Raw genomic sequence first — 57,422 nt, 5'->3', positions numbered from 1 at the left:
GACCTCGACCTCGACGGGTCTGTCCTCGGCTAACAGCTCGATCGATTCGCTGTCGACATCGACCTCGACCGGCCTGTCGTCGGCTAACAGCTCGATCACCTCGCTCTCGACTTCGACCTCGACGGGCCTGTCCTCGGCTAATAGCTCGATCACTTCGCTGTCGACCTCGACTTCGACGGGCCTGTCGTCGGCTAACAGTTCGATCACTTCGCTCTCGACCTCGACTTCGACGGGCTTGTCGTCGGCCAACAGTTCGATCACTTCGCTCTCGACCTCGACTTCGACGGGCTTGTCGTCGGCCAACAGTTCGATCACGTCGCTGTCGACCTCGACCTCGACGGGCCTGTCGTCGGCCACGAGCTCCATCGGTTCGCTGTCCACCGGCCTGAGTTCGACCAACAGCTCGGTTACCTCGCTGTCCACGTCGGCTTCGACGGGTCTGTCGTCCGCGAACAGCTCGATCAGCTCCCTGTCGACCTCGACCTCGACGGGCTTGTCGTCGGCCACCAGCTCGATCACCTCGCTGTCGACTTCGACTTCGACCGGCATCAGCTCGCTGTCCACCGGCTTGAGCAGCACGGACAGCACGATCCTGTCGCTGTCCACCTCGACCTCGACCGGCATCGGCTCGCTGTCTACCGGCCTGAGCAGCACGAACAGCTCGGTGTCGTCGCTGTCGACCTCGACCTCGACCGCGATCAACGCCGCGAAGACGCACTACTACAGCGTCAACGACAACGGCGTGCAGCAAGCCAACTACGCCAACGACGGCGCCACGGGCACCAACGCCCTCGCCGCCGGCGTGAACGCCAGCGCGGCGGGCGCGAGCAGCGTGGCAGTCGGCGACGGCTCGAACGCGCAGACGGCAGGCGCGGTCGCGATCGGCCAGAACGCCTCGGCAACGGGCGGCAAGGCGGTATCGATCGGCTCCGGCAACACGGCGTCGGGCGACGGCGCGGTCGCGATCGGTGACCCGAACGTGGCGACGGGCACCGGCGCCGTGGCGATGGGTGCGAACAACACGGCGACCGGCGACGGCGCGGTGTCCCTCGGCAACCAGAACACGGCAACCGGCGCCAGCGCGCTGGCCCTCGGCAGCTCGAACCAGGCCACCGCGGACAACACGATCGCGCTGGGCAGCCAGGCCACGGCCGGCGCCACCGGCGCACAGGCCTACGGCTCGGCCGCCAAGGCCACGGCCGCCGACGCGCTCGCCTTCGGCACGAACGCGCAAGCGAACGTCGCGAACTCGATCGCACTCGGCGCGAACTCGGTCACGGCCGCGGCGGTCGGCACCTCGAGCGCCACGATCGGCGGCGTCACGTACCCGTTCGCGGGCGGCTCGCCGGTCGGCGTGGTGAGCGTCGGCGCACCGGGCCAGGAACGCCAGATCACGAACGTCGCCGCCGGCCGGATCTCGGCCACGAGCACGGACGCGATCAACGGCAGCCAGCTGAACGCGACGAACAACGCGATCAACACGCTGTCGACGTCCACCGCGTCGAACGTCGCATCCCTGTCGACCGGCATCAACTCGCTGTCGACCGGCCTGAGCACGACGAACAGCAACGTGGCCTCGCTGTCCACGTCAACCTCGACCGCGATCAACTCGCTGTCGACGGGCCTCAGCACGACGAACAACAACGTCAACTCGCTGTCGACGTCGACTTCGACCGGCATCGGTTCGCTGTCCACCGGCCTGAGCACGACGAACAGCAACGTGGCGTCGCTGTCGACCGGCGTGACGAACATCAACAACCAGTTGAACCAGCTGTCGACGACGCTCAACAACAACACGACGCGTGCGGCGAACAACAACGGCGTCGCCGCCGACCTGAACGGCAAGGGCAACGACCTTCCGGTGGTCACGGCCGGCTCGAACTCGGTGGCGATCGGCGCGGGTTCGAACGACGGCGGCCGCTCGAACGTGGTGTCGGTCGGCAGCGACACGCAGCAGCGCCAGATCACGAACGTCGCGCCGGGTACGCAAGGCACCGACGCGGTGAACGTGAACCAGCTGACGCAGGTGCAGACGACGCTGTCGACGGCACTGTCGGGCCAGCAGGCGCAGATCAACTCGCTGGGTTCGCAACTGCAGCAGACCGACCAGATGGCGAAGCAGGGTATCGCGGCCGTCGGCGCGATGGCGTCGATTCCGCAGCTCGATCGCGACGCCAACTTCGGGATGGGCGTGGGCACGTCGACCTTCCTCGGCCAGAAGGCGATGGCGGTCAACATGCAGGCGCGCATCACGGAGAACCTGAAGGCGTCGATCAACGGCGGTTTCAGCGGCGGTCAGAAGGTGATCGGCGCCGGCATGCTGTATCAGTGGAAGTAACGCGTCGCGCCGCCCGGCCGCCCGGCTAGCCAGCCGGACGGCCCGCGGCCCGACGGCAGGACGAGCCCGCTGCGCACCGCGCGGCGGGCCTCGGTCAACCCAAGCTTTAAGGACGTCACCGTGAACAAACTCGCTCTTGCGCTCGCGCTTTCCGCAACGGCCCTCGCCGCGTGCTCGACCGCATCCGGCCCGACCTTCAGCGCCTCCGAACTGCAGCCGCGCGACGGCGTGCGCACCTTCCAGGTGGACTGCCACGGCCTGCTGTCCGGCCCGCAGACCTGCATGAAGGCCGCCCGCAAGATCTGCGGCGACGAGCCCGTGCGCGCCGTCGACTCGGCCCGCGCGCTGCGCGACAAATCCGATCCGGCCACGCTGGTCTTCCAGTGCGGCGCCGCACCGGCCGAAGCGGCTTCGGCCGCCACACCCGCACCCGCCGCCGTGATCGAACGCGTGAACCTGTCCGGCGACGCACTGTTCGCCACCGACCACGCGACGCTCGCACCGACCGCGCGCGAATCGCTGGACCGGCTGCTGAGCGAGCGCGCCGACCGCACGTATTCGCAAGTGACGGTCACCGGCTTCACCGACTCGGTGGGCAGCGACGACTACAACCTCGCGCTGTCGAAGCGCCGCGCCGAATCGGTCGCCGCCTATCTGAAGGCGCACGGGCTGAAGACCGACTCGATCACCGTGTCGGGCCGCGGCAAGGCCGATCCGGTCGCGTCCAACGCGACGCCGGAAGGCCGCGCCAGCAACCGCCGCGTCGAAATCCGGCTGCAGCACTGAGCCGTCCGCGGCCGCCCATGCGGCCGCGCGATCCGGCAGGCCAGCCGCGCCACGCCGGCACGCCACGGGACGCCGCGGGACGACCGGGCGCCGCAACGCCTGCGCCCGCTTCCGTTGGCCGGCGGCTATGTCAAAGTTCGTCACGTCCTGCCAAAACCGGCGGTTTCCATGCCACAATCGCCGCAGACAGTCGCCGGGGCAGCCCGCCCGACGCGCGCCGTCCCAGGCGTGCCCGGCGACACGCCGGAATCCGGCTGCCGCCTTCGCGAATCCCGTCGCCCGGTTCGCGCGCCGCGGTGCCACCGGCGCGAATCCAACCATGACGATCCACGGCGCGCCGCTGCCGGCCAGACGCTCGACGCGATGCCCGGACGCACGACGCCGCAGAGGAAACCAACCGGTGACGGACATCAATGAAGCCGCCGCGGGCGGCACTCGCAAGCAACGGCCGGCGGTCGGCATCTCGCTGTTTGCGCGCGACGGCCAGGCGATCTGGGAAAACGGCATTCACCAGAACATCGCGTTCCTCGCGATGATGCTCAAGCGCTCGGATCGCGTCGGTCCCGTCTATTTCCTGAACGGCGGCGACGCCAACGCGCTGCCCGCCGGCCTCGAACTCGACGGCCTCGACATCCCGCTCGTGAAACCCGCCGACGTCACGCACGAACTCGACGTCGTGATCGAAATGGGCGCGCAGTTGCCGGTCGAATGGCTCAGGCACATGAAAGCGCTCGGCAAGAAGATCGCCGCGTTCTTCTGCGGGCACGTGTATGCGGGCCTGTGCGAAACGCCGATCTTCGGGAAGCCGTCGGGGCACGTGTTCAACGGCGCACCGTTCGACGAAGTGTGGCTGCTGCCGCAATACGACAAGACCGCCGCGCCGATGCTGCGGACGATCCTGCGCGCGCCCGTCCACCTGATGCCGCACATCTGGTCGCCGTACTTCCTCGAGCGCCGCGTGGCCACGCTGGCCGACGAAGGCGCGACGTTCGGCTATCAGCCCGGCCAGCGGCCGTGGAAGCTCGCGATGCTCGAGCCGAACATCTCGGTCGCGAAGTCCTGCCACTACCCGATGCTCGCGTGCGACGCGTTCTACCGCGCGCGGCCTGATGCGGTGCAACACATGTTCGTCGTCAACTCGATGCACATGAAGGAACATCCGACCTTCGTGCACTTCGCGAACAGCCTCGATCTCGTGCGCCAGCACAAGGCGACGTTCGAGCCGCGACTCGACCTGCCGGGCTTCATGGCGCGTCACGCGGATGCGGTCGTGTCGCACCACTGGGAAAACGGGCAGAACTATCTGTATTACGACGTGCTGTACGGCGGCTATCCGCTGATCCACAACTCGACGCTGATCGGCGACGCCGGCTATTACTACCCGGACTTCGACTCGGCTGCCGGCGGCCGCGCGCTGCTCGAAGCGTGGTTGCATCACGACGAACGCCTCGACGACTACCGCGCGAAAGCGGGCCGGCTGCTGCAGTCGGTCTCGATCGACAACCCCGCGAACCTCGACGCGTTCGTCTCGCGTCTGGTCGCCTGAACCGGAGCATACGCATGTCGGACTCCAATGCCCGTCAAGCGCCCGGCGAGGGCAAGCGTCTCGTCGTCGGCGTGTCGCTGTTCGTGCGCGGCGCCGGCCAGTCGCTGTGGGAAAACGGCATTTTCCAGAACTGCCTGCTGCTGATCCTGCTGCTGCGCCAGTCACCGCTCGTCGCGGATGCCGTGATGGTGAACGGCGGCGAACAGGTCGCCGATCCGCAGATGATGCTCGGCGAGTGGAACGTGCCGCTGCTGTCGATGGATGAAGCGCTCGAGCGCTGCGACGTGCTGATCGAAATGAGCGCGCAGTTCGGCGCGGACTACCTGCGCGCGTTTCGCGAACGCGGCGGCAAGGTGGTCACGATGCGGGTCGGCAACGACTACGTGATCGACATCGAGCGCGCGATGTTCGACAAGCCGTCGGGCTTCCTGTTCTCGGGCGCGCCGTACGACGCGGTGTGGACGATCCCCGAGTTCGAGCGCTCGTGCCTGCACTACTACCAGACGGGCCTGCGCGCGCCGGTCACGATCGTCCCGCACATCTGGCATCCGATGCTGTTCGACAAGGCGCGCGCGACGCTCGGCGCCGGTTTGTCGTTCGGCTATCAACCGGCCAAGCCGCGCTGGCGCGTGACGATGTTCGAGCCGAACATCTGCATGGTGAAGACGAGCATCATTCCGATGCTCGTGACCGAGGAAGCGTATCGCGCGAAGCCCGAGTTCCTCGAGTTCGTGCGCGTGTGCAACACGATTCACCTGAAGGAACATCCGACGTTCGTGCACTTCGCGAAGAGCCTCGACATCGTGAACCACGGCATCACGACGTTCGAAAGCCGCTATGCGGTGTACGAGTTCATGGCCGCGTACGGCGATGCGGTGGTGTCGCACACGTGGGAGAACGCGCAGAACTACCTGTACTACGAGCTGCTGTACGGCGACTATCCGCTGATCCACAACTCGCCGTTCCTCGGCAAGGCCGGGTATTTCTATCCGGACTTCGACTGCCAGGCGGGCGGCCGCGCGCTGCTGCAGGCGTTCGCCGAGCACGACGCGAACCTCGACGCGTATCGCGAGCAGTCGAAGCACGTGCTCGACTCGGTCAGCATCTACAACCCCGAGAACGTCGCGGCCTATACGGACGCGATCGCCACCCTCTATCGCGACGCGTGACGCGCCGCCCTTTCCGGACCCTGACCATGAACGCACGCTCGACCCTCACCCGCGCAAAATGGCTGATCGGCTGCGCCGCCGCATCGATCGCGATCGGCGCGCACGCGCAAGCCGCCGGCGAATCGGCCGACACGCTGCTGCGCGACTCCGATGCGGTGTTCAAGCAGCTCGACGCCGGCCAGTACGGGGCGGTATGGAGCGACGCCGCGCCGTTCGTCAAGGCGCGCTTCAAGCAGGATCAGTTCGCCGCGCAGATGCAGCAGGCACGCCAGTCGGTCGGCGCGGTCGGCCATCGCGGCTGGGCGCAGGTCACGCGCATCCGCTACGAGCGGACGACCGGAATGCCCGACGGGCTCTATGCGAACGTCGATTACGCGACGACGCTCACGAGCGGCGCCACGATGTTCGAGAAGCTGAGCTTCCGCCTCGAAACCGACGGCCGCTGGCATCTGACGGGCTACGTGCCGCGTCAGACGCAAAGCGCCGCGCAGTAAGCCACGCACTGCCCGCCCCACGGAGCCGATCCGATGAAACTCAATGTCGCGATAACGATGAACGTGCAGCGCGACGCGACGCAGTCGATCTGGTACAACGGCGCGAACCAGCATTGCGTGTACCTGTACATGCTGCTGAAGCAGTCGCCTTTGATCGGCGAGGTCTGGCTCGCGCACGACGACGGCATCACCGAGTATCCGCAGGCGCTGATGATGGACGCGTTCGGCGACGCGCTGCGGCCGCTGTCGGCCGTCGTTCACCAGACCGACCTGCTGATCGAGATGAACGCGTTCATCGACCCGTCGCACACGGACGTCATGCGCCAGCGCGGCGGCAAGTGCGTGTCGTATCGCTTCGGCAACGACTACGTGATCGCGGTCGAGACGATCAACTTCGAGAAGAACGACTGGCGGCCGAACCCGCACCGCGTGCAGTTCGACGAGATCTGGACCAATCCGCAGCACATGCACACGTGCGCCGCGTATTTCCAGGCCGTGTACCGTGCCCCGGTGATCGAGCTGCCACATATCTGGTCGCCGTATTTCATCGAGCGCAGCCTCGACGCCGATCCTGAACTGAAGGCCCGCTTCGGCTATCGCAACCACGGCCCGGCCAAGCGCATCGCGTTCTTCGAGCCGAACCTGAACGTCGTGAAGAGCGCGATCGTGCCGATGCTCGCCGCGAACGCGTGCTACGTCGAGCATCCGGAGCTCGTCGAGCACGTGTACATGACCAACACGTTCGACAAGAAGGAAAACGTCGCCTTCAAGCATCTCGCGCTCGGGCTCGAGATGGTGCGCGACGGCAAGGCCACCGCCGACGTGCGCGCGCCGTTCGTCGCATGGGCCGCGCATCACACCGACATCGTGGTGTCGCACCACTGGGAAAACGGCCTGAACTACCTGCTGTACGACGCGCTGTACGGCAACTATCCGCTCGTGCACAACTCGCCGTTCCTGCGCGACGTCGGCTACTACTATCCGGACTTCGAGATCTTCGATGCGGCGCGCGCGATCGCGACCGCTGCGCAGACGCACGACGCGCGGCTCGACGACTACGCGGCCGCCGCCCGCCGCTGCCTGCATCAGGTCGACACGCTCGCCGAGCACAACGTGCGCGCGTATTCCTCGCAGATTCAGCATCTGTTCGCCGACCGCCCGCTCAGCTGATTGCCTTCGCACGCGCCCCAGCCCATGAATCAGACCGTCCGCAATTTCGTCGTGATCGATTCGATCCACGGCCCGTTCGTCATCAACCGGCATTGCGCGTTGCAGGCCGAGGCGCTGATCAAGACCGGCCGGCCGCATATCCAGGGCGAACTCGACACGATCCTGCAGGTGATCGACCAGTTGCCCGACGGCGCGATCGCGGTGGACGGCGGCGCGAACGCGGGGCTGGTGTGCGTGCCGATCGCGCACCGGCTACGCGAGCGCGGCGGCCGCGTCTATGCGTTCGAGCCGCAACGCACGCTGTTTCACGCGCTCGGCGGCACCGTCGCGCTCAACCAGCTCGACAATCTCCATCTGCTGAACATGGGGCTGGCCGCCGCCAACGGCACGATGAAAGTGCCCGACGTCGACTACGGACAGGATGCCGACTTCGGGCAGGTCTCGCTCGTCGATGCGCAAGCCTCCGGCGGCACGCCGACGCCGGTCGTCCGGCTCGATTCGCTTGGCCTGCCGCGGCTGGATTTCCTGAAACTCGACATCGAAGGAATGGAGATCGACGCGCTGCGCGGCGCGCGGCGGCTGATCGAGACGCATCTGCCGTGGTGCTGGATCGAATACTGGAAAGTCGGCGAGGCGCGGATCATCGACACGTTCGCCGGTCTCGACTACACGTTCTACCGGATCGACGGGCTGAACATGCTGTGCGTGCCGAACCCGCGCTGGGACCGGCAGCGCCTGTTCATCACCGGCGAACCGCTCGCCGTCGGCTCGACGGCCGAACGCGGCACGGATTCCGCGACGGCCGCGCCCACCGACGCCGACGCCCCCGAAACGAACTGGAACCGCGCGCTCGACCACGAATCGCGCGGCGAGTGGGGGCATGCGATCGACCGCTGGCAACACGCACGCGGCCGCGGGCTCGACGACGATGCGATCGCGCTACAGCTCGCGTCGTGCTACGGCTTTGCCGGCACACCCGAGGCCGGCCTCGCGGCGCTCGACCATTTCGGCGATCCGGCCGCGCTGCCCGACGCGGCGCGCGGGCGCATCCAGCTGGCGCGCTCGGCACTGCTGCTGCGCGCCGGCCGGCGCGACGAGGCCGCACGCGCGACCATCGACAGCGAAAACGTGCTGACGGCCGCGCAATTCGGGCTGCCGACGGAACGGCTCTACCAGGGTCAGCCGCTGCACGGCAAGCGGCTGCTGATCCTCAGCTACGGCGGGGTCGGCGATCAGCTTCAGTACGCGCGCTATCTGCATGCGCTCGACGCGCTCGGCTGCGCCGGCGTGACCGTGATCGTACCCGACGCGCTGACGGGCCTGCTGCGCGAGACGTTCCCGCGCATCGAATTCGTCGGCGCGCACGGCGCGTGGGTCGACACGTCGCAGCTCGCCCACGACTACTGGTGCTCGTTCCTGATGCTCGCCGCGCTGTTCGGTTACGCGCCGACGCCGGAAGGCATGCCGGCCCCGTACCTGACGTGCCCGCCCGCGCATGCGGCCGCGTGGCGCGAGCGCGTATCGCACGACGGCCATGCACCCGGCACGCGTCGCATCGGGCTGAACTGGCGCGGACGCGACGAAAGCGATGCGCGCTTCCATCGTGCGGCCAGCCTGCGCGATTTCGCGCCGCTCGCGCGGATGCACGGCTACGCCGCGTACTGTCTCAATCGCGATCTGTCCGCGCAATCCGAGCAATCGGACCTGCCGGTCACCTTCCCGCATCACGCGATCGGCGATTTCGGCGATCTTGCCGCGCTGATGCTCGCGATGGACGCCGTCGTGACCACCTGCACCGCCCACATCCATCTCGCCGGCGCACTCGGCGTGCCGGCCGTGCTGCTGCTCAGCCCGAAAGCGGACGCGCGCTGGGAAACCGGCTCGCGCACCGCGCTCTACCCCGGCATCCGGATCGTGCGCGCCGCGCACGTCGGTCGATGGGACGATGCGATCGACCGCGCGATGGCGCTGGTGCTCGGCGGTTTCGGGAAGGATTGAGATTCGACGGCCGCGCGAGCGGGCCGCGGTACCGGGCCCGCACCCGCGCCGGTTGCGTTACACCAGCACCCGATCGCCGCTTTGCGCGGCGAACGCGCGGCCATGCCGCCGCCCCATGCGCGCCAGCAGCACGAAGCAACGGGCCGCTGGCCGGCCTGCGCCGCCCGATTGCCTGACGAGGCTGTCGGATACGCCGCGCGCGATCGCCGACTCGTCGCCGCACGCACCGGCGATGACGCCCGCGTAATAGTGCCGGGCCGCCAGCTCGCGGCCGCCCGCGTCGAGCGGGCTCATCCGCTGAATGCGGCGCGCGACGGTCGTCAGACCATCGAGATAGGGCGCGACATCGATCGGCGCATCGGTCGACTCGGCGCCCAGTTGCCACAGCATGTCGGCCAGCTCGGCGAGCGCGACCAGGTCGCGCACATCGGTCGCCTGCGTGCCCGTTCCGCCTCCGGCTTTCGTCCCCGCCATGCCCACGTCCCCTTTGCGATTCGTCCCAACCGCGACACGCACCCGGCGCGCCGCCCTGCCCGCTTCAGCACTCACGCCGCCGCCGGCGACCGCCATGAAAAGCGGATGCCCTGCGCCCACGCGACGCCGGCATCCACGATGATCTGCCGGTCGGTCTCGCTTTCCACGCCTTCGACGACGACGTGCCGCGCCCCTTCATGCGCAAATGCGATCAGCCGGCGAAACTGGTAACGCCCGATCGCGTTGCGCTTGATCAGCGACAGGACCGACCGGTCGAGCTTCACGATGTCGGGGTTGCCGACCACCAGATTGTTCAACGCGCTGAAACCGACGCCGAAATCGTCGATCGCGATCCGGCATCCGGCTTGCCGGAAGCGGTTCACGAACGACCGGCCCGCGACGGGGTTCAGCGGCCCCGTCTCCGTGATCTCGATCACCAGCCGCGCCGCCACCGACGGCTCGCGCTCGAGCCGCCTGAAAATCGCCAGCCACGCGTCGTCGACCACCGCGCTTGCCGCCGCGACGTTGCAACCGTACACGGCAGCCGGATCGGCGCGCAGCGCATCGATCGTGCGGCCGACCACCAGCCGGTCGAACCAGCGCATCAGTCCAAGCGCTTCCAGCCGCGGCAGGAAGGCGAGCGGCGGCAGTGCATCGCGCTCGCCCCACCGCAGCCGCGCGAGGCATTCCTGGTACAGCACGCCACCCGACAGGTCGGCGCGGCACACGGGCTCGTGCGCGAATCCGAGCCGGCTTTCGACGAAACTGCGTACCGACGCAAGATCGCGATGATCGTCCGGCGCGCCGAACACGAGATCGATTTCGTCGCGATTCGTTTTCCGATTCGCCTCCTGGCGAGCTTCGACCGCATTCATCCGGCGCTCCGGCAAATGGCGAGCCGCCGATCACGGCTCGACCTCAATACATATGCGGAACGAGCCCACCTCGACGCGCTCCGCCGCCTACCCGGCCCATCCTGTCATGTCGATTTTTTCCGGGGGCGTACTGTTCGCTTCGGCGCGCCGTCAAATTCGATATTTTTACGATATTCGGTTACTTGAAATACACCATGCGTGCGCGATGCCGACAGTGCGACAGGTTACACAACGCAAATTACGAAAACCATCAATCCGAATCGTTTATCTTTTTCATCTAAACAGTTTTATCTGAATCACCCCCTCCCGGATTTGCTGGTCGCGCGAAGCGGGATATCGCCAATTGATCAGATAAATACCACACCGCAAAGTGCCGTACGCATTCGACATGCCGGGTTGAAACACCGGCCCTCCACACATGCCGTCACCTGCGGAAAACCTGCTGCCGCGCGTGATTCGATCACCGCAGCATTCAATTTTCTCGTTTCAAACGATATTATGAAATTCCGAAACGGAATCAAGCCTCATTTAATCAATAATACCAACTTCAATTATATGAAGATTATAAATTGAACCATATTTAACAATCTTTCCGACTTGTTAACCTATAAACTTGTTTTTGACGGACTTCCCTCGGAGCCGTCAATTTCGTGCCTTCCAAAACCGTCGAGCTCATCGGGTTCGGCGGTTTCTTTTTTAACGGCATGATTTCGTCAGACATGAGGGCGGGACAAACCCGACGGCGGCCGGCGGCGCACCGAACGTGCGCCGCGGAACATCGACCTCATCAGGCGACCGTCGCGCCGATCAGGTTCGCGAGCAGCGCGTCGTACTCGGCGACGAGCGCCGGATTCGCCGACGTGTAACGGCCGAGAATTTCGCGCTGGCGCCGCGCATACCCTTGCCAGTCGTCGTCGTGCGTGTGCAGCGCGCGCAGCAGCGCATCGGCGCCCTGCTGCACGTCGTTGTCCGGATAGTAGTAGCCGAGATCGGGCGCGAGGCTCGCGTTGTGCACGAGCGGATAGCCCTGCCAGCACACGTCGAAATAGAAATAGTTCAGCGGGTTCGACCATTGGTGCGACACGACGATATCGGTCAGGTCAGCCAGGAACAGCGGCGTATCGAAGCGCCCGACGAAGCTGGCCTTGCCCGCGCGCACGATGTCCAGGTAGTTCATCAGCATCACGAACTCGGGGCTGTCGTGCGCGAGGCGATCGGCGTTCGTCACGTGCGTGAAGCAGATCGCGTCGGGGTCGCGGCGATACGCTTCGTCGATGATCAGCATCGGATACACGCAGAACTTCACGACGTCGTGGTTCGGCTCCATCACCGTGAGCCGCTTGCCGGGCTCGCTGCGCGGCCGGTATTCGCCGTGCTCGGGCAGCGACCGCGCGCGTTCGGTGAGGAACATCGGGTCCCACACGAACGGCACGACACGCCCCGGGCAGCGGCGCAGCGACTGCAGGAACGGCAGCGACGACGGCGCGATCTGCGGAATCGCCCACACCTCGTCGTAGCCGCGGTTGATGAACAGCGAATCCCACAGCCGGCGGCCGAACAGCATCGACTCCATCGCGTTGATGTACTCGACGCCGCAGCAATAGCTGACCAGCTTCACGCCGCGCGCTTTCAGGTAGGCCGTCTGCTCGCCGTCGATCTGCCCGCCGAGTTCGATCACCACGTCGAGCGCGTCCTTCATGTCGGCGAACGCGCGCGTGTCGAACACGTTGCGATCCCACGGCAGGGCGTCGGTCAGCGGCACGTCGGTCGTGTTGACCAGCGTCACGCGGTAGCCGTGCGGCGACGCCATCAGCAGCTTCGCGAGGAACAGCGCGTTCTGCTTGATGCCGTTGATCCACAGGCTTTCGTCGGGGGCACGCAATCCGATCGTGATACCGATGCGCAGGCCGGTCAGGACAGGAGACGTCATCGTCGGCAGGATGGAAGGTTGAACGGGAATGGCATGGCGCAGTGTAGCGCTTGACGCGCCGCCCGCGTCAAGCGGCGGCGATCCGGCATTCTAGCGGAGCGCCGGCCGCACACTGTCAGGGATGGTCAGCGGCCGCCCCGGCCGGGCCAATCCGCCCGATCGTTATGCGATACTCGTGCCGCCCGGCGGCCGGCTTTCTCGGCGCGTTCGGGCGCGCAGCACACGACCTCGCCGCACCACGATCAAGACCAAGGCACACAAAGCATGGAACATGATGCCGCGCAAGGCTTCCAGACCCTCCACGACGAACCGGGGCGGCGCTCGCGGGTCAGCGTATCCGGATGGCGGGCCGAGCTGAAGCGCATCCCGCGGATCGTGTGCGCGCTTCCCGGCGTTCGGAGCGCGCGATGATCGTCCTCAGTCATTTCAGCCAGCACGCGCCAGCCAGCCTCGAGAACCACCGCTGGTACGCGCAGGGGCACGGCTATCGTCACGAGATCGTCGATGCATCCGGCATGCCGCAGGCGCTGCCGCTGCGCCCGCTGCATCGCTACGAATCTCTGCTGCACGTGCTGCGCGGCGCGCAACCCGACGAACTGGTGCTGCTGCTCAGCGAAGATGCGGCGATCATCGAGCCCGTCGCGCTCGACCGCCTGATGACTGGGCGCGACATGCTGCTGGTCGACGCGTTCGCGTCGCCGCTGCCGCAAGTCGACGTGCAGATCTGGCGCAACACGCCGGACGTGCGTGCGATCGTGATGCGGCTCGCGCAGCGCTGCAAGCTCGGCAGCGAGCCGAGGCTGACGTCGGAAGCCGCGCTGTTCGCGGAGCTCGATACGCATCGCTACATGACGCCGATCGACGGGCTGTATGCGGTCATGCCGTCCGGCCCCGACCTCGATCCGATGTGGAGCCGCGAGCCGACGTTCGCGATCAGCCTCGACGACACGCCGCACGATCCCGAACGCAAAGGCGCGACGCCGCGCTTTCGCGACACGCTCGTCGCGTACGTCAACCGATGCCGCGCCGCCGGCCGGCCGCTGTTCACGTTCGATCACGCGGCCGCAGCACCGGACGAAGCCGCCGAGCGCAGCACGTACAACCCCGGCCGGCCGATCGCATTGATGATGCTGTACACGCCGAACATCGGCAGCTATGCACGCGTCGCCGAACGGAATTTCCGGCGCTACTGCGACGCGCACGGCTACACGCTGTACGTGCATCGCGACATCCCCGCCGAGATCGGGCTGAACGCGACGGGCAACTGGTTCAAGCCGTGGCTGCTGCACGCCTACCTGCAGCACCATGAATGGGTCGTGTGGCTCGACGCCGACGTGCTGATCGCGAACCAGCAGCAACCGCTGGCGCCGCTGCTCGAAGGACGCGACTGGCTGCTCGCACAGGATATCGGCCAATGGGCGTTCAATTCCGGCGTGATGGCGTTTCGCCGCACCGAACGCAACGACGCGATGCTGCGCGACCTGATGACGACGATTGCCGCGCTGCACGACCGGTCGAGCGTCTATGCGAGCGACGGCGACCAGTTGCATTTCATTCGCGCGATGGAGCGCGACGGCCAGTTGCAACGCGAAGGCGTGACCGACCTCGTCAGCCTCAACACGCCGTGGCTGTTTCGCCGCGCGGACAGCTACATCGTGCATTACTACGGCATGTGGTCCGCGATGCGTGCGCTGATGATGGCGCATGACGACGGGCTGCTGCCCTGACACCAGCGCCGCCATACCCTCGACGCACAAACACGACGCGCCGGCCGGATTCAACCGGACGGCGCGTCGTCGCATCAGGTGCCGTCGTCAGATCGCCGCGATCGTCGGCGCCACGGCCGCCGGGTCGGTGATGCTCGGCTTGCCGGTCTCGACGTGCCCCGCGATGCGGCGCGTCCAGCCGGCATTGCCCGCCACCGCGAACTGCAGGTCGTACCAGTGGCTGCTGCACGACAGGTCCCAATGCGCTTCGATGCGCTGCCCGGCCGGGACCGTCAGCGTGCGCGCCGCGCCGCCGTACGCGACATCGGTCGCCGTGACCGTGAGCGGGCCGGTGCCCGCATTGGCGATCGTCACGTACACGTCGCCGTTTGCGGTGTCGTAGCACGGCGTGATTTCAGGCTTGGCCGCGGCATCCGCCGCCGCCGACCCCGCGAAGCGCCGGAAATAGCCGTTCGGCCCCCACACGCTCACCAGATAGTTGCCGTTCGCATCGAGCGCCCACGTATCGGTCAGCTGCTTGCCGGCTTCGACCGTATAGCGGCGCGGCATCGCGGTCGGGTCACCCGTATAGACCCAGAAGTGCGCGCCCTGCGTGCCGGTATTCGCGAACGTCAGCGCATAGCCTTGCGCCTGAAGCTGGCCGGTGACGTGCAGTTCGTACGGCAGCGCGCGCGCCGGCCGCGTACCGGGTTCCTGCGCGGTCACGACCTGCTGCGCGGTGCTGGCCGGCGCGGTCTGCGACGACGCACGCGAGCATTGCAGGTCCGCCTGCGCGACGTACGCCTGCGTATTCGGCAGGGTCGGCAGCGTCGCATCCGATTTCGAGAAGTCGAGCGCCGACGTCAGGTCGCCGCAGATCGCGCGGCGCCACGGCGAGATGTTGGTCTCCATCACGCCGAAGCGCTTTTCGATGAATTGCAGCACCGACGTGTGATCGAACACCTGCGAGCAGACGAAGCCGCCCTTCGACCACGGCGACACGACGAACATCGGCACGCGCGGGCCGAGGCCGTACGGCAGGTTGTCGGCCGTATAGGTGCCGGCTTGCGTCGCGGTCACGACGTTGTGCCGCTCGAGCGACACGTCGACGGTACTCATGCCCGAGCCCGGCAGCGTCGGCGCCGACGGCGGCACGACATGGTCGAAGAAGCCGTCGTTCTCGTCGTACATGATCAGCAGGACGGTCTTGCTCCACACGTCCGGGTTGGACGTCAGCGCATCGAGGATCGTCGACAGGTAGTACGCGCCGTACAGCGGCGTGAACTTCGGATGCTCCGAATACGCGGCGGGCGGCAGCAGCCACGACACCTGCGGCAGCGTATTCGCCTGTACGTCGGCCTTCAACTGCGTGATCGGGCGCGTACTCATTCCGCGCGTCTGCAGCGACGAACCGGCCGGCGCATTCACGAAGTTGTTGAAGCACGCCAGCATGTTCGTGCCGTAGTTGCCGGTGAAGTTGTCGAACCCGGTGCCCTGCTGGTAGATCTGCCACGAGATGCCGGCTTGTTCGAGCCGTTCCGGGTAGGTCGTCCAGCTGAAAGGCGGCAACTGGATCTTGTCGAACTGGTTGTCGATGTAGTCGGTGTTGTCGAGCAGCGGGCCGCCGCCCGTGCCGAGCGGATCGACCATGCCCGTCATCAGGTACATGCGGTTCGGGTGCGTGTTGCCCGGGATCGAGCAGAAGTAGTTGTCGCACACCGTGAACGCATCCGCGAGCGCGTAGTGGAACGGGATGTCGTCGCGAACGTGATAGCCCATCGTCATGTTCGACTTCTGCACGGCCCACTGATCCGCGCGGCCGTTGTCGATCGCGCCATGGGTGGTCGCCCAGGTATGCGGCAGGCCGCCGATACATTGCGCGTTGACGCCCGGATTGGTCGTGTCGTAGCGGAACGGCGCGATCACGCTCGACTTGTCCTCCTGGCGCGGCTGGAACCACACCGGCTTGCCGTTCGGCAGCGTGACCGGGAAGCGGTCGTTGTAGCCGCGCACGCCGCTCAGGTGTCCGAGATAGTGGTCGAACGAGCGGTTCTCCTGCATGAACACGACGATGTGCTGCACGTCCTGGATCGTGCCCGTCACGGTGTTCGGCTCGATCGCCAGCGCCTTGCGGATCGATTCCGGCAGCAGTGCGGTGGCGGCGGTCGCGCCGGCGAGGCCGGCCGAGAACTTCAGAAAATCGCGTCGCGAATGAGTGGCCATGCTGGTTGCTCTTGATGGGTTTTCTGGTGGAAACGGCCGGTATCAGGAAGCGGGCGACGACGCAGGCGCGGTGAAGCCGGGCGGGCAGCGCATCTGCGCGGTGGCGACCACCGCACCGCCGCACGCGGCCTTCTGCTGCGCGACGGGCGCGGCGGGTGCGGTCAGGTCGTCGTTGCAGGCGCCGAGGACGGCGGTCAGCGCGATCAGGCCGACGACCGCGAAAGGCCGTAGGGCCGACGTTCGCATAACGGTTCTCCGTGAGGATGATGACGTGACGCGGACGCGACGCCGCGCCGGTCATATCGACGCCGAGATGCTATGTTCGACTTGTTACACGACGGTGTCGAGGGGCGGGAAGATGGAGGTGCGCACTGCGCGTGGCACGCGATGGTGTGGCAGGAACGGCGAAGATCGTAAGGCCTTCGAAAGATGTATGTTGCTTAGGCGTATAGCTTCTTCGCGTGTTGTCGATATCGAAGCCGCATCGCCGCGGCCACGGCCACGGGCGTACGGAAAATTACGAAGCGCTTTCTTGCGGGCCTGCCGCCACGGCAACCGGCCCACGTACAGCAACAAGGTCCGCTCAGCCTTCCGCCATCATCAGCAACTGCGCGCCGTCCGCGACCTGATCGCCGACACCGTACAGCACGTCAGCGACGACGCCCGCGCTCGGCGCGCCGATCGTGTGCTCCATCTTCATCGCCTCCATCACGATCAGCGGCGTACCGGCTTCGACCTTCTGCCCCGGCTCGACCAGCACCGCGATCACCTTGCCGGGCATCGGCGCGGTCAGGCGGCCACCGCCCTGCTCCGCGTCGCCCGCATGCGCGAGCAGGTTGCGCCATTCGAACGTTTCGGCCGCACCCTGCGTGAACACATGGAACGTGTCGCCGTCCGCATACACGCGGCCGCTGCTGCGCACGCCGCCAAGCGTCACGTCGAAATCGAGCGGCGTGGCGCCGCGCGTCCACGCGAACGGTTGCGCGGCCGCGTCGCCGATCGCGATGCGCGTGCCGGTGCCGTCGTCCTCGTACGTGACCGTCACGTCGGCTTCGCGATCGGTCGCATGCCATTCGAGCGTGCGGCGATAGCCGCCGTTCAGCCGCCAGTCCGGCAGCGAACTCCACGGCGACGCGCTTTCCTGCGCGGCGGCGCGTTCGCGCGCAAGCAGTGCCGCACAGGCGAGTGCAAGCGTCGCACGCGGCGGCTGTTGCGGCGCGAACAGCGCATCGTGGTTGCGCTCGATCAGGCCCGTGTCGAGATCGGCGATCGCGAACGGCTCGCACGCAACGATCCGCTGCAGGAACGCGGCGTTGGTATGCAGGCCGACCACTTCGCACGCGCGCAGCGCACGCAGCATCAGGCCCAGCGCTTCCGCACGATCCGCGCCGTGGACGATCAGCTTCGCGATCATCGGATCGTAGAACGGCGTGATCGCATCGCCTTCGCGTACGCCGCTGTCGACGCGCACCGACGCCCCGATGTCGAACTCGACGCCTGCCGGCAACCGCAAATGCTTCAGCGTGCCCGTCGACGGCAGAAAGCCGCGCGCCGGATTCTCCGCGTAAAGGCGCGCTTCGAGCGCATGGCCCTGCACGCGCAGTTCCTCCTGCTTCAGCGGCAGCGGCTCGCCCGCCGCGACGCGCAGTTGCCATTCGACGAGATCCAGCCCCGTGACCATCTCGGTCACCGGGTGCTCGACCTGCAGGCGCGTGTTCATTTCCATGAAGTAGAACGCTTCGCCCGTCATGATGAATTCGACGGTGCCCGCGCCGACATAGCCGACCGCGCGCGCGGCCGCGACGGCCGCTTCGCCCATCGCCTGGCGCACGTCCTCATGCAGGCCCGGCGCCGGCGCTTCCTCGAGCACCTTCTGGTGACGGCGCTGCACCGAGCAATCGCGATCGAACAGGTACACGGTATTGCCGTGCGTGTCGCCAAACACCTGCACCTCGACGTGACGCGGGCGCGTCAGGTATTTCTCGATCAGCACACGATCGTTGCCGAAGCTGCTTGCCGCTTCGCGCTGGCACGATGCAAGCGCCGCGGGAAAGTCCTCGGAGCGCTCGACCACGCGCATCCCCTTGCCGCCGCCGCCCGCGCTGGCTTTCAGCAGCACCGGATAGCCGATCTGATCAGCCTCGCGATGCAGGTTGGCCGCGTCCTGGTCGTCGCCGTGATAGCCGGGCACGAGCGGCACGGCGGCCGCGTGCATCAGCGCCTTCGCGGCGGCCTTCGATCCCATCGCCGCGATCGCGTCGACCGGCGGCCCGATGAACACGATACCGGCCGCTTCGCACGCTTGCGCGAAATCGTCGTTCTCCGACAGAAAACCGTAGCCGGGGTGAATCGCCTGCGCGCCGGTCGCGCGCGCGGCTTCGATGATGCGCTCGATGCGCAAGTAGCTGTCTGCCGCGACCGAGCCGCCGATGTGCACGGCCTCGTCGCACGCGGCCACGTGTTTCGCGTTCGCATCCGCGTCGGAATAGACGGCGACGCTCGCGATCCCGAGACGTTTGCACGTCGCGGCGACGCGGCACGCGATTTCGCCGCGGTTGGCGATCAGAATCTTGTCGAACATGGCTTCGATGTCGTCCGGAAGGTTGAGGTCACGCGATCATTCACGCCACGACGGCGTGCGCTTTTCGAGGAAGGATGCGATCCCTTCGCGCGCTTCCGCGCCGGCACGGGTCTTCGCGATCCACTCGGCGGTCTGCTCGATCAGCGTCGCGTCGAGCGCGCGGCCGGCCACGTCGGCGACGAGCCGCTTGCACGCCTTCACCGCGTCGGGGCCGTTCGCGACCAGCGTCGCCGCCAGCTTCGCGACCGTTTCGTCGAGCGCGTCGGCCGGCACCGCATCGTGAATGAACCCGAGCGACGCGGCACGCGTGCTGTCGAACACCTCGGCCGTCGTGAAGTAGCGCCGCGCCGCACGTTCGCCCATCGCCCGCACGACATACGGCGCGATCGTCGCGGGAATCAGCCCGAGCCGCGCTTCCGACAGGCAGAACTTCACGCCGTCGGCGGCAATCGCGATGTCGGCCGCCGCGACGAGGCCCACGCCGCCCGCATACGCGTCGCCATGCACGCGCGCGATCACCGGCTTGCCGCAGCGATAAATCGCTTCGAGCATGCGCGCGAGCTTGCGCGCATCGGCGCGGTTCTCGTCGTCCGAGTAGCCGGCCATCTTCTTCATCCAGTTCAGGTCCGCGCCCGCGCAGAATGCGGCGCCTTCCGCGGCCAGCACGATCGCGCGCACGCCTTCGTGCGCATCGAGCCATTCGAACGCGGTGGTCAGCTCGGCGATCGTCGTCTCGTTGAACGCGTTGCGCACGTCGGGACGCGCGAGCGTGACGGTCGCCACGCGGCCGGCTTCGCTTACCTTGATCGTTTCGTATCGCATCGGTCAGTCCTCCCGGGCGTTACATGCGGAACACGCCGAAGCGCGTGTCGTCGATCGGCGCGTTCATCGACGCGGCCAGGCCGAGCCCGAGCACGTCGCGCGTCTGCGCGGGATCGATCACGCCGTCGTCCCACAGCCGCGCGCTCGCGTAATACGGATGGCCCTGGCGCTCGTACTGGTCGCGAATCGGCTGCTTGAACGCGTCCTCTTCCTCGGCCGACCACGACCCGCCCTTCGCCTCGATGCCATCGCGACGCACGGTCGCGAGCACCGATGCGGCCTGCTCGCCGCCCATCACGGAGATCCGTGCATTCGGCCACATCCACAGGAAACGCGGGCCGAACGCGCGGCCGCACATCCCGTAGTTGCCGGCGCCGAACGAGCCGCCGATGATCACCGTGAACTTCGGCACCTTCGCGTTCGACACGGCCGTCACCATCTTCGCGCCATGCCGCGCGATGCCTTCGTTCTCGTACTTGCGCCCGACCATGAAGCCCGTGATGTTCTGCAGGAATACGAGCGGGATCTTGCGCTGGCAGCACAGCTCGATGAAATGCGCGCCCTTCACCGCCGATTCGGAGAACAGGATGCCGTTGTTCGCGACGATCCCGACCGGATGGCCCCAGATGTGCGCGAAGCCCGTGACGAGCGTCGTGCCGAAGCGCGCCTTGAATTCGTCGAATTCCGAATCGTCGACGATGCGCGCGATCACCTCGCGCACGTCGAACGGCTTGCGCGTATCGACCGGAATCACGCCGTACAGGCTCTTCGCGTCGTAGCGCGGCGGCTTCGGCTCGCGCAGCGCGAGCGGCGGCGCGATCTTCGGCGCGAGGTGACCGACGATGTTGCGCGCGATCGACAGCGCATGCGCGTCGTTCTGCGCGAGATGGTCGGCCACGCCCGACAGGCGCGTATGCACGTCGCCGCCGCCGAGATCCTCGGCGCTCACTTCCTCGCCGGTCGCGGCCTTCACGAGCGGCGGCCCGCCGAGGAAAATCGTGCCCTGGTCCTTCACGATGATCGACTCGTCGCTCATCGCCGGCACGTATGCGCCGCCGGCCGTGCACGAGCCCATCACGACGGCGATCTGCGCGATCCCCGCCGCCGACATCGTCGCCTGGTTGAAGAAGATGCGGCCGAAGTGGTCGCGATCGGGAAACACGTCGTCCTGGTTCGGCAAGTTCGCGCCGCCCGAGTCGACGAGGTACACGCACGGCAGCCGGTTTTCCGCGGCGATTTCCTGCGCGCGTACGTGCTTCTTCACTGTGACCGGGTAGTAGGTGCCGCCCTTGACCGTCGCGTCGTTGCACACGATCACGCATTCGCGGCCGGCGATGCGCCCGATCCCGGTGATGACGCCCGCGCCCGGCGCGTCGTCGTTGTACATGCCGTTCGCCGCGAGTTGCGAGAACTCGAGGAACGGCGCGCCCGGATCGAGCAGTTGCGCGATGCGATCGCGCGGCAGCAGCTTGCCGCGCGACAGGTGCTTGTCGCGCGCGGCCTGGCCGCCGCCCTGCGCGAGCTGTTCGATCTTCACGCGCAGGTCGGCGACGACCGCCTCGAGCGCCGCGGCATTCGCGCGGAAGTCTTCCGAACGCGGGTTCAGTTTCGATTCGATGATCGGCATCGACGGGGCTCCGTTCCGTGACGTGGGGCGTTACATCGTTTCCGCGAACAGCTCGCGGCCGATCAGCATCCGGCGGATCTCACTCGTGCCGGCACCGATCTCGTAGAGCTTCGCATCGCGCCACAGGCGGCCGACCGGGTATTCGTTGATGTAGCCGTTGCCGCCGAGGATCTGGATCGCCTCGCCAGCCATCCACGTCGCCTTCTCGGCCGTGTAGAGGATCACGCCCGCGCAGTCCTTGCGCACCTGGCGAATGTGGTCGCTGCCCGCCGAGTCGAGATGGCGGCCGACCGCATACAGGTACGCGCGGCACGCCTGGAACGTCGTGTACATGTCGGCGACCTTGCCCTGGATCAGCTGGAATTCGCCGATCGCCTGGCCGAACTGCTTGCGGTCGTGGATGTACGGCACGACCGCGTCGAGACACGCGGCCATGATGCCCGTCGGCCCACCCGACAGCACCGCGCGCTCGTAGTCGAGGCCGCTCATCAGCACCTTCACGCCGCCGTTCAACTGGCCGAGGATGTTCTCTTCCGGCACCTCGACGTCCTGGAACACCAGCTCGCCCGTGTGCGAACCGCGCATGCCGAGCTTGTCGAGCTTCTGCGCGACCGAGAAGCCCTTCATCCCCTTCTCGACAATGAAGGCGGTGATGCCGCGCGGGCCGGCTTCGATATCGGTCTTCGCGTAGACGACCAGCGTGTCGCAATCGGGGCCGTTGGTGATCCACATCTTCGTACCGTTGAGCACGTAGCGGTCGCCGCGCTTGTCCGCGCGCAGCTTCATGCTGACGACGTCGGAGCCGGCGTTCGGCTCGCTCATCGCGAGCGCGCCGATGTGTTCGCCCGACACGAGCTTCGGCAGGTATTTCTGCTTTTGCGCTTCGGTGCCGTTGCGGTGGATCTGGTTCACGCACAGGTTCGAGTGCGCGCCGTACGACAGGCCGATCGACGCCGACGCGCGCGAGATCTCCTCCATCGCGACCATGTGCGCGGTGTAGCCCATGTTCGCGCCGCCGTATTCCTCGGAGACGGTCATGCCGAGCACGCCGAGATCGCCGAACTTCTTCCACAGATCCATCGGGAACTGGTCGGTGCGGTCGACCTCCGCCGCGCGCGGCGTGATTTCCTTCGCCGCAAACGTCGCGACGGCGTCGCGCAGCATCTCGATGTCTTCACCGAGCATGAATTGCACGCCGGGCAGGTTGATCATGTCTCCTCCGTCTCCAGAAAGTGTGTCGCACTCACCGATTTCTGAGTTTCGCTCAAATCGAATGAATACGTCGATTCATTGACCAATACAGCGGAAATTTTGCACAGTTTCGCGCCTCGCCCGGTTCGGCGTCAATAGTTTTCTGAGTGATACTCAGATATGATGCGAGCATGACAGCCGCTCCCGCCGACACCATGACCGCCACCGCCAAAGCCGACCGCGCCGACTCGTCGCGCGCACCCGCCGGCCGCAAATCCCAGCAGCGCGTGCAGGACATCCTGCGCGCCGGCCGTGAAGTGTTCGCCGAAAAAGGTTACGAGCATGCGACGGCCGCCGAGATCGCGCAGCGCGTGGGGGTATCGGAGGCGACGGTGTTCAGCTATTTCCGCGGCAAACGCGAGCTGTGCGCGCGCGTGATCGCCGACTGGTACGACGAAATCATCGCCGCGTTCGAACACGGGATGCCGCGGGAGGCGTCGGTGCAGCAGCAGTTCGCGTTCATCGTGCGCACCCACCTGCGGCTGATGCTCGTGAACGGCACGGGGCTGTGCGCGCTGGTGCTGTCGGAAGGCCGCGCGAAGCAGCATGCGCTGAGCGACGAGCTCACCGCGCTGCAACGCCGCTACACGGCGCCGCTGATGGACGTGCTCGCACGCGGCCAGGCGGCCGGGCAGGTTCGCGCGGATCTGCCGCTGAGCCTGCTGCGCTCGATGGTGTTCGGGCCGATGGAGCACGTGCTGTGGGATGCGATCCTCGGGCACCGCAAGCTCGATACGGAAACGACGGCCACGCAGTTGATCGACATGCTGTGGGCCGCCGTGCAGCCGCCGGCGCCGGAGCAGGCGGCGCTGGTGCGCTTCAGGAACGAAGTCGCGGAAGCGGTGCGGCGGCTGGAAGGCGAAGCATCACGCGGCTGACGGCCAGGGCGGCGCACGCCGCCCTTCTGCGCCATCGCGCCGGGCGCCGCGCCGCTACGAATCCTCGCTCACCCGCAGCGGCGCGCGGCTCTGCTCGTTGTTCAAATGCACGAACTTGCGTAGCAGGCGCATCAGTTCCTGCGAATCGTCCTCGCCCATCCCGTCGAACAGCCCGGCCCGCAACTCCGTCACCGACGGAATCAGGTGGGTGAGCAGCTCGACGCCCGCCGGCGTCAACAGCAGGCGCCGCTGACGCCGCGGCAGCACTTCGCGGACGATCAATCCCTTCGCTTCGAGCCGCACCGCGAGATCGGCCGTGGTCGACGTGTCGAGCGCGACCCGCTGCGCGAGCGTCACCTGATCGAGCCCCGGATTCTCGTACAGCATCCGCAGCACCGCGTACTGCACGGGCGTCACGTCCCGGCCCAGCTTCTCGTAGAACATCGCGACCGCGATCTGGTGCGCGCGCCGGATCAGGTGCCCGGGTTCGTCGTACAGGTCGATCGGGAAAGCCGGCAGGTCGGCGGGAGTCGTTTTTTCCATGAATGAGTCGATGACTTAGGCGGCACGCACCGGTTGCGCGCACCGGCGGCATGGCGCTGCGTCGCGCCATTTCCCGGGAAAACCAGTATACCGCCCGCCTTGCTCCGGCCCATATCGATGAGTACACTGAATCTCATTCAGTACACGGAATGAAGATCGGGCCGCTTCCCCGGCGGCACCGTCCCGAAGGAGACAAGGAACATGTTTCTCAAGAACGCGTGGTACGTGGCGTGCACGCCCGACGAGATCGACGGCAAGCCGCTGGGCCGCAAGATCTGCAACGAATCGATGGTGCTGTACCGCGCGGCGGACGGCCAGGTCGCGGCGCTCGAGGATTTCTGTCCGCACCGCGGCGCGCCGCTGTCGCTCGGGTTCGTGCGCGACGGCGTGCTCGTGTGCGGCTATCACGGGCTCGAAATGGGCTGCAACGGCAAGCCGGCCGGCATGCCGGGCCAGCGGGTCGGCGGGTTTCCGTCGATTCGCAGCTTCCCGGCGGTCGAGCGGTACGGCTTCGTGTGGGTCTGGCCGGGCGATGCGTCCGAAGCCGATCCCGCCAAACTGCCGGCGCTGGCCTGGGCCGAGGACCCGGCCTGGGCGCACGGCGGCGGCCTGTATCACATCCGCTGCGATTACCGGCTGATGATCGACAACCTGATGGACCTCACGCACGAAACCTACGTGCATGCGTCGAGCATCGGCCAGAAGGAGATCGACGAAGCGCCGCCGAAGACCACCAGCCATGGCGACGAAGTCGTCACGAGCCGCTTCATGGAAAACGTGATGCCGCCGCCGTTCTGGCGAATGGCGCTGCGCGGCAACGGGCTCGCCGACGACATCCCGGTCGACCGCTGGCAGATCTGCCGCTTCACGCCGCCGAGCCACGTGATGATCGAAGTAGGCGTCGCGCATGCGGGCCACGGCGGCTACGATGCGCCGCCGAACAAGAAGGCGTCGTCGATCGTGGTCGACTTCATCACGCCCGAGACCGACACGTCGATCTGGTACTTCTGGGGGATGGCGCGCAACTTCCGGCCCGACGACGCCGCGCTGACCGCCGAGATCCGCGAAGGCCAGGGCAAGATCTTCGCGGAGGATCTCGAAATGCTCGAGCGCCAGCAGCGCAATCTCGAGCAATGGCCCGAGCGCACGCTCCTCAAGCTCAACATCGATGCCGGCGGCGTGCTGTCGCGCAAGGTGATCGACCGGCTGCTCGCCGCCGAACACGCGGCGAGCCCGCAGCGGCCCGTGATTCCGGTCGCGCAGGTCAAGGCGGCGTCATGAGCGGCGCGACCTTGACGGTTCGGGTCGCGCGCAAGTGGCAGGAAGCGCGCGACATCTGCGGCTTCGAACTCGTCAGCGATGACGGCTCGCCCTTGCCGCGCTTCGACGCCGGCGCCCATATCGACGTGCATCTGCCGGGCGGGCTCGTGCGCCAGTACTCGCTGTGCAACCATCCGGAGCAACGCGATCGCTACCAGATCGCGGTGCTGCGCGAGGCCGATGGCCGCGGCGGGTCGCGCGCGATTCACGACGAAATCCGGCAAGGCGATACCGTGCGGATTGGCCTGCCGCGCAATCAATTCCCGCTCGCGCCCGACGCGCCGCACCATCTGCTGTTCGCCGGCGGGATCGGTGTCACGCCGATTCTCGCCATGGCGGAACGGCTGTTTTCGGCCGGCATGCCGTTCGACATGCATTACTGCGCGCGTTCGACCGATCGCATGGCCTTCGTCGAGCGGATCAATGCGGCAGGGTTTCACGATCGCGTCCGCTTCCACGTCGACGACGGCGATCCCGCGCAACGCTTCGATCTGGCTGCCGTGCTCGCCGGCGCGCCCGACGGCACGCATCTGTACGTATGCGGCCCGCGCGGCTTCATGGATGCGGTGCTGAACGCCGCGCGCGAGCGCGAGTGGAGCGAAGCCCGGCTGCACTATGAGTTCTTCGGCGGCGCGGTCGTGTCGTCCGGCGCCGACCGCGCATTCCAGGTGCAAATCGCGAGCAGCGGCAAGGTGATCGACGTGCCGGCCGAATGCACGGTGATCGCGGCGCTGGCGGCGAACGGCGTCGACGTGCTGACGTCGTGCGAGCAAGGCGTGTGCGGTACCTGCCTGACTCGCGTGCTCGAAGGCGAGCCCGATCATCGTGATACGTACTTGACCGACGACGAAAAGGCGGCCGGCGACCAGTTCATGCCGTGCTGCTCACGATCGCGCACCGACCTGCTGGTACTCGATCTGTAGATCCGCAGGCGGTAGACGGACCGCCCGACACGCGGCGGCTGACCACCCTACGGGAGACGATCGATGGCCCATCCTGCCCGGCCATCAATCAAGATCGCGCGCGGCGCGTGATCGAGCGGCTGCTGCTGCACCCGAGCCGGCTTGGCCCTCGCACGCCGGCCCGCGCCCATCGCTCGGCTCAATCGGCCAGCCGGCAATGCGCGAGCTTCAACCCCGGCAGCACCGGCGCATCGATATAGCCTTCGTTCACGCAGCTGAACCGGAACGCCGACGACGTGACGAACGGCTTGATCTCGCCGCCGGGGAATTTCGGCTTCAGCGCATCCTGGTCAGGCACGTCGAAATGCGTGTCGAACTGCTCGCCGTCGGCCGTCAGCGCGCCGAAGTACGTGCCGCCCGGGTCGCTGCCCATCCGGATCACGGCGCCGACGAACGTGAGGCGCTTGCCGTCGTACTTCGTCTTCGCGGCGGCCATGTCCTGCGTATAGGCCTCGATCACGGCGCCGTAGTGCGCGTCGATCGCGGGTTCGGCGTTCGAAGCCGCACGGGCGGCCTGCTGAACGCCCGCCAACAGCGCGCAGGCCGCCAGCGCGGCCGCCGTGAACGGCGCGGAAATCTTCTTCATGGGTGGTCTCCCGTCTAGCGTGGTGGTTGAAATGATCGAAGCCCGGCGCGATGCCGATTGAATGCGCTTGCGTCGCTTTAATCGTTCGAATGGCGGTACACGGCTGCGATCACTTCATCGCCCGCACGCGCGTGCGCGGTGCGTGGCGTCGCGCCGAACGCGACGGGACAGGAAGATGACATGGTGCGGCCCCCGGCTCTCTCGTTGAATTTCACTGCGTCTGATTTTGGCCGCTACGGTAGCAGACGGCCGGCAGCCCGGCAACCGAGTACCGCGCATGGCTGGCCGCCCCATTACAATTGAAAACGATTCTCATTACATATATCATGCGCACGCTGATCCCACCGCAACACTGCCACCCGCCACACGATCCTTAGCATTCCTCTTCCTGCATCGATTCATGCCATCCCGTCGAACGCCCTGCCGCGCCCGGACCTTGCATCCGTGGCGCATGCCCCTGCCTGCCCTGCTCACCCTGTGCGTCGCGAGCGGCGCGCATGCGGCCGGCGCCGAACCCGTTGCGCCCGCGCCCGCCGCCGCGCCGGCCGCCGAACACGAACTCCCGGCGATCAGCATCAACGCCTCGGCCGCCGTCGATCCGACGATCGGCTATCAGCCGCGCACGACGAACATCGCGGGCGGCGACGCCCGGGCGCTGAAGGAGATCCCGCAATCGGTCGCGGTGGTCAGCAGCAGCGTGATGCAGGACCAGCAGGCGCGCTCGCTCGACGACGTGCTCGGCAACATCAGCGGCGTCACGCAGACCAACACGCTCGGCGGCACGCGCGACGCGTTCATCAAGCGCGGCTTCGGATCGAACAACGACGGCTCGGTGCTGGTCGACGGCGTGCGCACGCCGGTGCTGCACAGCTATCTCGCGACGATCGATCGCGTCGAAGTACTGAAGGGCCCCGCTTCGCTGCTGTACGGGATGCAGGACCCGGGCGGCGTGATCAACCTCGTCACGCGCAAGCCGGAAGACACGTTCGGCGGCTCGATCTCCGCGTCGCGCACGAACCACGGCGGCAGCAACGCACAGTTCGATCTCACGGGGCCGCTCGGCAAGCCCGGCCAGGTCGCGGGCGGCACGCTCGCCTTCCGGCTGACCGGCGAATACGACACGAGCCGCTACTGGCGCAGCTTCGGCCGCGAACGCAACGCGCTGATCGCGCCCGCGCTGTCGTGGCACGACGCGAACACGTCGATCGACGTCAGCTACCAGTACGTCGACTACACGATGCCGTTCGACCGCGGCACCGTGCTCGTGAACGGCCAGCTCGACGAGGCACTGCGCTATCGCCGCTACGAGGAAGCGTGGTCGCAAAGCAGCGGCATCCAGGAAACGCTGCGCACGCGCATCGAGCACCGCTTCTCCGATGCTTGGCGCGTGCGCGCGACTTACGGTTGGGGCCGCGACCGCTACGATCAGTTCATCACCCGCGCCACCGCGTTCAACAGCAGAACCGGCGCGCTGACGCGCTCGTCCGACGCGAACCTCGGGCGCAACGATTCCGACCAGATCGCGACGCTCGGGCTGCTCGGCAACGTGACGCTCGCGGGCATGCAGCACGCGATCTACGTCGGCGGCGAATACGAGCGGCAGCGCAGCTTCCGCGGCGACACGATCCGCGGCAAGGCGACGACGGGCTTCAATCTCTACGATCCCGTGTATGGCCTGCTCGCGCCGGGCGGCATGGCCAACGCGAAGCAGAGCGATTCGCGCTCGGTCGTGCATGCGTATTCGACGATCGTGCAGGACTCGGTGAAGATCACCGACCGCCTCACCGCGGTAGGCGGGCTGCGCTGGGAAAACTGGCAGCAGGAATCGGGAATGGGCCGGCCGTTCGTGTTCGCCGACCGCTCGCGCGGCAGCGTCTGGCTGCCGCAGTTCGGGCTCGCGTATGCGCTCACGCCGGCGCTCACCGCCTATGCGAACGTGAGCCGCTCGTTCAAGCCGAACGTCGCGTCGAACGTCGCGGCGCCGCTCGCGCCGGAATATGGCCGCGTGCTCGAGGCCGGGCTGAAGTTCAGCCTGAAGCCCGCGATCACGGGCACGCTCGCCGTGTACCAGATCGACAAGCGCAACGTCGCGGTCACGGTCGGCGACCTCACGTCGACGATCGGCACCGCGCGCTCGCGCGGGATCGAGCTCGACGTGGCCGGGCAGATCACGCGCCACCTGAGCGTGATCGGCAGCTATGCGTATACGAACGCGAACGATCGTGACAGCAACACGCCGCTCGTCAACGTCGCGCGCCACACGGGCAGCCTGTTCGCGGTATACGACACGGCCATCGCGAACCTGCCCGGGCGCTGGCGCTTCGGCGGCGGCGCGCGTCTCGTCGGCGCCCGCTCCGGCGACACCGCGAACAGCTTCACGCTGCCCGGCTACGTGAGCGTCGACGCGTTCGCGGCGTACGAAACGACGATCGGCAAGTTTCCGACCCGCTTCCAGCTCAACGTGAAGAACCTGCTCGACAAGACCTACTATCCGTCGAGCAACAGCAACCTGATCGTCGCGGTCGGCGAGCCGCGGCTCGTCACGCTGACGACCACGGTATCGTTCTGACGCCCCGGCGCGCTCACGGACGCCAGCGATACACGACGATGCTCGACCCGTTGTAGTTGTCCTTCGTGATCACGTACTCGCCGGTCGAACGCAGGTACGCGCGCACGCCGTACATCGAGTCGACGTCGTTGCCGACGTCCATCGCCGACGGGTTCGAATTCGTCAGCGTCGTGACGAGCGCGCCGGTGTTCAGGTCGTATATGTCGATGTTCGGCACCGTGTGCACATAGCCGACGAACAGGTAGTGGCCGGCCGCCGCGATCGATTTCGGGTTCGCGCTCGTCAGGTTTATCACCGGGTTCGGCGCGCTCGTGTTGCCGTTCTTCCAGCCGTGATAAACCTCGATGTGCCCGTTCATCGCGGTCCAGTCCCAGTTGCCTGCCAGGCCCTGCGCCAGGATCATCGTGTCGCTGTCGGCCTGATAGATGATGCGCGTGACGGGCGCCACGCTGCTCGGCACGGCCGTCGTCACCGGCTTGCCCCACGACGGCTTGCCGGTCGCGTCGAAGCCCGTCATCGGGTAGCGCGTGATCACGTTGGAGCCGTTCAGGCCGGCCCACACGTCGCCGTTGCCGTCGATGTCGAAACCGGCCGTCACCTGCAGCGTCGTGTTGAACGGCTTGCCGGGCAGCGAACCGGCCGGAATCGCGATGTAGCCGCTCGCGGTGTTGAAGTAGTAGAAGTTGAAGTTGCCCGGGTTCTGGCCCGACGCGACGAGGATCCGGTTGCCGCCAACGCTCACGAGCTGCCCGAAGTGCTGGCCGCGCTGATAGTCGTTCATGTCGAGGCGCGGGTCCTTCGGATAGGTGAACGGGTCGACCGTGTTCGCGACGAACGTGCCGCCCGCGGTGCCCGTATATATGTTGTTGCCGCTGTAGAACAACGTCCCGTCCGTCACCGGATCGGGCGCGGCGATTCCCTCGAAGTTCAGCGCCTGCAACTTCCATTGCAGCGTGCCGACCGGGCTGTACGCATGCAGATCGGTGCTGCCGTTGCGGCCGAGATCCCAGCCGCCGCCCCAGGCGTTGTTCAGCACGTACAGGTTGCCGGCCGCATCCTTGCCGAGCGCCGCGACGCGCGTGAAGCGCTTGTCGCCGACCTGCCCCTTGATGCCCGTGGTCGTATCGAGATAGCCGCCCTGCACGCCGAACGTGCCGACCTGCACCGGCAGCCCGGGCAGCCCGCCGTATAGCTTGATGTTCATGTCGGGCCCTTCGTCGCCCACCATCAACCGGCCCATCGACGCATCGAAGTACAGCGACGCCGGCCGCGCGCCGGCCGCCATCTGGAGCGTGTTCATCGCCGTACCGGTCGGGCTGAACTGCGCGACGACGCCCGCGCTCTTGCGCGCGACCCACAGGTTGCCGGCCGCATCGAGCGCCAGCGCGCCAGGGCCCGTGACGCCGATGTCGCGCTGCCACACGCCATCGGTCGTATAGACGCGCACGCGGTTGCCGTAGAAGTCGCTCACGTACAGCAGGTTGCCGCCCGTCGCGAGGCCCGTGATCACGTCCGCATACTGGATGCCCGTCCACGTGCTGACCGGAATGCGCAGGTCGCGCTGGTTCGTGCTCCGGTTGTAGCGGCCCACCGAGCCGCTGCCGAACGTGCGGTTGTAGCCGAGCGCGACGAACAGCGACGTCGAATTGCCGGTGATCGCGCCGCCATGGAATTCGTCGTGGATGCCGATCGTGCCGAGCAGCTGGCCGTTCTGGTAGATCGCGACGCCGCCCGCGTTCTCGTCCCAGCGCGACGCCGTGTAGATCACGCCTTCGGGCGCGACCCACATCGAGCGCGCGCCGTTACCGACGTGCGAGGCCAGCGTGCCGTACGTGTTCGCGAGCCAGTCGGTCGAGTATTGCGCCTGCGCGTGGCTAGCCGGCGCCCACATCGCCATGCACATGATCAGCAACGCCGCGCGGATTTGTTTCATTGACATGAATAATGCTCCCAGACGAACAATGATCGACACTGTAAATCGCGGCGCATGAAATATTGGTGATTCCGGTAAATCCGCATTCGCCGTTCCCCCGAATTATTCACTTCACGCGTTTTGCCGTACGGCGCTTTTTCGTCAACGATCGCAAAATCTCCGAAACCGCGCCACGACAGCCTGCCAGCCACGCGGTTTCAGCGCATTTCCCGGCATTTTGTTCCGGGTCATTCAATGCGAATACGTCATTTTTTCTGATATGACCGCATTGCATTTTCATTCCCCGGAAGTCACTTTGATTATTACAAATCGAAATCAAAATGAAAGAGAAAAAATATTGTCCGGCGCGATCGGATTTTTGCGATTTCGCGCACGGAAGGCAAAGCGGGAGGGAAAGGGGGAATACGGAGGGGAAAACCGCGCACCGGCCGTACCGGCACGCGGCGGCGATCGTTCAGCTCGCCGGATCGCGCGTCGGGCCGGCCCGGCCGTCGACGTATTTCGGCAGCGCATCGACGACGTCGATCACGCGTGGCCGGTGGAACAGTGCATCGTCGGCTGCGGACGAGCATGCCGACAACGGGGCCCGCATCGGCTGCGAGCCCCGTTGCACGCGCAACGACTGCTGCGTCAGAACTTCTGGCGCAGCCCGAGGCTCACGATCGCCTGCGACCGCGAATCGGACGAATGGCCGTTCGCCTTGTCGGACACCGACGCAGTCGCGGCCACCGGCCGGCCGAGCGCGTCGAGCGTCGTGCCGGACGCATGCTGGTACGCGCCGAGCAGGTACACGCTGGTGCGCTTCGACAGGTCGTAGACCGCGCCGAGCGTGACGTTGTGATACTGCGCGCGGTTGTCGATACCGTCGACGTCGCTGCCGCGCGTGTAGCTGTAGCCCGCGAACAGCTGCGTCTGCGGCTGCACGTTCCAGCGCGTGAACACGCCCGCGACGTTGAACGTCGCATGGCCGCTGAACAACGACTGCGCGCCGCCGCGGTACTGCACGTTGCTGTAGTTCACGCCGACGACGGCCGGGCCGAAGTCGTACGTCGCGCCGGTCGCGATCACCTGCTGCGACTGCGCGCTCGCATAGCCTTCGTTGATCGACGAATTGAACAGCCCGTCGTCGGTGCTCTGCCACTTGCCCGCCGTCGGGTCGGTCGCGCCCTTCTTGCTGTTGTCCGAGCGCTCGTAGCCGACGCCCACACGCAGCGGGCCGGCCGCGTATGCGGCGCCGACGCTCCACGTGTTGCGCTGCTTCATGCTGCCCGGCTGGCCGCCGAAGCCGTACAGCGCGCCGAACGTGAAGCCCGAGTAGTTCGCGCTCGTGTACTTGATCGAGCTGTCGACGCGCGCGGTCTGGTCGAGATCGTCGATGTCGCCCGGGTGCGCGCCGAAGCCGCCGATGAACGACGACGGGCCGACCGGGCTCACGAAATCGTCGAGCGACGTGTACTGGCGGCCGAGCGTGACCGTGCCGTAGCGGTCGCTGCCGACGCCGACGAACGCCTGCCGGCCGAACTGGCGGCCGCCCTGGCCGGACGTGCCGTTGGTGATGTCGAAGCCGTTCTCGAGAACGAACAGCGCGCGCATCCCGCCGCCGAGATCCTCGGAACCCTTGATGCCCCACCGGCTGCCGGACAGGTTGCCGGTCGTGAGCCCGACGCTCGAATGCCCGGTGTACGCGCCCGCCGAGCCGACCCGTTCGTTGCTGCGATAGGTCACGCCCGCATCGACGATGCCGTACAGCGTGACGGAGCTTTGCGCGGCGGCGACACTCGCGAGCGAGAGCAGCAGCGGCGCTGCGATCAGTTGCTTGTTCATCAGTTGCTCCGAGAAACCCCGCCATTGATGGCGGGAAGGAAAGGAATGCTGTTGACAGGCAGCTTCTTCCACGGGTTAGGATCACCGGCATGATTCTTGTCTACCGCTACCGGGTGAAATCGCTCAACGGACTGCTTAACAAGCAGGGCCGCGCGGTGAACTACGTCTGGAACTTCTGCAACGACACGCAGAAGCACGCGCTCAAGTGGAGCAAGAAGTGGCCGACGGGATTCGACCTGAACGTGCTGACGACCGGCAGCAGCAAGGAACTCGGTATTCACTCCGGCACGATCAACGCGACGTGCGAGCAATATGCGAAGTCGCGCAGTCAGTGTCGACGCCCTTATCTGCGCTATCGCGGCAGGAAATCGCTGGGCTGGGTGCCGCTGAAGGGGCGTGACCTGAAGCGCGAGGGCGACGCGTTTCGTTTCGCCGGCAACACGTTTCGCGTGTTCAACAGTCGACCGCTTCCCGAAGGCAAGATCAAGGACGGGAGCAACTTCGCGCAGGACGCGCGTGGTAATTGGTTTCTCAATATCGTGATCGAGATGCCGGATGTTCAGGCTCGCCCGATTCGCTCCGGTGTTGGCATCGATCTCGGCCTGAAAGACTTCGCCACACTTTCGACCGGCGAGAAGCTGCCCAATGACCGGTTCGGTCGACGAGCGGCGGAAAATCTGGCGAAAGCGCAGCGAGCACGAAAGCACAAGCGACATATCGCGAAGCTGCACGCAAAGATCGCCAATGCCCGCGCCGACTTCCAGCACAAGCTCGCGCTCGATCTGGTGCGGCGCTTCGATTACATCGCGGTCGGCAACGTGTCGGCCGCAAAACTCGCCAGAACCAGGATGGCGAAGAGCGTCTACGACGCATCCTGGTCGTCCTTCCGAAACAAACTCCGTTACAAAGCGATGGCGCACGGAGCCACGTTCGAGGAAGTCGACGAAAGCGGTTCGACCCAGTCCTGTTCGGCGTGCGGGTCGAAAGACAGCACGACGCGGCCGAAAGGTATCGCGGGACTGAGAATAAGAGAGTGGGCCTGCAGTAGATGTGGTGTCGAGCATGATCGAGATACCAACGCTGCGTTGAACATTCTCCGATGCGGACGTGCATCGCCAGATGTGGGAATCCTCTCCCTTTAGGGAGAGGGGGACGTCAAGGTTGTATGTCTCCGGGCGGCGAGCCCGTTGTTCTGACGGGCTGTTGCGAGTAGCGCGCGCGCGCCGACATCCACCCGGCGGTGCGAGACCGGCGACGTCCGCGCGCGACGACGCGGCGGGCATGCCCGCTGCGGCCGGTATGGTAGTTGGAACCGGTTCCGTTCCAAAGCGGAATAATGACAACAGTTTCTTGTCAAAATTGAGATAGTCGGAGCGCGGCCATAGCCACGGCTGCCGCGCCTGTACAGCGCGAGGCGACGCGGACGATAATCGGCTGCGCGCTTTCCTCCGGGAGTTCCTTCATGCATGAAACGACCCTGCTGATCTTCGCCGCCGTCGCGTTCGTCGGCATCGCGACACCTGGCCCGACCGTGCTGCTCGCGCTGACCAACGGCTCGCGCTACGGCGTGCGCCGCGCGGCGTTCGGTTTCGCGGGCGCGATGCTGTCCGACTTCGTGCTGATCGTCGCGGTCGCGCTCGGCCTCGGCGCGCTGCTGATGGCGTCGGCGTTCTGGTTCTCGGTCGTGAAGTGGCTCGGCGCCGCGTACCTCGCGTATGTCGGCATCCGGCTGCTGACGTCGAAAGGGGCGCTCGACGTCGTGGTCGCGCAGCGCGGCACGGCCTCCGGACGCAACGCATCGATCTTCGCGAAAAGCTTCCTGACCGCGGTGACGAACCCGAAGGGCTATCTGTTCTTCTCCGCGTTCCTGCCGCAGTTCCTCGATCCGCTGGCGCCGCTCGCGCCGCAGTACGTCGTGCTCGCGGTCACGTTCGCGCTGCTCGACGGCGCGGTGATGTTCGGCTACGCGCTGCTCGGCGCACGCGCGGTGCGGCTGCTGAAGCGCTCGGGCGCGCTGTGGCTCGAACGCACGTGCGGCGCGATGCTGCTCGCGCTCGCCGGTTCGCTGGCGCTGTACCGGCGCCATGCCGCGTAGGCGCCGGGCTCGATGAAAATCGCCACGCCGCCCCGCGCCGGTTTCCCCGGCCTGTCGCTCAGGCAACTCGAACGCGCGGATCTCGACGCGTGGTACGCGTACCTGTCGAACCCCGACGTGTTCCGTCACACGAGCTGGAATCTGCGCTCGCCCGACGATCTGCTGCCGATGTTCGACAACATCGAATCGACCGATCCGGATTCGATCCGGCGTCTCGCGATCGTCGACACCGCGTCGGGCGCGCTCGCCGGGACGATCGGGCTGCATACGGTGTCCACCGTCAACCGCTCGGCGGAGATCGCGTACGACCTTGCGCCGTCGCACTGGGGGCGCGGCATCGCGAGCGCGGTGTGCGACGCCGTCACCGCGTGGGCGTTCACGCACGGCGGCTTCATGCGCATGCAGGCGGTCGTGCTGACCAGCAACGCCGGCTCCGCGCGCGTGCTGCAAAAGTGCGGCTACCGCTACGAGGGGTTGCTGCGCGCCTACAAGATGGTGCGCGGCACGCCGGGCGATTTCGCGATGTACGCACGCCTCGCGACCGACTGACGTGCCCGCCGCGGCATCGCGTGCCGATGCCGTGAAGCGATTGCACGACCCGATTGCACGACCCGCGCCGAATTGGCGACAATCGCCACTCCCCTCATCGACTTGCCGCCATGAAAATCGCCGCGCTCTCCGACATCCACGGCAACCTCGCCGCGCTCGACGCGGTGCTCGACGATGTCCGCCGCCGCGGCGCCGACGTGATCGTCAATCTCGGCGACATCGTGTCCGGCGCACTCCATCCAGCCGAAACGGCCGACCGCCTGATCGCGCTCGACCTGCCGACCATCAAGGGCAATCACGAGCGGCAACTGCTGACGCTCGATCGCGACGCGATGCGGCTGTCCGATCGCTGGGCGCATGACACGCTACGCGCCGACCATCGCGCCTGGATCGCCGCGCTACCCGAACGCCTGACGCTCGACGGCGACGTGCTGATGGTGCACGGCACGCCCGCCAGCGATCTCGTCTATTTCCTCGAAACGGTCACGCCCGACGGCTGCCGCGCGGCGACGCCCGATGAGGTCGCGCAGCGCGCGGGCGATACGGCGGCCTCGCTGATCCTGTGCGGCCACACGCATGTGCCACGTACCGCGAAGCTCGACGACGGCCGGCTGATCGTCAATCCGGGCAGCGTCGGGTTGCAGGCGTATGCGGACGACCTGCCGCATCCGCACCGGATCGAGACGGGCTCGCCGCACGCCCGCTACGCGATGGTGTCGCGCACCGCCGCCGGCTGGAGCGTCGAATTCCATGCGGTCGAATACGACTGGCATACGGCCGCCGCCATCGCGGCGTCGCGCGGCCGCGACGACTGGACCGTCGCGCTGCGCACGGGCCGCTGCTGACGCGCTCGCGCCGCCCTGCCACCCTGCTTCGCCTCAACTACGGAAACATCAACACGCCATGCCCGTTCCGTCGCAACTACTCTTCCTGCCCGGCGCATCGGGCAGCACCGCGTTCTGGCAACCGCTGGCCGGCATGCTCACGCATCCGGCCGAGCGGCGAATCGTCGCCTACCCGGGCTTCGGCGACACGCCGCGCGATCCGGCCGTCGACGATTTCGACGGTCTCGTGCGTCATGTACTGGCAACCGTCGACCGGCCGACCGCCGTGATCGCGCAATCGATGGGCGGCGTGATCGCGATGCGCGCGGCGCTCGACAAGCCGGATCTCGTCACGCATCTCGTGCTGACGGTCACGTCCGGCGGCCTCGACATGGCCGGGCTCGGCGCGCAGGACTGGCGCGCCGGTTTCGCCGAAGCGAACCCGCGGTTGCCGGACTGGTTCATGACGTTTCGTGCGGACCTGTCGCAGGACATCGGCCGTATCGCGCAGCCGACGCTGCTGCTGTGGGGCGACGACGATCCGATCAGCCCGGTCGCGGCCGGCCGGCGCCTGCTCGAATGGCTGCCCGATGCGCGGTTGCACGTCGTGCCGGGCGGCCGACACGATCTCGCGGCCGTGCATGCGCAAGCGCTCGCGCCGCTCGTCGACGCGCATCTGCAACGCGTGTGACGCAGCACCCATCGCACACGTTGCACACGTCGCACGCTTCGACACGCACCCGACACCGCGACGCTCGCGCGCCGCGTCGCATCATCCCGCGTTCCTCAGCGTCAGCCTCGCCTCGAGGCCGCCGCCGTCGGCCCGGTTGTTCAGCGTGAGCGTGCCGCCCATCGCGAGCGCGAGCTGCTTCGCGATCGCAAGCCCGAGCCCCGTGCCGCCCGTCTCGCGGTTACGCGACGTCTCCACGCGCCGGAACGGCTCGAACACCGCGTCGAGCTGATCGTCCGGAATGCCGGGCCCGCGGTCGAGCACCGCGATCACCGCGCCGCCGTCCGGCGCCGCCTGCACGTCGATCTCGGCCGCGCCCGCGAACTTCAGCGCGTTGTCGACCAGGTTGCCGACGATGCGGCGCAGCGCCTTCGGCCGCGTGACGAGCGCGAGCGGCGCGCGGCTGTGCAGCGCGACGTCCTGCCCCGCATCCGTGTAGTCGTACACGATGCTGTCGAGCAGCGCATCGAGATCGATGCGACGCGCGACTTCCTCGGTGCCGTGCAGCGTGCGCGCATACGCAACGCCCTCCTTCACCAGATGCTCCATCTCGAGCAGGTCCTGGCGCAGCTTCGCGCCCTGCGTGTCGTCGTCCATCACGTCGACGCGCAGCCGCATCCGCGTGATCGGCGTCTGCAGATCGTGCGAGATCGACGCGAGAATCTGCATGCGCTCGGCCATGTACTGCGCGATGCGGTCCTGCATCGCGTTGAAGGCCCGCGCGGCGCGCGCGACTTCCGACGGCCCGTCTTCGTTCAGCCGCTCGCCCTTCAGGTCGGGGCCGAGCGCGTCGGCCGCCTGCGCGAGCTGCTTGAGCGGCCGCGTCGCGAGCCGCACCGCGAGCCAGCAGCACGCGGCCAGCACCGCGAGCTGCACCACGAGCACGGCCGGCAGCCAGCCCGACAGCGGCACCGTCGACATCGGATGGATGTCGATCGTCAGCGGCGACCCGTCGGTCAGCCGCAGATGCACCTGCAGATGTTCGCGGTCGCCGGGGATCGAATTCGCGGTCAGCGGATAGTCGCCGCCGATGCCGTCCGAGATCGAGCGCTCGACGCGCGCCGACAGCCGCGCTTCCGGCGGCGTGCCGGTCTGGCCCGGCCCGAGGATGAACGCATAGCTGCGCCGCGCGAGACGCGGCAGCCATGCGGTGCGCTCGGCGGGCGGCAGATGGTCGAGCAGCGCGACCGAGCTGGCGACCTCGCGTTCGATGTAGCCCATCATCAGGTTCGTGGTCGCCTGGTCGCGCTCGGTCACGGTGAGCCAGAACGACAGCGTCTGCGCGAGCGCCAGGCCCACGCACAGGATCAGCGCGAGCCGCGCGAACAGCGAACGCGGCCAGTGCCACGGCGCGCGCGCGCTCATGGCGTACCGTCGACGGCGGTCACGGCCGACGAGAACACGTAGCCCTCGTTGCGCAGCGTCTTGATGTAGCGCGGCTCGCGCGCGCCGTCGCGCAGGCGCTGGCGCAGCCGGCTCACGAGCAGGTCGATCGAGCGGTCGAACGGGTCGGACTGGCGCCCTTGCGTGAGGTTGAGCAACTGGTCGCGCGTCAGCACGCGCTGCGGGTTGTCGAGGAACACGCGCAGCAGCCGGTATTCGGCACCGCTCAGCGCGACCAGCGTGCCTTCGGTGTCCAGCAGATGGCGCCCGGTCGTATCGAGCTGCCATTCGCCGAACGCGAGCAGTGCGGCCGTTTCCGTCACCTGCATGCCGGGCGGCAGCATGCGCGCGCGGCGCAGCACCGAGCGGATTCGCGCGAGCAGCTCGCGCACCGCGAACGGCTTGGCCAGGTAGTCGTCGGCGCCCATCTCGAGGCCGATGATGCGATCGGTTTCCTCGCCGCGCGCGGTCAGCATCAGCACCGGCACCGTGCGGAACTTGCCGGCGCGCAGGTCGCGGCACAGCGTCAGGCCGTCCTCGCCGGGCAGCATCAGGTCGAGGACGATCAGGTCGGGCGCGCCGTCATCCAGCGCGTTGCGCATCTCGCGGCCGTTCGCGGCCAGCGACACGCGCATGCCGTTCTTCTCCAGGTAGTCCGCGATCAGTTCGCGGATCGCGCGATCGTCGTCGACGATCAGCACGTGGTCGATCTTGTCCATGAGTCGTTGCCGGTATCGGTGTCGGGGTTCGGGCGGGGGCGATGTCCGCTGTTATACCGCACGGCGGGCACGCGTTTGTATCCCAATGTATCGCGCCAGCGTGGCGACACACAACGTTGCACATGCGCGGCGCGCCGGACACATCGCAGATACGTCGGCGCCGCCTAATGGGGCCTGTCGAAACCCGTCGGGCCGCCGCCCTCGCGCCGCGGCCCGCAAAGATCAGGAGAACGCCATGCTGCCCCGCCTCAAGACCGCCGCCCTCGTCATCGCCCTCGCCGCCACGGCGGGGCTCGCCGCCTTCGCCGGCACCCGCGACGACGCGGGCGTGCAGGCATCGCCGGCCGGCATGACGGCGCCCGCTTTCACCGGCATCGACCGCTGGCACAACAGCGCGCCGCTGACGCTCGACCAGTTGCGCGGCAAGGTCGTGCTCGTCGATTTCTGGACGTATTCGTGCATCAACTGCATTCATACGATCCCGTACGTGAACGACTGGTATCGGAAGTATCGCGACCAGGGGCTCGTCGTGGTCGGCGTGCATACGCCGGAATATCCGTTCGAGCGCGACGCGGGCAACGTCGCCGATGCGATCAGGCGCTTCGATATCCGCTATCCGGTCGCGCAGGACAACCGCTACGACACGTGGCGCGCGTACGGGAATCAGTACTGGCCCGCGCTGTACCTGATCGATGCGAACGGCAAGATCGTCTATACGCGTTATGGCGAAGGCGGGTACGACAAGACGGAGGCGGCGATTCGGGGGGCACTCACGCAGGCAGGGGAAGGGATGAAGAGTGCGACGCGCACGCAGTGACCTGGGCGGCGAGCGGGCGCGATACTGGCCCGCGCCCGCTCGCGTCACGCGCTCATTCGCGCTTCGCGTCGGCCTCCGCCAGCATCGCCTCCCCGATCACGAGCTTCCCGTCCGCGACCAGCGCTTCGCCTGCGCCGCGAATATCGGCCTCGGCCTTGTTCTGCCCGAGCTTGCGCTTGCCGACGAGCCGCGTGATCTCGATCTGCAGCCCGACGATCGCTTGCAGCATCGTGTCGATGTAGTCGGGCGGCGCGTCGCCCATTTTCCACGGCACCGGCTGCGACGCCTCATGCGTACGCGTTAGCCGTGCGACCACGCCGCGCACGAACTTCTCGTCGTCGCGCACCGTGATGCGGCCGTGCGCATGCACGACCCGGTAGTTCCACGTCGGCACCTGCCGATGCGCGACGTGCTTGCTCGGATACCAGTTCGGCGAGATGTATGCGTCGCCGGCGCGGAAGATCACGAGCACCTCGTCGCCGTCCGCGACGTCCTGCCAGACCGGATTCGCCCGCGCGACGTGCGCGTGCAGTTCGCCGAGCCCGCCGTCGTCGGGCATCAGTTCGAACGGAATGTGGTTCGCGTCGAGCCCGTTCTTGCCGCGCGTGATCAGGCTGCCGAACGGATGCTGCACGATCAGTTCGCGCAGCGCGTCGGGGTTGGGTTCGTTGAAATCGGCGGGGACGTACATGTCGGCTCCACGGTCGTGCGGGGTGGGAAATGGCGAGGGTGCTAGCCCGTCATGGTTCGATTGTGATCTCAAACTGGTTTATCCTGTAGAGCCGGTTTGAAACAATTTCAGCAGACCAGAATCATGGCAAGAACGGCCCGGATCGTCGAAATCCCGTCGCTCGGCGTGCTCGACCGCGCGGCCGGCGACCTGAGCCGCCAGCTCGCGCAGGCGCTGCGCGACGCGGTGCGCCGCGGCGACGTCCGGCCCGGCGATACGCTGCCTTCCACGCGGCTGCTGGCAGCATCACTGCACGTGGCGCGCGGCACCGTCGTCGACGCGTACGCGCAGCTCATCGCCGAAGGCTTTCTCGAATCGCGCGGCGGCGCGGGCACGCGGGTCGCGAATGCGCTCGCGGAACCATCGCCCGGCAACACTTCGGAATCGCCCACGCCGCGCGTGGACCCGGCGCGCCACGCCCTGCCCGAACCGGCCGCCGCCTTCGCGCGGCTCGCCCGCGAATTCAGCCCGCTGCCGGCGATGCCGTTCGCGATCTCGGTGCCGCTCGGCCTCACCGCGCCCGACGACATCTGGCGCCGGCTCGGCAACCGCCTGCGCGCCCGCGGCGCCGGCGCGCCGTCCGGCTATGCCGATCCGCAAGGCGCGCTGCCGCTGCGCGAAGCGATCGCCGACTACGTGCGCCGGTCGCGCTCGGTGCGCTGCGATGCCGGCCAGGTCGTGATCACGAGCGGCACGCAGCAGGGGCTGCATCTCGCGAGCCAGGTGCTGCTCGGCGCAAACGACCGCGCATGGGTCGAGAATCCGGCCTATCGCGGCATCACCGCGCTGCTCGAAAGCACCGGGCGGCGCGATGCGATGGTGCGCGTGCCGGTCGACGCCGACGGCCTCGACGTCGACGCCGGCATCCGCGTCGCGCCCGATGCGCGCGCCGCATTCGTCACGCCGTCGCATCAGTACCCGCTCGGCATGCCGCTGAGCATGGCGCGGCGCAATGCGCTGCTGGCATGGGCGCGCACGCACCGCGCATGGATCGTCGAGGACGACTACGACAGCGAGCTACGCTACGAAGGCTACCCATTCCCGTCGCTGCAGGGCCTCGCGCCCGATCGCGTGATCTATCTCGGCACCTTCAGCAAGATCCTGTTTCCGTCGCTGCGGCTCGGCTACGTGATCGCGCCCGACGATCTCGTGCCTGCGTTCTGCGGCGCGCGCGTGCTGATGGACCGCCACGCGCCGACCGCCGACCAGCACGTGCTCGCCGCGTTCATCGCCGAAGGACATCTCGATCGCCACATCCGCCGCGTGCGCGGCGTCTATGCGGAACAGCGCGCGGCGCTGATCGACACGCTCGGCGCGCGGCTGCCGCGCGAGCGCGCATGGGTACAGCCGGGCGACCAGGGGATGCACGTCGTGCTGTGGCTCGCGGCAGGCATCGACGATCTCGACGTGGTCGCGCGCGCCGCCCAGGCCGGTGTCGCGGTGCGTGCGGTGTCGCCGATGTTCGCGCCCGGCACCGCGCGCCCCGGGCTCGTGCTCGGCTTCGGCGGGTTCGGCCGCGCGCAGATGGAAGCGGCCGCGCAGCGGCTCGCGGACGTGGTTTCGTCGGTGGAATCGCGGCCCCGCGCACGGTAAAAGGTTGGCGGCGGGCAACAAACGTAATCGTCTGTAAATCCTGCAAGCAAACGGCCGTTTCCGCGGCCCGCGCGCGGATTCCGTTTGCTAGGATCGCGCGTCTTCCCTCCGCGCTCCTGCCGCCTTGAACCACTTCGTGCCGTTTCTCCGAGACGCGTGGCTCCGTTGCCGCGCCCGTGTCACGCCGCTCGCCGCCGCGTGCCGCACGCGCGTCCGCGCGCTGGGCGCGGGCATGCTCCACCGCCTGCGCCATCCGACCCGGCGCGGCGTCGCGCTGACGCTTGCCGCGATCCCGGTGCTGGGTCTGCTCGTCCTGCTCGCGTTCGTTCCGTTCACGCCGAGCATCGGCGACATCCGCAAGGCGCGCATCGACCGCCCCGCGCGCGTGCTGTCGGCCGACGGCCAGCTGATCGCCGAATTCCGGCCGGTAAACCGCGAATGGGTGCCGCTCAAGCAGATCTCGCCGCACATGATCGATGCGCTGATCGCGACCGAGGACCACCGCTTCTACGCGCATCACGGCATCGACTGGCGCCGCACGCTCGCGGCCGGCCTGCATACGTTCTCGGGCGACCGGCAGGGCGGCTCGACGATCACGCAGCAGCTGGCGCGCAACCTGTATCCCGACGAAGTCGGCCGCGCGCCGACGCTCACGCGCAAGGTGAAGGAGCTGATCACCGCGTTCAAGATCGAAGCGGTGTACAGCAAGGACGAGATTCTCGAAACCTACCTGAACACGGTGCCGTTCCTGTACAACGCGTACGGCGTCGAAATGGCCGCGCGCACCTACTTCGGCAAGTCGGCGGACCAGCTCGACCTCACGGAAAGCGCGACGCTCGTCGGGATGCTGAAGGGCAACAGCTACTACAACCCGGTGCTGAATCCGGAACGCGCGGTCCAGCGGCGCAACGTCGTGCTCGGCCGGATGGCGCAGATGGGCATGCTGTCGCCGCAGCAGTTCGCGAAACTGCAGCGCCAGCCGCTGCGCGTCGACTTCGAACCGCAGACGTCACAGCCCGGTCTCGCGCCGCATTTCGCGGTGCAACTGCGCAAGTGGCTGATCGCGTGGGCCGACCGCAACAACTATGATCTCTACTCCGACGGCCTCGTCGTGCGCACGACGCTCGATGCGCGGCTGCAGGACATGGCCACGCAGGCGCTGACGCGGCAGACCGAACGGCTGCAGGCGATCGCCGACGGCGCATGGCGCGGGCCGTCCGGCTGCGGGCTGCGCAACGACCTGTTCCGCGGCTTCATGCGTCAGACACCGGAGTATCGGCAGGCCCGCGACACCGGGCTCGCCGACGTGGTTGCGCTGAAGCAGCTCGGCGCGAATCGCGAATTCGTGCGGGCGCTGTGCGAGCGCAAGACGCAGGTGCAGGCCGGCTTCGTCGCGATCGATCCGCGCAACGGCGCGATCCGTGCGTGGGTCGGCAGCCCCGATTTCGGCAGCGAGCCGTTCGATCATGTGGTACAGGCACGGCGTCAGCCGGGTTCGACGTTCAAGCCGTTCGTCTATGGCGCCGCGTTCGCGGACGGCATGCGGCCGAGCGACACGTTCGTCGACGGCCCCGTCGCGATCCCGATCGACGGCCGCGCCGTGTGGTGGCCGACCGATGCGGAGCCGCCGACCGGCGCGCCGATGACGCTGCGCGACGGGCTGGCGCTGTCGCGCAACCGCATCACCGCGCAGGTCATGCAGCGGGAAGGCGCGGCGAAGGTCGCGCAGCTTGCCCGCGCGATGGGCGTGCGCGACAGCCCGCTCGACGCGGTGCCGTCGCTCGCGCTCGGCACGAGCCCGGTCACGCTGAAAGAGATGGTGTCCGCGTACGGCACGATCGCGAATCGCGGCGTGTACGTCGCGCCGCAGATGATCACGCGCATCGAGGATCGCGACGGCAAGGTGCTCGCCGCATTCGGCAGCGCGCCGCCGGAACGCGCGCTGTCGGCGCCCGCCGCACTGACGCTCGTCGACGCGATGCGCGACGTCGTCGATTACGGGACCGGCGCGGACATCCGCTCGCGCTACGGGATTCGCATCGACGTCGCGGGCAAGACCGGCACGACGCAGGACAACACCGACGGCTGGTTCATCCTGATGCATCCGCAACTGGTGGCCGGCGCGTGGGTCGGCTTCGACGACGGCAGCGTGACGCTGCGCAGCGACTACTGGGGCGCGGGCGCGCACAGTGCGCTGCCGATCGTCGGGTCGTTCTACGATGCGGCGCTGCGCGCGCGGGCAATCGATCCGCATGTGCAGTTCTCGCCCGATTTCCGGCCACGCAGCGCGCCAGCGCCGAAGCGGCGCGCGCCGCAGCATTCAGGCCTGTTCGACTGGCTGCGCTTCTTCCGATGATCGTGCCGGCGGCGGGCTGAGCCAGGAAACGCGTTCAGCCCGCCGCGAGCGTTGCGGCGAGCGCATCGAACTCCGGCGCCCATGCCGCACGCCACGCGGCTTTCGTCGCGTCGTCGACCCATGCGCCGTCGATCCCGTTCAGCATGAACTGCTTCAGGTCGGCCACGGTGAAGCCGAAATGGCTGAACATCAACTCCCACGCTTCCGACGGGTTCACCTTGTGCAGCGTCGGATCGTCGGTGTTCGGATGGATCTTCAATCCGAGCCCCGGCATCTTGCGCATCGGATGCAGTTCCGCCCATTGCTCCGGCGGCAGCGTGCGCAGGTAGTACGAATTCGTCGGCACGACGGTGAAGACGATCCCGCGCTCCGCATAGCGCGCGCACAGCTCGGGGTTGTCGACGATCGTATAACCGTGATCGACGCGATCGACCTGCAGCAGATCGACGGCCGTCTCGACGTTACGCCACGGCATTCCGAACTCGCCCGCATGCGCGGTCGTGCGGAAGCCGGCCGCGCGCGCGTTGCGGTACGCCTTCCAGAACAGTTCAGGCGGCCGGTCGTTCTCGCGATAGTCGATGCCGAGCCCCGCGACTTCGTCCGCGCGATTCGCCTTCATCCATTCGACGATCGCAACCGCTTCGTCGGGGTCCTGCTCACGGTCGATGCTCGGAATCAGGCGCGCGCCGATCCCGAAATCGCGTGCGGCGTCCCGGATCGCCGTCACGATCGCGGCCTGCGCGTCCGGATACGCGATGCCCGATACGCGCACCGTTCCCGTCGGATTCCAGAAGAATTCAGCATGCCGCACGTTGTGCGCGGCCGCGTCTTCCAGATATTCGTATGCGATCCGCCGCAGGTCGTCGGGTTGCGTCAGCAGATATTTATCCAGCGCGCGCAGCACGTGCAGCACGCCGACCGGTTTCTCGCCGCGCGCGTAGAACCCGTCGATCTCCGCGCGCTCGATCGGCGCGCCGCTGCGTTCGGCGAGCGCGACGAACGTGTCGTGCCGCACCGCGCCGAGCAGGTGGCAATGCAGTTCGACCTTCGGCAGCGCGCGGAAGAAGGCTCGATGCGCGGGCGTGATCTCGATGCCCGTGCGCGCGGCCGGGACATTGCCTGGTGTTCCCTTCATGTCAGTCTCTTTTTCCGTAGTGCGATGCGTCGCGCAAGCCGTCTCTCAGTGCGGCTTCACGACGGTCCAGAAGTAATAGCCGAGCGGAATCGCGAGCACGACGAGCCCCCACGACACGTCGCGCCAGCGGCCGGCCAGCAGCTTGACGAGCACGTAGCACAGCAGCCCGCCCGCGATGCCGGTGCCGAAGCTGTTCGACATCAGCGTGAGCAGCACCATCGACATCACGGGCAGCGCATCGGTGAAGTCGTCGAAATGCGTATGGCGGATCGTCGCGAACATCGACAGTCCGATCAGGATCAGCGCCGGCGCGGTGGCCTCCTTCGGAATCGCGAGCGCGACCGGCACGAACAGCAGCATCGCGGCGAACAGCACGGCCGCGGCCAGCGACGACAGCCCGCTGCGGCCGCCCGCCTCGACGCCGGCCGCCGATTCAATCAGCGCGGTCAGCGCGGGAATGCCGAACACCGGCCCGAGCGTCGCGGCGAGCGAATCGACGAGGAACGGCCGGTTGATGTTCGGCAGGTTGCCCTGTTCGTCGAGCAGGTTCGCCTTCGCGCCGACCGCGAGCGCGGTGCCGAGCGTCGAGAAGAATTCCGCCGCGAAGAACGCGAACAGGTACGGCGCGGCGGCCAGGCTCAACGCGCTGCCGATATCGAGCTTGAACGCGATCGGCGCGATGCTGTGCGGCAGCGACATGAACGACGCAGGCAGGTGCGTGACGCCGAGCGGCACGCCGGCCGCGGCCGCGACGAGGATCGCGATCAGGATCGCGCCGGGCACCTTGCGGGCCTGCAGCACGATCGCGACCGCGAGACCGATCAGCGCGACCAGCGCGCCCGGCCGCGAGAAGTCGCCGAGCGCGAACGCGTTGGTCTTCGCGTTCGCGACGACCATCCCCGCATTGCGCAGCCCGAGCATCGTGACGAACAGCCCGATCGACGCACCGAGCCCGAGCTTGATCTGCACCGGGATCAGCCGCACCACGACGCCGCGCGCGCCGAGGATCGTCAGCAGGAAGAACAGCACGCCCGACACGCACGCGATGCCGAGGCCCGTCTGCCAGCCGACGTGCTCGGTCGTCGCGAGCGTCACGCCGATGATCACCGAGCCGCCGATACCGGGGCCGACGAGGAACGGCAGGTTCGCGTAGAGCCCCATCAGCGTGGTGAACAGCACGAACACGACGATCGTCGCGGTCGTCGCCGCGCCGCGCTCCATGCCGCCCGTCGCGAGCAGCGACGGGATCACGACGAGCAGGTACGCGGCCGCGAGAAACGACGTGACGCCCGCGATCGTCTCGGTGCGCACGCTCGTGCCGCGCGCGGCGAGCGCGAAGCGTCGTTCGAGCCAGTTGGCCGGCGTGCGCGCCGGCATCGTGTCAGTCGCTGACATGGTGGTTCTCCCGTGATTCCGAATATTGTCCTGTGTCGGTTCGTGCAGCGCGGTCTTATACTGCCGCGTACCGCATCCCGACCGCTATTACCCGATGTCCGACCGCTCGTCGCTGCTCCCCGCGCTCACGCTGCGGCAGGTCCAGCACTTCGTCGTCCTTGCGCATGCGCGCAGCTTCACGCAGGCCGCGCTGGCGCTGTCGCTCACGCAGCCCGCGCTCACCGCGTCGATCCGCCAGATCGAATTCCTGCTCGGCGGCCGCCTGTTCGCCCGCAGCGCGCACCGGCTCACGCTCACCACCGCCGGCGAAGCCGTGCTGCCGCTCGCCGAACGCCTGCTCAACCAGGCGCGCGGCACCTTCGACGACATGACGCGGCTCATCGGCGAACGCATCCAGACCGTGCGCATCGCGTTCATCCCGTCGGTCGCGGGCCGCCTGCTGCCCGCGCTCAACGCACTGCGCGGCACCCATCCGACGCTGCGCTTCACGCTCACCGATCTGCCGAACAGCGCGCTCGTCGAAGCGGTGCGCGACGGCGTCGCGGATCTCGGCATCGGCGTGCGCGAACCCGACGGCGACGACGGCACGCTGCGCTACCAGCAGCTGTTCGAGGACGAGATCGTGATCGTCGTGCGGCACGACGATCCGCTCGCCCGCGCGAAGAGCGTCACGTGGGCGAAGCTGGTCGATCGCGAACTCGCGGTATTCGTGCGCGGCAGCGTCAGCGAATCGCTGCATCGCACCGGCGGCGCCGAAAAGCTGCGCCTGAACGTCACGTACCGGATGGAATACACCGAGCCGCTCTACGCGCTCGCGCGCAACGGCCTCGCGACCGCCGTGCTGCCGAGTCTCTACACGATGCATCTGCACGATCCCGAACTCGTCGCGCTGCGCGTCGACAAACCGCGCGTCACGCGTGCGATCTCGCTGATCTCGCTCGCCGCCGACGATCGCGGCCCGCACGTGCGCGCGTGCCGTGAATGGATTGCGAAGCAGATCTGATTACGTTCGCGGTCCGCCGGGTGGCTGCCCATGTTCAGGGCAGCTTCGCAATCCGTTCGACGAGTGCTGCGTAGAACCGGTCCGCATCGACCTCGTTGATCCATGTCGCATTCGCCGCACGGCCGCTGCGCCCGTTCCAGTCGACGACGGTCTCGCCAAGCGTCCACTGCCCGGTCGTCTCGACCACCACGTTCACCTTGCGGCCGCCGAACAGCGTCGGATCGACGAGATAGCCGACGGCCGTCGGGTCGTACATCGGCGCGTCTTCAACGCCGCGCCGCTTCTTGTTGTAGGCGAGCTCGGCCTCCATGATGTCCGCGACGATCGCGCCGCAGCGGTTGCCGAGCGCACGGAACGGCGCGACGCGGGCCGGCGTGATCGGCGCCTTCACCGCGACGTCGCGCGGCAGCACGACGATCGGCACGCCGCTGCCGAATACGACTTCGGCCGCCTGCGGATCGACGTAGACGTTGAACTCGGCGGCCGGCGTGATGTTGCCGCGCTCGAAGAACGCACCGCCCATCAGCACGATCTCGCGCAGCGCGGCGCGAATCTGCGGCGCTTCGACCAGCGCGGTCGCGATGTTCGTCAGCGGGCCGAGCGCGCACAGCGTCACGCTGTTCGGCGCCGCGCGGCTCAGCGTATCGACGAGGTACGACACCGCGTGGCCGGCGGCGAGCGGCGCGCGCGGCGCGTGCAGTTCGACGCCTTCCAGCCCCGTCTTGCCGTGCACGTTCGCGGCCGTCACGAGCTCGCGCACGAGCGGTCGCGGGCAGCCCGCATACACCGGCAGCGCGTTCGTGCGGCCGGCCCAGTCGCGGATGATCCGCGCATTGCGTTCGGTGAGGTCGAGCGGCACATTGCCGGCCACGGCCGTCAGCGCGCGCACGTCGAGCCGGTCCTGCGCGCCGAGCGCGAACAGGATCGCGATGGCGTCGTCCTGCCCCGGATCGGTATCGATGATCACCGTGCGGCGCGCGGCGTCGCCGCCAGCCGCGAATGCGCCCGTTTCGGGCAGCAGCGCGGTGCCGGCCAGCGCGGCGGACAGTTTCAGGAACGTGCGGCGGGATGCGATCGGATGGGTCATGGTCGGGGGCTCAGAACACGTGCCGCACGCCGAGCGTCGCCATCATCTGGCGCGTGCCGGTCGAACGCGCATACGCGAAGATCTGCGCATGATCCGCGTCGCCGGCCGCCTGCTGCGCGATCACAGTCAGCGCGACGTCGGTGCGTTTGGACAGGAAGTAGTCGGCCTGCAGGTTCACCTGATGCCATTTCGGACGCTTGTCGATCACGTCGTACTTGCCGTTCGTGAACGCGTACGCGGCGCCCAGAAAGAGCTGCGGCGTCATCGTGTAGACGACGTTCACGCCCAGGTTCTGCAGGTGCAGGTGCGAATTGTCGAGGTAATCGTAGCGTACGTCGGTGAACATCGCCGCGAACTGCGCGCGGCCGATCGTGTAGAAGCCGCCCGTGCCCGCGATCCGCTGCCGGCTCGCGTACGCGGCCGGCGACATCGCGCTCTTGCTGAAGATCAGCAGCGGCGACGCATAGTCGTTCGCGATCGCGCCGTCCTGGTTCGTCGCGCTGTACGGATGGTTGTACTGCGCATAAACCACGCTCCAGCGCAGCGGGCCACGCTCATAGCCGAGCCCGAAGCTGTACGCGCTGTTGTTCGCGAAACCGGTCGTATTGCTGAAGCCGTACAGCGCGGTGAACTTCAGCCCGTAGTAGACGGGGCTCACGTACTTCACCGAATGCTGCACGCGGATGTCGTTGTAGCCGTTGTCGTTGTCGCCGATGTTCACGCCGTTGCTCGCGATGATCACGGGCCCGATGTAGTCGTGGATCGCGTCGTACTGGCGGCCGAGCGTCAGCGCGCCGTAGGTGCGGTCGGCCAGGCCGACGTACGCCATGCGCCCGAACTCGCGGCCGTTCTGCGCGGCCGTGCCCGTCATCACGTTGAAGCCGTTCTCGAGCTGGAACACCGCGGACAGCCCCTGCCCGAGATCCTCCTTGCCCTTCAGCCCCCAGCGCGGGTTCTGGTTCGTGCCGGACAGCGCCTGCCACGCGTTCTTGCCGCCCTGGTTCGTCGCGAATCCGACACCGGCCGAGATGAGACCGTACAGCGTGATGCTGCTTTGCGCACCGGCATGGGTCGCGAAGGCGCCGAGCATCGCGAGCGGAGCGAGCTTGTAGAGAGTTTTCATGCGGGTCGTGTGGTCGGTGGTGGTCCAGGCGCGGCAGGGTTCCGCGAAACTGGACTCGACTATACGAACCCGGATCGGATAATAAAAGTTTGCTTTCCTTATATCTCAATAAAACGGATTTATTCTCATCTCCACGCCGCCCGCACCCGACGAACCGGCGCTCAGTCCGCCGTGTCGCCGCCCTTCGGCAGCTTCGACCACGCGCCGCGTCCCGGCAGCGGCGACCAGGCCGGGCGGGTCTTGCGGGCACTGTCGATCACGACCAGATAGCGACCCGCAATCGGCGTGATGTCGCGATCGCGACGCAGCACCCATAGCGACTTGCCGGCCTCGACGCGTGCCTGGTAGTCGTCGTCGAGCAGCCCGTGCTGGTCGAGGAACGTGTTCAGCGACGCGGGAATCCGCACGCAGCCCTTCGAGTGCCGAACGCCGAGCAGCGCTTCGAGCCGGTCGGGATCGGTCGCATGCATCTGGAAACGCATCGGTGACACGCCGCCCTTGCCCCAGCCGCGCTCGCCGTCCACCCAGCCGAAATCATAGATGCGCATGTCGCGGTGACCGTAGCCGCGAATGCCGTTCTCGTTCGTCGTGCCTTCCGCGCGGAAATCCATCGTGTCGGGCGAGTGATGGAACACGCCGAGCGGCGTCAGGAAATGGTCGTACTGGCCCGGCAGCCCGGTGCCGACCGGCGATGCGCCGATCATCAGCCACGCATTGGCCGGTGTCGCGCGAAAGTAGATGAACAGCGCCTGCACGTTCGGCGCGCGGTCCACCATCGCGACGTATTCGCCGGCGAGATCGCCGAGATCAGCATCGGCGAGCGCTTTCTGGAGGCGGTCGCCGTACGCGCGCTGCTCGCTCGCGGGCACGTTCAGGCGCCGCGTGACTTCCTGCGTGAAGCGCTTGCGCATGTCGAGCGCGCGCGCCGTCACGTTTTGCGCCTCCTCGGCCGACAACGGCGGATGCCGGCGCGGCGGCGTGGGCGGAGGCGGCTCGGCTTCGCTCGCGGGCGTGCCGGATGCGGCCGATGCAGGTGCGGCAGCTGATGCCGCCGATGCCGCGGACGCCGAGGAAGCGGCCGACGCACCGGATGCCGCGCTCGCGAATTCCGCGTGATTCGCGTGATTCGCGTGTGACGCCCCGGATGTCGGCGCAGCGGCCGATGCACCCGACACCGCATGCGCGGACGAAGCCGGATGCGTGCGAGAGGCCGCCGAAGCAGGCGACGCGACAGACGAGGATTGCACAGCAGACGACGGCGCATCGGACGCGGCAAAGGCAGGCCGTTCGGCGACAACGGAAATCGACACCGCGGCAGCGAGCCCCACGTATGCGGCGATTGCGCGGTTGAGGCAACGCGGCTGCGCAAAGCGCCGCGCCAGGTGGGAAAGAATCATAGGTTCGAAGCCATCGGCCGATCCGGCCGCCGCATGGTGCTGCTGCGAGCGGCGCATCTTCCGCGCAAGCCATCGACACGTCCGGCGCATCGCATGCGCCAGGCGCCGACGCCTCTTCGCGGTGGAGCCGTTCGCTGATGCAACGCGGGCACTCCGATGGCGGCTAATGAGTCGTCAGGCCCCCTATTTTACTCGTCGATACGCGAATCGGCCGCGGCCCGAAGCACGCTTTTACGGGGAATTGCGCTTCGTCACGCTTTGTTTCAACTCGTTTCCGCTTGCGTGTTCGCTGCGTGGCAGGCTGGCGTGTTGCGCGGTTTCGGCACACGTCCGAAGGCACGCAGGTTTCATCCGGCTCGAGCGTGTCGCCCTGTTTATGATCTGCATGACGAAGCATTTTTTGCGATCCGGCGCTCGGAAACCGGGGCCGCGCCCGCATCGCACGCATGCCGCACGAACCATGCGACACGCGTGCACACCGCGCCGACTACTTCGAGATGGTTTCGAGCGCGATGCCCTTCGTGCGCGGCCCCATCCATCCGATTGCAGCCATCACGACCACCATCGCGCCCGCGATGAACGCGAACACGCCGAACGTGCCGAAGCCCCGCAGCACGGCCGCGATCACGAACGACGAGAAGATCGCCGAGAAGCGGCTCCACGAATAGACGAAGCCGACGGCCCGCGCGCGAATCGACGTCGGGAACAACTCGGCCTGGTACGCGTGGAAGCTGTACGACATGATGTTGCTCGCGAGCGTGAGGCCGATGCCGAGCACGATCAGGAACGCCCCCACCGTCGTCTGGCTGAACAGCAGCCCGCAGACGACGATCGCCGCCGCCATCGCGACGATCACCGACTTGCGCTCGAAGCGGTCGGCGATCACGAGGCCGATCAGCGGGCCGATCGGCGCCGCGAGCGCGATCACGCTCGAATACATCAGACTCGACGTGATCGTGATGCCCTGCTTGATCAGCAGCGTCGGCACCCAGTTCGCGAAGCCGTAGAAGCCGACCGTCTGGAACACGTTGAAGATCGTCATCATGATCGTGCGGCTGCGATACGGCGGCACCCACATGTCGCGGAAGCTGCCGCGCGGCGGCACGGGTTCGGCCGGCGCGGGCGGCGGCAACGGTCGCCCGTATTCGGCTTCGACCTTCGCCTCCAGCGCGCGCATGATGCGGTCGGCCTCGTCGACCCGGCCCTGCTGCGCGAGCCAGCGCGGGCTTTCCGGCAGTTCGCGGCGAATCCACCACACGAACAGCGCGCCATGCGCGCCGATCAGCACGACCCAGCGCCAGCCGTCGAGGCCGAGCGGCGCGTGCGGCACCAGCAGGTAGGCGAGGAACGCGACCACCGGCACCGCGACGAACCCCACCGCCTGCTCGCACGCGAACGCGCGGCCGCGGATCTGCTTCGGCACGAGTTCGGAGATATAGGTGCCGATCGTCACCATCTCGACGCCGAGCCCGAGGCCGACGACGAAGCGCCAGAAGTTCAGCCCGGTCGCGGTGTCCTGGAACGCCATCACGACGTTCGCGGCCGTGTACCACAGCAGCGACCACGTGAAGATCGCGCGGCGGCCGAACCGGTCGGCGAGGAAGCCGCACGCGATCGTGCCGATGAAAAGGCCGGAGAACAGCGCGGCGATGAAGCTCGCGACGCCCGTGGTGCCGAACAGGCCGTGCGTCGTCGCGGACAGGATGCCGCTTTTCACGAGGCCCGGCGCGACGTAGCCGCTGTACAGCAGGTCGTAGAGTTCGAAGAAGAAGCCGAGGCTCAGCAGCACGACGAGCTTCCAGACGCTGCGCGTCGGCGGCAGGCGGTCGAGACGGGCCGAGATGGAGCCGGGGTCGATGGAGGGGGATGGGGCTTGTGCCTGCGGAAGGCTGTCCGTTGAGGCCATCTTGGGCGCGTCTCCTGATCGTGTCGTGTTGTGTCGCGTTGTGCGTCGTTCTCCGGCGGACGGCCGAACCGCCGCCGTGCGAATCGCTGCATTGTACCGGCACGCCCGTTCGGCGCATGGGCAAGCCGGCATGACGGCCGCGGCGGGCGCCGAAGCCGTTCGACGCCCCGTTTTCCCCCGGACATTGTGTAAATTGCGTAACCGTATGTCGAATACGGGAAGCGCGTCGGCGCGGCGTTCCCCGGCCGTTGGCCTCCGCTCGGGCCCCGCGCAGACCGGCAAGGACAAGCCTCCCCCGCTGTTTCGCGCAGGCGCGCGCCGCCCGAATCGCGGCGAAGGAGGACACGCAATCGGTACAACCACGCGTTCCGCGCCCCGGTAACATGCTACCGGGCCAACTACCGGCTTCCGGCTGCCTTTCGGCAACCGGCATTGTCGGCAAAACGTAAGCATTCCATGTCCATACAACGACTTTCCACGTACGCCCGCCGGATCGCGCTGATCGCGCTGCTGCAGTTCGCGGCGATCGCGACCGCGTCGGCCTTTCCGGCGGCAGCCTCCGCGCCCGTCGCGAGCGGCGTCGGCGCCGCCGCGCCGGCCATTTCCCTGCCCGACGCCATCGCGCAGCTCAAGCAGATGCAGGCCGAGCTGGACCGCATCAAGCAGCAGACTTCGACCGCGTCCAACAGCAAGGAGCTGGACGCGCTCGACGACTCGGCGCAAGAGCTGAGCACCGATGTCGCGAAACTGCAGAGCGATCTCACACCGCAACGTGCGCAGGTTCAGGCGCAGCTCGACGTGCTCGGGCCGGCGCCGGCCGAGGGCGCCGCGCCGGAAGCGCCGGCCGTCGCGAAGCAGCGCGCCGCGCTGGACGCGCGCAAGACGCAAATCGACGCCGCGCTGAAACAGGCCGCCGACCAGAAGACGAGCCTCACGAACCTGACCGAGCAGTTCGCGAAGCTGCACCGCAGCCTCCTGAAGAACCAGCTCGCGTTCCGTTCGGGCAGCATCTTCAGCGCGCAGTTCTGGTTGCCGCTGTTCCACCTGTCGCCGGACGATCGCCAGCGGCTCGAGGATTTCGACGACGAACTGTTCGACATGCTGCGCTCGTCGTGGGTGCCGGGGCAGCGGGCGATCACCACCGTGCTGCTGATCGCCGCATTCGCCGCCTGGCTCGGCGGCCGCCGGCTCATCGAGCGCGGGCTCGCGTGGATCGCGCTGAACCGCCTGCCGCCCACCCGCTTGCGCCGCAGCGCGCTGGCGCTGTCGACCGCCCTGTCGACCTTCCTCGCGACGGCCATCGCGATCCAGATCCTCTACCTCGCCGTTGCACGCCACTACGAGCTCACGCCGTCGCTGACCGACCTGTGGGACCAGTTCGCGAAGCTCGCCGCGACCTGCGCACTGATCGCCGGGCTCGGCCGCGCCCTGCTCTGCACGAAGCATCCGTCGTGGCGCCTGCCCGCGCTCGCCGATCCCGTCGCGCTCGCGATGAAGCCGTTCCCCAGCATCCTGGCCGGACTGCTGCTGGTATCCGGTACGCTCGAATCGATCAACCGGATCGTCGACACCAGCCTGTCGGTCACGCTGTTCGGTCGCGGCATCGTGTCGCTCGTCGTCGCGCTGACGGTCGGCGCGTCGCTGCTGCGCGCGAATCGTGCACGCAGCGCCCTCGCGGCGGCAGGCGAGGCACCGGAGCAGCGCTCGACGCTCGCCGGGCTGATCCATGCCGGCGTCACGCTCGCGATCGTCGCGTCGTTGATCGCACTCCTGATCGGTTACATCACGGTCGCGCGCTTCATCACGTACGAGCTCGTGTGGTTCGAGATCGTGCTGTGCGCGACCTACATCCTGATCCAGTTGACGCGCGACGCGAGCGAAAGCCTGTTCTCGTCGAGCCTGTCGACGGGCCAGCAGATCAAGCACCTGTTCGCACTCGAGGACCGCCACCTGGACCAGGCGCGCACGGTCCTGTCCGGCTTCGGCACGAGCCTGCTGATGCTGATCGCGGCGATCGCGCTGGTGACCGGCGGTTTCGGCACGACGCCGGGCGATCTGCTCGACAGCGCGGTCGCGATGATCGGCAGCCAGCGGCTGCAGAGCCTGAACATCATGCCCGACCGGATCTTGAACGCCGTGATCGGCTTCGCGATCGGGTTCTACCTGCTGCGCTCGCTGCGCCGCTGGCTCGACGGCGAATTCATGCCCGCGCTCGGCATGGATACGGGCATGCGCGTGTCGCTGATCACGCTGTTCACCAACGTCGGCTACGTGCTGCTCGTGCTGATGACACTCGGGCTGCTCGGCGTCAGGTGGAACAATCTCGCGTGGATCGTCAGTGCGTTGTCGGTGGGTATCGGTTTCGGTCTGCAGGAAATCGTGAAGAACTTCGTGTCGGGGCTGATCCTGCTGACCGAGCGCCCGGTGAAGGTGGGCGACATGGTCAGCATCGCGGGCGTCGAAGGCGACATCCGCCGCATCAACGTGCGCGCGACCGAAATTCAGCTGAGCGACCGCTCGACCGTGATCGTGCCGAACTCGCAATTGATCTCGCAGAACGTGCGCAACGTGACGATGGGCAACAGCACGCAGGGCGTCGCGACGCTGGTGCTGACGTTCCCGCTGAACACCGATCCGGAGCAGGTGCGCGACCTGCTGCTCGATGCGTATCGCGAGCACCCGGCGATTCTCGACAAGCCGGCGCCGTCGGTGACGTTCAGCCAGCTCGCGCCGGACGGGATCACGCTGAGCGTGACGGGTTACGTGTCGAGCCCGCGGATCGCGAGTTCGACGAAGAGCGATCTGCTGTTCGAGATCCTCAAGCAGTTGCGCGCGGCGGGGATCACGCTGTCGAGCCCGCAGATGCTGGTCGTGCAGAACATGCCGGCGAACGATGGTCCTACGCCGCACGAATCGTAAGCGCGCCATCGAGCGGGTACGCTCGCGATCGATCGGCGCGCCGCGCGCCCCGCAGT

General features: G+C 67.4%; 46 protein-coding genes. 23 read left to right on the top strand and 23 right to left on the bottom strand.

What is annotated here, in order from left to right:
* The 7 genes from JMF86_RS16340 to JMF86_RS16310 all read left to right on the top strand — a co-directional run.
* Window positions 1–2,338: YadA family autotransporter adhesin (locus tag JMF86_RS16340; RefSeq protein WP_201317075.1), on the top strand; the 2,338-nt coding region annotated here is incomplete at its 5' end.
* Between the two features lie 120 nt (window positions 2,339–2,458).
* Window positions 2,459–3,124, top strand: a complete 666-nt coding sequence (locus tag JMF86_RS16335) for an OmpA family protein (RefSeq protein ID WP_011546965.1) — start codon at window positions 2,459–2,461, stop codon at window positions 3,122–3,124.
* Window positions 3,125–3,524: 400 nt separating this feature from the next.
* Window positions 3,525–4,670 (top strand): DUF2827 domain-containing protein, encoded by a 1,146-nt coding sequence (locus JMF86_RS16330; protein WP_006480560.1) that lies wholly within the window; start codon window positions 3,525–3,527, stop codon window positions 4,668–4,670.
* 14 nt (window positions 4,671–4,684) lie between these two features.
* Entirely contained in the window at window positions 4,685–5,839 is a 1,155-nt protein-coding gene (locus JMF86_RS16325; protein ID WP_011546964.1) for a DUF2827 domain-containing protein, read from the top strand.
* A 26-nt stretch (window positions 5,840–5,865) separates the two neighbouring features.
* On the top strand, window positions 5,866–6,333 hold the full coding sequence (locus tag JMF86_RS16320; protein ID WP_011546963.1) for a DUF4019 domain-containing protein: 468 nt from the start codon (window positions 5,866–5,868) through the stop codon (window positions 6,331–6,333).
* Window positions 6,334–6,366: 33 nt separating this feature from the next.
* The gene (locus JMF86_RS16315; protein ID WP_011546962.1) at window positions 6,367–7,503 is read left to right on the top strand and encodes a DUF2827 family protein; all 1,137 of its coding nucleotides are present in this window, start codon (window positions 6,367–6,369) and stop codon (window positions 7,501–7,503) included.
* A 24-nt stretch (window positions 7,504–7,527) separates the two neighbouring features.
* Window positions 7,528–9,501 carry an FkbM family methyltransferase gene (locus tag JMF86_RS16310; RefSeq protein ID WP_011546961.1) on the top strand — a complete coding sequence of 658 codons (1,974 nt, stop codon included), beginning with the start codon at window positions 7,528–7,530 and terminating at the stop codon, window positions 9,499–9,501.
* 57 nt (window positions 9,502–9,558) lie between these two features.
* Here JMF86_RS16310 and JMF86_RS16305 read toward each other — a convergent pair whose 3' ends face one another.
* The gene (locus JMF86_RS16305; protein ID WP_041489353.1) at window positions 9,559–9,975 is read right to left on the bottom strand and encodes a hypothetical protein; all 417 of its coding nucleotides are present in this window, start codon (window positions 9,973–9,975) and stop codon (window positions 9,559–9,561) included.
* A 71-nt stretch (window positions 9,976–10,046) separates the two neighbouring features.
* On the bottom strand, window positions 10,047–10,850 hold the full coding sequence (locus JMF86_RS16300; protein WP_011694853.1) for an EAL domain-containing protein: 804 nt from the start codon (window positions 10,848–10,850) through the stop codon (window positions 10,047–10,049).
* Window positions 10,851–11,048: 198 nt separating this feature from the next.
* Between JMF86_RS16300 and JMF86_RS16295 the strand changes: the two genes are divergently transcribed.
* The gene (locus tag JMF86_RS16295) at window positions 11,049–11,423 is read left to right on the top strand and encodes a hypothetical protein (RefSeq protein WP_011546958.1); all 375 of its coding nucleotides are present in this window, start codon (window positions 11,049–11,051) and stop codon (window positions 11,421–11,423) included.
* Between the two features lie 214 nt (window positions 11,424–11,637).
* Here JMF86_RS16295 and JMF86_RS16290 read toward each other — a convergent pair whose 3' ends face one another.
* Window positions 11,638–12,780 carry a DUF2827 domain-containing protein gene (locus JMF86_RS16290; protein ID WP_011546957.1) on the bottom strand — a complete coding sequence of 381 codons (1,143 nt, stop codon included), beginning with the start codon at window positions 12,778–12,780 and terminating at the stop codon, window positions 11,638–11,640.
* 407 nt (window positions 12,781–13,187) lie between these two features.
* Here JMF86_RS16290 and JMF86_RS16285 point away from each other — a divergent pair, with 407 nt between their 5' ends.
* Entirely contained in the window at window positions 13,188–14,507 is a 1,320-nt protein-coding gene (locus JMF86_RS16285; RefSeq protein ID WP_171984326.1) for a galactosyl transferase GMA12/MNN10 domain protein, read from the top strand.
* A gap of 87 nt (window positions 14,508–14,594) precedes the next feature.
* On the opposite strand, the gene JMF86_RS16280 is transcribed toward JMF86_RS16285, so the two are convergent.
* The 6 genes from JMF86_RS16280 to JMF86_RS16255 all read right to left on the bottom strand — a co-directional run bounded on the left by JMF86_RS16280 (window position 14,595) and on the right by JMF86_RS16255 (window position 22,951).
* Window positions 14,595–16,709, bottom strand: coding sequence for a phosphocholine-specific phospholipase C (locus tag JMF86_RS16280; RefSeq protein ID WP_011546955.1), 2,115 nt, complete (start codon window positions 16,707–16,709; stop codon window positions 14,595–14,597).
* A gap of 42 nt (window positions 16,710–16,751) precedes the next feature.
* Complete coding sequence (locus JMF86_RS16275) at window positions 16,752–16,955, bottom strand: hypothetical protein (protein WP_011694854.1); 204 nt, start codon at window positions 16,953–16,955, stop codon at window positions 16,752–16,754.
* A 337-nt stretch (window positions 16,956–17,292) separates the two neighbouring features.
* Entirely contained in the window at window positions 17,293–19,290 is a 1,998-nt protein-coding gene (locus tag JMF86_RS16270; protein WP_201317074.1) for an acetyl/propionyl/methylcrotonyl-CoA carboxylase subunit alpha, read from the bottom strand.
* A 36-nt stretch (window positions 19,291–19,326) separates the two neighbouring features.
* Window positions 19,327–20,112 (bottom strand): enoyl-CoA hydratase/isomerase family protein, encoded by a 786-nt coding sequence (locus JMF86_RS16265; protein ID WP_011546952.1) that lies wholly within the window; start codon window positions 20,110–20,112, stop codon window positions 19,327–19,329.
* A gap of 19 nt (window positions 20,113–20,131) precedes the next feature.
* Entirely contained in the window at window positions 20,132–21,739 is a 1,608-nt protein-coding gene (locus JMF86_RS16260) for a carboxyl transferase domain-containing protein (protein ID WP_011546951.1), read from the bottom strand.
* Between the two features lie 30 nt (window positions 21,740–21,769).
* A complete protein-coding gene (locus tag JMF86_RS16255) occupies window positions 21,770–22,951 on the bottom strand; it encodes an isovaleryl-CoA dehydrogenase (protein ID WP_006480547.1) in 1,182 nt (393 codons plus the stop codon).
* 170 nt (window positions 22,952–23,121) lie between these two features.
* On the opposite strand from JMF86_RS16255, the gene JMF86_RS16250 reads away from it, so the two are divergent.
* A complete protein-coding gene (locus tag JMF86_RS16250; RefSeq protein ID WP_011546950.1) occupies window positions 23,122–23,868 on the top strand; it encodes a TetR/AcrR family transcriptional regulator in 747 nt (248 codons plus the stop codon).
* A 54-nt stretch (window positions 23,869–23,922) separates the two neighbouring features.
* Here JMF86_RS16250 and JMF86_RS16245 read toward each other — a convergent pair whose 3' ends face one another.
* Window positions 23,923–24,411, bottom strand: coding sequence for a MarR family winged helix-turn-helix transcriptional regulator (locus JMF86_RS16245; RefSeq protein WP_006480545.1), 489 nt, complete (start codon window positions 24,409–24,411; stop codon window positions 23,923–23,925).
* Window positions 24,412–24,612: 201 nt separating this feature from the next.
* Here JMF86_RS16245 and JMF86_RS16240 point away from each other — a divergent pair, with 201 nt between their 5' ends.
* Window positions 24,613–25,692 (top strand): aromatic ring-hydroxylating dioxygenase subunit alpha, encoded by a 1,080-nt coding sequence (locus JMF86_RS16240; protein WP_011546949.1) that lies wholly within the window; start codon window positions 24,613–24,615, stop codon window positions 25,690–25,692.
* A complete protein-coding gene (locus tag JMF86_RS16235; RefSeq protein ID WP_125381639.1) occupies window positions 25,689–26,654 on the top strand; it encodes a PDR/VanB family oxidoreductase in 966 nt (321 codons plus the stop codon). The genes JMF86_RS16240 and JMF86_RS16235 overlap by 4 nt, the downstream gene beginning before the upstream one ends.
* 178 nt (window positions 26,655–26,832) lie before the next feature.
* On the opposite strand, the gene JMF86_RS16230 is transcribed toward JMF86_RS16235, so the two are convergent.
* On the bottom strand, window positions 26,833–27,279 hold the full coding sequence (locus JMF86_RS16230; RefSeq protein ID WP_011546947.1) for a hypothetical protein: 447 nt from the start codon (window positions 27,277–27,279) through the stop codon (window positions 26,833–26,835).
* A 400-nt stretch (window positions 27,280–27,679) separates the two neighbouring features.
* On the opposite strand from JMF86_RS16230, the gene JMF86_RS16225 reads away from it, so the two are divergent.
* Entirely contained in the window at window positions 27,680–29,848 is a 2,169-nt protein-coding gene (locus tag JMF86_RS16225; protein WP_011546946.1) for a TonB-dependent siderophore receptor, read from the top strand.
* A gap of 13 nt (window positions 29,849–29,861) precedes the next feature.
* Here JMF86_RS16225 and JMF86_RS16220 read toward each other — a convergent pair whose 3' ends face one another.
* The 3 genes from JMF86_RS16220 to JMF86_RS16210 all read right to left on the bottom strand — a co-directional run bounded on the left by JMF86_RS16220 (window position 29,862) and on the right by JMF86_RS16210 (window position 33,605).
* The gene (locus JMF86_RS16220; RefSeq protein WP_011546945.1) at window positions 29,862–31,787 is read right to left on the bottom strand and encodes a hypothetical protein; all 1,926 of its coding nucleotides are present in this window, start codon (window positions 31,785–31,787) and stop codon (window positions 29,862–29,864) included.
* A gap of 448 nt (window positions 31,788–32,235) precedes the next feature.
* Window positions 32,236–32,394 carry a hypothetical protein gene (locus JMF86_RS35065; RefSeq protein WP_226292368.1) on the bottom strand — a complete coding sequence of 53 codons (159 nt, stop codon included), beginning with the start codon at window positions 32,392–32,394 and terminating at the stop codon, window positions 32,236–32,238.
* 17 nt (window positions 32,395–32,411) lie between these two features.
* Window positions 32,412–33,605 (bottom strand): porin, encoded by a 1,194-nt coding sequence (locus JMF86_RS16210; protein WP_041489351.1) that lies wholly within the window; start codon window positions 33,603–33,605, stop codon window positions 32,412–32,414.
* Window positions 33,606–33,694: 89 nt separating this feature from the next.
* Between JMF86_RS16210 and JMF86_RS16205 the strand changes: the two genes are divergently transcribed.
* The 5 genes from JMF86_RS16205 to JMF86_RS16185 all read left to right on the top strand — a co-directional run bounded on the left by JMF86_RS16205 (window position 33,695) and on the right by JMF86_RS16185 (window position 37,764).
* Window positions 33,695–34,747, top strand: coding sequence for an RNA-guided endonuclease TnpB family protein (locus JMF86_RS16205; protein WP_011546943.1), 1,053 nt, complete (start codon window positions 33,695–33,697; stop codon window positions 34,745–34,747).
* 320 nt (window positions 34,748–35,067) lie between these two features.
* Window positions 35,068–35,700 (top strand): LysE family translocator, encoded by a 633-nt coding sequence (locus JMF86_RS16200; protein WP_011546942.1) that lies wholly within the window; start codon window positions 35,068–35,070, stop codon window positions 35,698–35,700.
* 12 nt (window positions 35,701–35,712) lie between these two features.
* Window positions 35,713–36,249 (top strand): GNAT family N-acetyltransferase, encoded by a 537-nt coding sequence (locus JMF86_RS16195; RefSeq protein ID WP_011546941.1) that lies wholly within the window; start codon window positions 35,713–35,715, stop codon window positions 36,247–36,249.
* A gap of 110 nt (window positions 36,250–36,359) precedes the next feature.
* Window positions 36,360–37,094 (top strand): metallophosphoesterase, encoded by a 735-nt coding sequence (locus JMF86_RS16190; protein ID WP_011546940.1) that lies wholly within the window; start codon window positions 36,360–36,362, stop codon window positions 37,092–37,094.
* Between the two features lie 58 nt (window positions 37,095–37,152).
* Window positions 37,153–37,764: an alpha/beta fold hydrolase gene (locus JMF86_RS16185; RefSeq protein ID WP_011546939.1), complete on the top strand. Its 612-nt coding sequence runs from the start codon at window positions 37,153–37,155 to the stop codon at window positions 37,762–37,764.
* An 81-nt stretch (window positions 37,765–37,845) separates the two neighbouring features.
* On the opposite strand, the gene JMF86_RS16180 is transcribed toward JMF86_RS16185, so the two are convergent.
* Together JMF86_RS16180 and JMF86_RS16175 are read right to left on the bottom strand one after the other, a co-directional pair.
* The gene (locus JMF86_RS16180; protein ID WP_011546938.1) at window positions 37,846–39,168 is read right to left on the bottom strand and encodes an ATP-binding protein; all 1,323 of its coding nucleotides are present in this window, start codon (window positions 39,166–39,168) and stop codon (window positions 37,846–37,848) included.
* Window positions 39,165–39,905, bottom strand: a complete 741-nt coding sequence (locus tag JMF86_RS16175; RefSeq protein ID WP_006480534.1) for a response regulator — start codon at window positions 39,903–39,905, stop codon at window positions 39,165–39,167. The genes JMF86_RS16180 and JMF86_RS16175 overlap by 4 nt, the downstream gene beginning before the upstream one ends.
* A 235-nt stretch (window positions 39,906–40,140) precedes the next feature.
* On the opposite strand from JMF86_RS16175, the gene JMF86_RS16170 reads away from it, so the two are divergent.
* On the top strand, window positions 40,141–40,722 hold the full coding sequence (locus JMF86_RS16170) for a thioredoxin family protein (protein WP_011546937.1): 582 nt from the start codon (window positions 40,141–40,143) through the stop codon (window positions 40,720–40,722).
* Between the two features lie 52 nt (window positions 40,723–40,774).
* On the opposite strand, the gene JMF86_RS16165 is transcribed toward JMF86_RS16170, so the two are convergent.
* Window positions 40,775–41,413, bottom strand: coding sequence for an FMN-binding negative transcriptional regulator (locus JMF86_RS16165; RefSeq protein ID WP_011546936.1), 639 nt, complete (start codon window positions 41,411–41,413; stop codon window positions 40,775–40,777).
* A gap of 123 nt (window positions 41,414–41,536) precedes the next feature.
* Here JMF86_RS16165 and JMF86_RS16160 point away from each other — a divergent pair, with 123 nt between their 5' ends.
* On the top strand, window positions 41,537–43,045 hold the full coding sequence (locus JMF86_RS16160) for a PLP-dependent aminotransferase family protein (RefSeq protein ID WP_011546935.1): 1,509 nt from the start codon (window positions 41,537–41,539) through the stop codon (window positions 43,043–43,045).
* A 124-nt stretch (window positions 43,046–43,169) separates the two neighbouring features.
* Complete coding sequence (locus JMF86_RS16155; RefSeq protein WP_201317073.1) at window positions 43,170–45,401, top strand: penicillin-binding protein 1A; 2,232 nt, start codon at window positions 43,170–43,172, stop codon at window positions 45,399–45,401.
* Between the two features lie 34 nt (window positions 45,402–45,435).
* On the opposite strand, the gene add is transcribed toward JMF86_RS16155, so the two are convergent.
* Entirely contained in the window at window positions 45,436–46,536 is a 1,101-nt protein-coding gene (add, locus tag JMF86_RS16150) for an adenosine deaminase (protein WP_011546933.1), read from the bottom strand.
* A 45-nt stretch (window positions 46,537–46,581) separates the two neighbouring features.
* A complete protein-coding gene (locus JMF86_RS16145) occupies window positions 46,582–47,931 on the bottom strand; it encodes an NCS2 family permease (RefSeq protein ID WP_011546932.1) in 1,350 nt (449 codons plus the stop codon).
* Window positions 47,932–48,025: 94 nt separating this feature from the next.
* On the opposite strand from JMF86_RS16145, the gene JMF86_RS16140 reads away from it, so the two are divergent.
* Entirely contained in the window at window positions 48,026–48,934 is a 909-nt protein-coding gene (locus tag JMF86_RS16140; RefSeq protein WP_041489350.1) for a LysR family transcriptional regulator, read from the top strand.
* Between the two features lie 34 nt (window positions 48,935–48,968).
* Here JMF86_RS16140 and JMF86_RS16135 read toward each other — a convergent pair whose 3' ends face one another.
* The 4 genes from JMF86_RS16135 to JMF86_RS16120 form a co-directional block, all read right to left on the bottom strand.
* Complete coding sequence (locus JMF86_RS16135; RefSeq protein ID WP_011546930.1) at window positions 48,969–50,021, bottom strand: nucleoside hydrolase; 1,053 nt, start codon at window positions 50,019–50,021, stop codon at window positions 48,969–48,971.
* 10 nt (window positions 50,022–50,031) lie between these two features.
* On the bottom strand, window positions 50,032–51,144 hold the full coding sequence (locus JMF86_RS16130; RefSeq protein ID WP_011546929.1) for a porin: 1,113 nt from the start codon (window positions 51,142–51,144) through the stop codon (window positions 50,032–50,034).
* A gap of 161 nt (window positions 51,145–51,305) precedes the next feature.
* Entirely contained in the window at window positions 51,306–52,631 is a 1,326-nt protein-coding gene (locus JMF86_RS16125) for a L,D-transpeptidase (RefSeq protein ID WP_011546928.1), read from the bottom strand.
* Between the two features lie 397 nt (window positions 52,632–53,028).
* A complete protein-coding gene (locus JMF86_RS16120) occupies window positions 53,029–54,447 on the bottom strand; it encodes an MFS transporter (RefSeq protein WP_011546927.1) in 1,419 nt (472 codons plus the stop codon).
* Between the two features lie 456 nt (window positions 54,448–54,903).
* Between JMF86_RS16120 and JMF86_RS16115 the strand changes: the two genes are divergently transcribed.
* A complete protein-coding gene (locus JMF86_RS16115; protein WP_011546926.1) occupies window positions 54,904–57,366 on the top strand; it encodes a DUF3772 domain-containing protein in 2,463 nt (820 codons plus the stop codon).
* Window positions 57,367–57,422 lie beyond the last annotated feature (56 nt).

It is taken from the genome of Burkholderia sp. E168m15 (assembly GCF_016586105.1).
Classification (GTDB): domain Bacteria; phylum Pseudomonadota; class Gammaproteobacteria; order Burkholderiales; family Burkholderiaceae; genus Burkholderia; species Burkholderia orbicola.
The sequence above is the reverse complement of the archived record's forward strand: the minus strand, read 5'-3'. Positions and strand labels throughout refer to the sequence as shown.

What these genes read in the sequence shown, in the direction of transcription:
- JMF86_RS16325 (WP_011546964.1), top strand. Translation starts at nt 4,685, where the DNA reads ATGTCGGACTCCAATGCCCGTCAAGCGCCCGGCGAGGGCAAGCGTCTC.
- JMF86_RS16320 (WP_011546963.1), top strand. Translation starts at nt 5,866, where the DNA reads ATGAACGCACGCTCGACCCTCACCCGCGCAAAATGGCTGATCGGCTGC.
- JMF86_RS16315 (WP_011546962.1), top strand. Translation starts at nt 6,367, where the DNA reads ATGAAACTCAATGTCGCGATAACGATGAACGTGCAGCGCGACGCGACG.
- JMF86_RS16310 (WP_011546961.1), top strand. Translation starts at nt 7,528, where the DNA reads ATGAATCAGACCGTCCGCAATTTCGTCGTGATCGATTCGATCCACGGC.
- JMF86_RS16305 (WP_041489353.1), bottom strand. Translation starts at nt 9,975, where the DNA reads ATGGCGGGGACGAAAGCCGGAGGCGGAACGGGCACGCAGGCGACCGAT.
- JMF86_RS16300 (WP_011694853.1), bottom strand. Translation starts at nt 10,850, where the DNA reads ATGAATGCGGTCGAAGCTCGCCAGGAGGCGAATCGGAAAACGAATCGC.
- JMF86_RS16290 (WP_011546957.1), bottom strand. Translation starts at nt 12,780, where the DNA reads ATGACGTCTCCTGTCCTGACCGGCCTGCGCATCGGTATCACGATCGGA.
- JMF86_RS16285 (WP_171984326.1), top strand. Translation starts at nt 13,188, where the DNA reads ATGATCGTCCTCAGTCATTTCAGCCAGCACGCGCCAGCCAGCCTCGAG.
- JMF86_RS16280 (WP_011546955.1), bottom strand. Translation starts at nt 16,709, where the DNA reads ATGGCCACTCATTCGCGACGCGATTTTCTGAAGTTCTCGGCCGGCCTC.
- JMF86_RS16275 (WP_011694854.1), bottom strand. Translation starts at nt 16,955, where the DNA reads ATGCGAACGTCGGCCCTACGGCCTTTCGCGGTCGTCGGCCTGATCGCG.
- JMF86_RS16270 (WP_201317074.1), bottom strand. Translation starts at nt 19,290, where the DNA reads ATGTTCGACAAGATTCTGATCGCCAACCGCGGCGAAATCGCGTGCCGC.
- JMF86_RS16265 (WP_011546952.1), bottom strand. Translation starts at nt 20,112, where the DNA reads ATGCGATACGAAACGATCAAGGTAAGCGAAGCCGGCCGCGTGGCGACC.
- JMF86_RS16260 (WP_011546951.1), bottom strand. Translation starts at nt 21,739, where the DNA reads ATGCCGATCATCGAATCGAAACTGAACCCGCGTTCGGAAGACTTCCGC.
- JMF86_RS16255 (WP_006480547.1), bottom strand. Translation starts at nt 22,951, where the DNA reads ATGATCAACCTGCCCGGCGTGCAATTCATGCTCGGTGAAGACATCGAG.
- JMF86_RS16250 (WP_011546950.1), top strand. Translation starts at nt 23,122, where the DNA reads ATGACAGCCGCTCCCGCCGACACCATGACCGCCACCGCCAAAGCCGAC.
- JMF86_RS16245 (WP_006480545.1), bottom strand. Translation starts at nt 24,411, where the DNA reads ATGGAAAAAACGACTCCCGCCGACCTGCCGGCTTTCCCGATCGACCTG.
- JMF86_RS16240 (WP_011546949.1), top strand. Translation starts at nt 24,613, where the DNA reads ATGTTTCTCAAGAACGCGTGGTACGTGGCGTGCACGCCCGACGAGATC.
- JMF86_RS16235 (WP_125381639.1), top strand. Translation starts at nt 25,689, where the DNA reads ATGAGCGGCGCGACCTTGACGGTTCGGGTCGCGCGCAAGTGGCAGGAA.
- JMF86_RS16230 (WP_011546947.1), bottom strand. Translation starts at nt 27,279, where the DNA reads ATGAAGAAGATTTCCGCGCCGTTCACGGCGGCCGCGCTGGCGGCCTGC.
- JMF86_RS16225 (WP_011546946.1), top strand. Translation starts at nt 27,680, where the DNA reads ATGCCATCCCGTCGAACGCCCTGCCGCGCCCGGACCTTGCATCCGTGG.
- JMF86_RS16220 (WP_011546945.1), bottom strand. Translation starts at nt 31,787, where the DNA reads ATGTCAATGAAACAAATCCGCGCGGCGTTGCTGATCATGTGCATGGCG.
- JMF86_RS16210 (WP_041489351.1), bottom strand. Translation starts at nt 33,605, where the DNA reads ATGAACAAGCAACTGATCGCAGCGCCGCTGCTGCTCTCGCTCGCGAGT.
- JMF86_RS16205 (WP_011546943.1), top strand. Translation starts at nt 33,695, where the DNA reads ATGATTCTTGTCTACCGCTACCGGGTGAAATCGCTCAACGGACTGCTT.
- JMF86_RS16200 (WP_011546942.1), top strand. Translation starts at nt 35,068, where the DNA reads ATGCATGAAACGACCCTGCTGATCTTCGCCGCCGTCGCGTTCGTCGGC.
- JMF86_RS16195 (WP_011546941.1), top strand. Translation starts at nt 35,713, where the DNA reads ATGAAAATCGCCACGCCGCCCCGCGCCGGTTTCCCCGGCCTGTCGCTC.
- JMF86_RS16190 (WP_011546940.1), top strand. Translation starts at nt 36,360, where the DNA reads ATGAAAATCGCCGCGCTCTCCGACATCCACGGCAACCTCGCCGCGCTC.
- JMF86_RS16185 (WP_011546939.1), top strand. Translation starts at nt 37,153, where the DNA reads ATGCCCGTTCCGTCGCAACTACTCTTCCTGCCCGGCGCATCGGGCAGC.
- JMF86_RS16180 (WP_011546938.1), bottom strand. Translation starts at nt 39,168, where the DNA reads ATGAGCGCGCGCGCGCCGTGGCACTGGCCGCGTTCGCTGTTCGCGCGG.
- JMF86_RS16175 (WP_006480534.1), bottom strand. Translation starts at nt 39,905, where the DNA reads ATGGACAAGATCGACCACGTGCTGATCGTCGACGACGATCGCGCGATC.
- JMF86_RS16170 (WP_011546937.1), top strand. Translation starts at nt 40,141, where the DNA reads ATGCTGCCCCGCCTCAAGACCGCCGCCCTCGTCATCGCCCTCGCCGCC.
- JMF86_RS16165 (WP_011546936.1), bottom strand. Translation starts at nt 41,413, where the DNA reads ATGTACGTCCCCGCCGATTTCAACGAACCCAACCCCGACGCGCTGCGC.
- JMF86_RS16160 (WP_011546935.1), top strand. Translation starts at nt 41,537, where the DNA reads ATGGCAAGAACGGCCCGGATCGTCGAAATCCCGTCGCTCGGCGTGCTC.
- add (WP_011546933.1), bottom strand. Translation starts at nt 46,536, where the DNA reads ATGAAGGGAACACCAGGCAATGTCCCGGCCGCGCGCACGGGCATCGAG.
- JMF86_RS16145 (WP_011546932.1), bottom strand. Translation starts at nt 47,931, where the DNA reads ATGTCAGCGACTGACACGATGCCGGCGCGCACGCCGGCCAACTGGCTC.
- JMF86_RS16140 (WP_041489350.1), top strand. Translation starts at nt 48,026, where the DNA reads ATGTCCGACCGCTCGTCGCTGCTCCCCGCGCTCACGCTGCGGCAGGTC.
- JMF86_RS16135 (WP_011546930.1), bottom strand. Translation starts at nt 50,021, where the DNA reads ATGACCCATCCGATCGCATCCCGCCGCACGTTCCTGAAACTGTCCGCC.
- JMF86_RS16130 (WP_011546929.1), bottom strand. Translation starts at nt 51,144, where the DNA reads ATGAAAACTCTCTACAAGCTCGCTCCGCTCGCGATGCTCGGCGCCTTC.
- JMF86_RS16125 (WP_011546928.1), bottom strand. Translation starts at nt 52,631, where the DNA reads ATGCGCCGGACGTGTCGATGGCTTGCGCGGAAGATGCGCCGCTCGCAG.
- JMF86_RS16120 (WP_011546927.1), bottom strand. Translation starts at nt 54,447, where the DNA reads ATGGCCTCAACGGACAGCCTTCCGCAGGCACAAGCCCCATCCCCCTCC.
- JMF86_RS16115 (WP_011546926.1), top strand. Translation starts at nt 54,904, where the DNA reads ATGTCCATACAACGACTTTCCACGTACGCCCGCCGGATCGCGCTGATC.